The following is a 47,331-nucleotide window of genomic DNA, read 5'->3' as shown; positions in this document are numbered from 1 at the left end:
GATCCGCTCCTCGACCTCGAAGAGGCCCTTCTTCGACTGGTTGATCATCACCGCGACGTAGACCTCGTCGTAGAGACGGGACGCGCGGGCGATGATGTCCAGATGACCGTTGGTGATCGGGTCGAACGACCCGGGACAGACGGCTCGGCGCACTTGAGATCCCTCGCTCTCAGGTCCGGTCATGGTGCGTCTTCGCACGTGGAGGCGGCGCGACCGTACCAAAACGTTCCCTCACCGTACCGACGGGTACGCAGGGCTTCGAAGCCCTCCGGCCACCCGAATTCGCCGCCTCTGGTGCTGCGCTCCACGGTGACGAGGGCTTCTCCGGCGAGCCACCCCTCCGAACGGAGTGTGAGCAGGATCTCCCGAAGATCGTGATCTGTGACCGCGTACGGCGGGTCGAGGAACACGAGGTCGTACGGTTCGCTCGGCGGGGAGGTACGGATGATCTGTTCCGCTTTGCCCGACCTGACCTCGGCGCCGGGCAGGCCGAGGTTGTGCACGTTCTCCCGGATGACGCGCGCGGCCCGGGCGTCCGCCTCCACCAGCAGGGTGTGGCCGGCGCCGCGCGAGAGCGCCTCCAGGCCGACGGCGCCGGAACCGGCGTAGAGATCCAGCACACGTTCGCCGTCGAGGGGGCCGCCGAGCAGGGACTGCCAGGTGGAGAAGAGCCCCTCGCGGGCGCGGTCGGAGGTGGGGCGGGTGCCGGTCCCCGGCGGGACCGCCAGGCGGCGTCCGCCGGCGGCGCCGGCGATCACGCGGGTCATCTTGGGTCCTTGGGGTGGGTGCCTTTACAGGTTCAGTCTGGCAGGCGGGGGAAGGGGGTGGGTTCCGTCGTGGGCTTCCGCTGGCTCCGTCGGGGGCTTCCGCGGCTCCGTCGTGGTTGCTCGCGCGGTTCCCCGCGCCCTCGCGGACGCCGCCCCACCCGGCGACGACGACCTCGCTCACCCCTTCTCCAGGTACTGCTCCCTCTCCTCGTCCAGCAGGGCGTCAAGTGCCGTGCGCAGGCCCGGGAGACCGGTGAGGTCGGGGTTGGCGGCGACCAGGGCGGCGGCCTCCTCGCGGGCCTCGGCGATGATCTCCTCGTCCTCGATGACGGCGAGCACCCGCAGGCTGGTGCGGGCACCGGACTGGGCCTGGCCGAGAACGTCGCCCTCGCGCCGCTGTTCGAGGTCGATCCGGGAGAGCTCGAAGCCGTCGAGCGTGGCCGCCACCGCGTTCAGCCGCTGCCGGGCCGGGCTCGCCTCGGGCATCTCGCTGACCAGCAGACAGAGTCCCGGGGCCGAGCCACGGCCGACGCGGCCACGCAACTGGTGGAGCTGGGAGACGCCGAAGCGGTCCGCGTCCATGATCACCATCACGGTGGCGTTCGGCACGTTCACACCGACCTCGATGACCGTCGTGGCCACCAGCACGTCCGTCTCACCGGCGGCGAACCGGCGCATCACGGCGTCCTTGTCGTCGGGCTGCATCCGGCCGTGCAGCACCTCGACCCTGAGCTCCTGGAGCGGGCCGCCGGCGAGCTGGGCGGCCATGTCGAGGACGGCGAGCGCCGGGCGCTTCTCGGCCTCGTCCTCGGCGGACTTCTTCTTCGCGGCCCTGGGGTCGTCCTCCTCGTCGCCGATGCGCGGGCAGACGACGTACGCCTGGTGCCCCTGGGAGACCTCCTCTCGCACCCGCTCCCAGGTCCGGGCCAGGAAGTGGGGCTTGTCGGAAGCCGGGACGACATGGCTGGCGATCGGGGAGCGGCCGGCCGGGAGCTGGTCGAGGACCGAGGTGTCCAGGTCGCCGAAGACCGTCATGGCGACCGTGCGCGGGATCGGGGTGGCCGTCATGACCAGCAGGTGCGGCGGCTGCTTGCCCTTGCCGCGCAGGGCGTCGCGCTGCTCGACCCCGAAGCGGTGCTGCTCGTCCACGACGACCAGGCCGAGGTCGTGGAACTGCACCTTGTCCTCGATCAGGGCGTGCGTCCCGATCACGATCCCGGCCTCACCGGTGACCAGGTCCAGCAGGGCCTGGCGCCGGGCGGCGGCCCCCATCGAGCCGGTGAGCAGCACGACCTTGGTGGCGTGCTCGGTGCCGCCGAGCATGCCGCCCTCGGCCAGCTCGCCCATCATCTCCGTGACCGACCGGTGGTGCTGCTGGGCGAGCACCTCGGTGGGCGCGAGCATGGCGGCCTGCCCACCCGCGTCGACGACGGCCAGCATGGCGCGCAGGGCCACCATCGTCTTGCCCGATCCGACCTCGCCCTGGAGCAGTCGGTGCATCGGGTGGTCGGTGGCCAGGTCGTCGAAGATCTCTCGGGAGACCTTCCGCTGGCCCTCGGTGAGGGTGAACGGCAGGCGGTCGTCGAAGGCCGCCAGGAGGCCGTCCGGGGCGGCGCTCCGGGGCACCGCCGGGAGCTGGGCGTCGGCGTACCGGCGGCGGGCCAGGGCGACCTGGAGGACGAAGGCCTCGTCCCACTTGAGGCGGTCACGGGCGGCGGCGATGTCCGTCTTGGTGTGCGGGCGGTGGATCTTGAGCAGGGCCTCGGGGAGGGAGACGAGGCCACGGCCCTCGCGCAAGGAGGCCGGGAGCGGGTCGAGGGCCTCCTGGGCGCTGGGCAGCACGGTCTGGACGGCCTTGCCGATCTTCCAGGACTCCAGCTTGGCGGTGGCCGGGTACATCGGGATGAGGGCGCCCGCCCAGGTGTCGACCGCCTCTTCGGCGTCCCCCTTCAGCAACTCGTACGCCGGATGTGACAGTTGCAGACGGCGGTTGAAGACGGAGACCTTGCCCGCGAACATCGCGCGGGTGCCCGGCAGCAGTTCCTTGTGGGGCTTGTGCACTCCGGCGCCGAAGAAGACCAGTTGGAGCCGGCCGCTGCCGTCGGTGATCGTGACTTCCAGGCGCTGGCCCTTGCCGCGGGGCGCCTTGGCGGAGGCGAAGCTGTGCAGGCGGGCGTCGGCGACCTGGGCGACGACCGTGACGTGCTCGTCCATGGGGAGGTCGGCGAGGTGGGTGAGCTGGCCCCGCTCCTCGTATCTGCGCGGGTAGTGGTGCAGGAGGTCGCCGACGGTGTGCAGGCCGAGGTGCTCGGCCATCACCTTCGCGGTGGCGGGGCCGAGCACCTTCTTCAGTGGTTCTTCCAGTGCGGGCACGAGATCCATTGCACACCACGGCACTGACAACGGCGCATACGCCCCGGCGGCAGATCCGTATACGTCTTGGGAAACCCCTGGTCAGACGGTTCGCTCCGGCTCTAGGATGACGCGCTCCGGCCATCCTTTCGCGGTCACCGCTCACCGGGACCGCCCGACCCCGCGCCGAAGCGCTCCCCCCACCGGCGCTGTGACGATGGACTCCCAGACCTCACAGGCATCACAGGCCTCCCCTTCACCTCATACGTTCCAGGTCGACCTGCGTGGCTTGGTGGACCTGCTCTCCCATCACCTCTACTCCAGCCCCAAGGTCTACCTGCGCGAACTGTTGCAGAACGCGGTCGACGCCATCACCGCCCGCCGGGCCGAGCAGCCCGACGCCCCGGCGCGGGTGCGGCTGCACGCCGAAAGGGGCGCCCTGCGGGTGGAGGACTCCGGCATCGGACTCACCGAGGCCGACGTGCACAACCTGCTGGCGACCATCGGGCGCAGTTCCAAGCGGGCCGACGGCATCCAGGAGGTGCGCGCCGAGTTCCTCGGGCAGTTCGGCATCGGGCTGCTCGCCTGTTTCGTGGTGGCCGAGCGGATCCGGGTCGTCAGCCGCAGCGCCCGTACGCCGGATGCCCGGCCCGTGGAGTGGACGGCGACGGACGACGGCTCGTACACCGTGCGGACGCTGCCGGGCGCGGCCCGGCCCCAGCCGGGCACCACCGTGTACCTGGAGGCGCGGGCGGGCGCCGGCGAGTGGCTCAGCGAGGAGCGGGTGCTCGCGCTGGCGCGGGACTTCGGCTCGCTGCTGCCGTACGACGTGCGGGTGGGCGACGAGGAGGTCACCGACCTGCCAGCGCCCTGGGACCGGCCCTATCCCTCCCCCGCCACCCGGCGGGTGGCCCTGGCCCGGCACTGTCACGACCTGTTCGGCTTCACGCCGCTCGACGCGATCGAGCTGAACGTGCCGCTCGCCGGGATCCGCGGGGTGGCCTACGTGCTGCCCTCCGCGGTCAGTCCGGCGCAGCGCGCGCGGCACCGCGTCCACCTCAAGGGCATGCTGCTCACCGAGCGGGCCGAGCAGTTGCTGCCCGACTGGGCGTTCTTCGTGCGCTGTGTGCTCGACACCGACAGCCTGCGGCCCACGGCCTCGCGCGAGTCGCTGTACGAGGACGAGACGCTGGCCGCCGTACGGGACGCCCTGGGCGAAAGGATTCGCTCCTGGCTGACCGGCCTCGCCGCCGGTGACCCGGAGCGGCTGGCGGCCTTCCTGTCGGTGCATCACCTGGGGGTGAAGTCCCTGGCGCGGCACGACACGGAGATGCTGCGCACGATGCTGCCGTGGCTGCCGTTCGAGACGACGGACGGGCAGCTGTCGCTGGAGGAGTTCGCGCTGCGCCACCCGGTGGTGCACTTCACGCGCACGGTCGAGGAGTACCGGCAGGTCGCCCCGATCGCCTCCGCGCAGGGCGTCGGGGTCGTCAACGGCGGCTACACCTACGACAGCGAGCTGGTCCAGGCGCTGCCGTCGGTGCGCCCGGGCACGGTCGTCGCCGAGCTGGACGCGGACACCGTGACCGCCCACCTGGACGCCGTCGACCCGGCCGAGGAACTGGCCCTGTCCGGTTTCCTGGCGGCCGCGCGGGCCAAGCTGGACCCGCTGGGCTGCGACGTCGTCCTGCGCGCCTTCCACCCGCTGTCCGTGCCCGCGCTGCACCTGGACGACCGGGCGGCCCGGCACGAGCAGGCCCGGGCGGCGGCCGAGGAGGAGGCCGACGACCTGTGGGCGGGCATCCTGGGCTCGCTGCGCGGCAGCGCCCCCCGCGCGCGTCTGGTGCTGAACCACCTCAACCCGCTGATCCGCAGGATCAGTTCCGTGAAGGATCCGGAACTCGTCGGCACCGCCACGGAGTCGCTGTACGGCCAGGCCCTGCTGATGGCGCAGCGTCCGCTGCGGCCCGCCGACTCCGCGCTGCTCAACCGGGCGTTCATCGGCCTGCTGGAATGGGCCACCCACAGCGACTCCGACTCCCGGGGGACGGTCACCGATGAGTGAGATCACGGACTTCGACGCGCTGCGCCGGGCGATGGCGGAGAACTCCGAGCAGCCGGAGGGACCCGCACGCAACGCGCGCGCGGAACAGCTGCTCGCCCAGGCCGAGAAGCTGAACGTCCCGCTCGCCGTGATCGAGGCGCTCGGACACCAGCTGAAGGTCTACAACTACAGCTCCGAGAAGGACAAGATGTTCGTCCCCTTCGCGCGCCTGCTGCGCATGTGGGACGAGCATCCCGAGGACTTCGACGAGTACGAGACCCTGTCGCTGCACTGGGTCTTCAAGTGGATGTCGGCGGGGATGCTCGACCAGCCGCACGTCCCGCTGGCCTCCATCGAGAAGTGGCTCGGCGAGATGGAGCACCGCTACCGCCTCGCCGGGCACTCCGAACGGGCGGTGCGCAGCGCCGAGTTCAGCGTGGCCGCGCACGTCGGTGACGTGGACCGCGCGGAGCGGGCGTACGCGGCGTGGCTGGCGGCGGACCGGGACGGCATGGCCGACTGCCACGCCTGCGAGCTGCACGGGCAGGGCTGGTGGCAGGTGGAGCGCGGCCGGGACGCCGTGGCCCTTCAGCTGTGGGCGCCGGTCCTGGAGGGCGAGTTCGCGTGCGCCCACGAGCCGCACACCGTCCTGGCGTCCTCCCTGTCGCCCCTGCTGCGGCTGGGCCGCCTCGACGAGGCGCGCGCGCACCACCTGCGGGGGTTCCGGCTCGTGCGGGCCATGGAGAGCATGCGCGGCGCGTACGCGGACCACGTCGAGTTCTGCGCGCTCACCGGCAACGAGGCGCGTGGCCTGGAACTGCTGGCCGAGCGGCCGGCGTACTTCACCGACACCGGGCATCCGCGCAGCCGGATGGACTTCATGAGCGTGGTGGCCCTGCTCATGGACCGGCTGACCGAGCTGGGCCTCGGCGACCAGGGCGTGCCGGGGCCGGCCGACCGGTCGTGGACCGCGCGCGAACTGGCCGCTCACGCGCGTGGTGAGGCTCTCGCCCTGGCGGCACGGTTCGACGTGCGCAACGGCACGGCGCACGTCACCGAGCGGGTACGCGCGCGCATGGAGCAGCGTCCGCTGGTCGAGCGGCTCGCCCTGGGGGTGCGCTCGGACCGGCTGGGGTACACCGCGCGGCCGGTCACCCCGGCGCCCGTGACGCCCGCGCCCGCTTCGACCGCGCAGGAGCCCGACCTGGCCGCGCTGCTGGCCGAGGCGCGGCGCCTGTCGGACACCCTGCGGCCGAACGCCGTCGAGGCCTGGGCGGCCGTCGCGCGGGCCGCCGAGGGGGCCGAGCTGGACGCCCGTGACCGGGCGGAGATCGTCGACCACGAGGCGATGGACCTGGGCCCCGCAGGCGCCGAACTCTTCGAGGCGGCCGCCGACCTGTACGTGGCGGCCGGCGACCCGGGCGAGGCCCTGGCGGCACGCGCGCGTGCCGCGTACGTCCGCGCGCTCGCCGGTCGCGTCGACGAGGCCGTCGAGGCGGTCGCCGGGCCCTACGACGAGGTCCTCGCCCTGTACGCCGAGGACGGCACCGGCGTACGGCAGACCGCGTCCGTCCTGATGGGCCGGGCGCGGATCCTGATGCGGCGGGTGCACGAGGCCGACGACGCGACCGTGGCCGGCGCCTCGCAGGAAACCGTCCTGGCGGAGGCCGAGGCCGCCGTACGGGAGGTGCTGGCGCTCGTCGAGGGCCACAGCGGGGACGACGTCCGGCTGGCCTCGCGGGCGGCGGAGTCGCGGGCGATGCTCGCCGAGCTGGCCGTGCACCACGGGGACGTCGAGAAGGCCGCCGTGCTGTTCGCGCGGGCCGCGACGGCGTACGTGGAGGCGGGGCTGCCGTGGTTCGCGGTGGAGTACGAGGCGCGGCTGGCCGGACTCGCCCAGCACCTGGGGGACACCACGGAGGCCGAGCGGGCGCTGCGGTCGGCCCTGGAGCACGGGGGACCGCATCTGGAGGCCACCGGTCGGGCCCAGCTGCATCTTCAGCTGGCCGAGGTCCTCGGCGGCCGGGGGCAGTCCGGCGAGGCCGCCGAGCACGCCCTTGAGGCGGCCCACTGGGCCGACGAGGCGGGCGAGGGCCCGACCTTCGGCGTCTGGGCCCGGCACCTGCTCGGCGGGTTCCTGCTGCGGCAGGGCCGGTGGGCCGAGGCCGCGGAGGTGCTGGAGTCGGCGCTGCCCGATCTGAGCGCCGAGACGCACGGCGACGGCGCGATCGTGCAGACGCAGTGGTGGCTCGGTGACTGCCTGAGCGAGCTCGGCGAGCACCGGGCGTCGGCCGAACGCCGCCTCCAGGCCGCCGAGATCGCCCGGCACTGGCCCGAGCAGCACGACCACGCCACCCTGGCCCACCTCGCCGCCGAGTCCCTGGGGCACGCCGGGATGCCGGCCGAGGCGGACCAGGCCTACGCGCGCGCGGGTGAGCTGTGGCGCTCCCTGGGCAACGTCCACGGCCTCGTCCGTTCCCTGCGCGCCCGCGCGTGGCTCGCACTGCGCACGGACGACGGCACGAAGGCCGCGCGGGAGTTGATGGCGGCGGCCGTCCACGAGTGCGCCGGCGCCCTGAGCACGGCGGGCGACGAGGAGTCCCGGCAGCGGCTCACCGCCGAACTCGGGCACACCCACCGTCAGTTCGGCGACCTGCTCGCCCGCTCGTCGGCCGAGGACGCCGAGGACGGCTCGATCCGGGCCACGTTCGAGGATGCGCTGACGGAGGTCGAGGAGGCCATCTCGGTGTTCGCCTCGCTCGGCGCCGACGCCCGGCACGCCCGTACCGGCGCGGAGCTCGCCGCGGGCTGGCTGGCGGCCGACCTGGGCCGCACCACCGAGGCGGCGGCCCGCGCGCGAGCGGTCCTGGAGGAATACGTCGACGCCGCCGAGGACGACGAGGGGGCAGGAGAGCGGCAGGCGGAGGCGGAGCAGATGCTGCGGGTCGTGCGGGAGGGACAGGAGGCGCAGGAGGAGGGCTGCTGACGAGCAGGCCGAGCGCCGGCCGTCGGCCCGCCCGCTGACGAGCACCCCGGCGGGCAGCAACCCGGCGGGCCGGACTACTCCACCCCGATCAGCAGCAAGGCCCCCTGCCGCCCACCCCGGTACACCACCGTGTCGACGGCGAGATAGGCCTCCCGCACCCGGCCCTCCAGGTGCTCGGCGACGGACTCCGGGGCCTCGTCCCCGAGCACCAGCGTCACCAGTTCCCCGCCGGCCGCGAGCATCCGCTCCAGCACCGTTGCGGCGACGCTGGTGACGTCCGTCCCGATCATGGCCACGTCCCCGTCGATGAGTCCGAGGACGTCACCGGCCTGGCAGATGCCGGCCATGGTCCAGGCCTGGCGTTCCGCGAGGGCGACCTCGCCGTACCGGGTCGCGCCCGCCGCGGAGGTCATGGACACGACGTCCTCGTCGAAGCGGCGCTCCGGGTCGTGCACGGCGAGCGCCGCGATGCCCTGCACCGCGGACCGGGTGGGGATCATGGAGACGCGGATGCCCTCGGCACGGACCTGCTCGGCCGCCGCGGCGGCGGTGTGGCGCAGCTCGGGGTCGTTGGGCAGCAGCACGACCTCGCGCGCGTGCGCCCGCCGCAGGGCCTCGACGAGCTCCCCGCTCACGGGCGGCTCCCCGGGACGCGCCAGCACGGTCGTGGCGCCCGCCTCGGCGTACAGCCCGGCCAGCCCCTCCCCCGGCACGACGGCCACCACGGCCCGCTGGACGCGCTCCCGGGGGCGCACTTCGCCTCGTACCGTGTGCGCGTCGCCCGCGCCGAAATGCGTGATCCTGATCCGGTACGGACGTCCGGCCTCGACGCCCGCCTCGACCGCGGCTCCGGCGTCGTCCACGTGCACGTGGACGTTCCACAGCCCGTCGCCGCCGACCACGACGAGCGAGTCCCCGAGGACGTCGAGCCGCTCCTTCAGGCGCGCCACGGCGAGATCGCCGGCCTCCAGGAGGTAGATCACCTCGTACGCCGGACCGTCCTCCTCGGCGCCGTCCGCGCACTCCGTCGTCCCGTCGCCGGTGCGCTCGTCGCCGGGCCTCTCGCCGCCGGGGCTCTCGTCGTCGTGGGGCGTCCGCACGCGCGTGTGCCGTGCTTCGGCCGCCACCGCGACCGCCCCGGGCACCTCCCCGGTGAACGTCTCCACCAGCGCCGCCAGAACCGCGACCAGCCCGCGCCCACCGGCGTCCACCACCCCGGCTCGCTCCAGCACGGCCAGCTGCCCCGGGGTCGCCGCCAGGGCCGCCCGGGCCCCTTCGTAGGCGGCCCGCGCGACCGTCCCGCAGTCGCCCTCCGCTCCCCCGGCCGCGTCGGCGGCGGCCGAGGCCACCGACAGGACCGTGCCCTCCACTGGGTGTGCCACGGCCTGGCGGGCGGCGTCCGCCGCGCGGCGCAGGGCGAGCCGCAGGCCCTCCCCGTCGGTGTGGGCGTCGTCACTGCCGGCGGCGAGCACCTGCGCCATGCCGCGCAACAGCTGCGCGACGATCGTCCCGGAGTTGCCCCGCGCGCCGATCAGCGCCCCGTGGGCCATCGCCTGCGCGGCCTCGGCCAGCGAGGGCCGCCCGGGGTTGCCCGCGTCGACCTCGTGGGCGGCGAACACCGCCTCGACGGCGGCCACGGCCGACTCGACGGTCAGGTACAGATTGGTGCCGGTGTCCCCGTCCGCGACCGGGTACACGTTGATCGCGTCGATCTCCTCACGCGCGCGTCCGAGCGTCTCCAGCGCGAGACCGCACCAGGTGCGCACCGCGAGAGCATCGAGGAACGTCTGCGGCACCTGCGCCTCCTAGGACCTGCCCGGCCGATCATGTCGCAGACGCGGAGTCTGGCTGCTGGACTGGGACGCAGCGTAGCCCTGGGGCCCGTGATCACCGGAAGAGGGCGGGGCGGGCCCCTGAGCAGCCATGGTAATTTCGTTGTACGGGCGCAGCCGTTGTATGCTGCTCCGGTTGCCCGATCCTGATCGGGCCATTCCCCTGGCAGCGCCACTCAGATCTCAGACGGCTCGCAAGAGTCTAAGATTTCGGTCCCGGCATGCCGGGATCAACCGTAAGTGCATCTGAAGTCTTTGGAGTGACCCGTGGCTGCCAACTGCGACGTCTGCGGCAAGGGGCCGGGCTTCGGCAACAACATCTCGCACTCGCACCGCCGTACGTCCCGCCGCTGGAACCCGAACATCCAGCGTGTGCGTACCGTGGTGGGCGGGACGCCGAAGCGCGTGAACGCTTGCACCTCGTGCATCAAGGCCGGCAAGGTCTCGCGCTGACGCACATCCCCCTGGCTCTCGGCTTCGCTCGAGCAGGGGGGACCCCATCGCGCGCGGCCACTGCTGGTTCGCTGCATAAGCCGGTCCACCTCAGGTGGGCCGGCTTCTTGCTGTGTTCTCCGGGTGGGCTCTGCCGGTGTGCTCTTCCCGCGTGCTCTTCCGCCGGGCGCCTTCAGAGCGGGCGGCTCAGTTCCGGAACCGCCAGCCATGATCCACCGGCCCGATCCCGCCGCCGAGCGCGAAGCCGGCCGCGATCGCCCCGGTGACGTACTCCTTCGCCGCCCGTACCGCCTCCGGCACGGCCAGCCCCCGCGCCAGCCCGGACGCGATCGCCGAGGCCAGCGTGCAGCCCGTCCCGTGCGTGTGCCGGTTGTCGTGGCGGGGCGCGCGCATCCAGAGCTCCTCGGAGCCGTCGGACAGCAAGTCCACCGCCTCCCCGCGCAGATGTCCGCCCTTGATCACGACCCACCGCGGCCCGTACGCCAGCACGGCCGCTGCCGCCTCGCGCATCCCGGCCTCGGACTCAACCCGTACCCCGGTCAGTTGCGTCACCTCGTCGAGGTTCGGCGTCACCACGGTCGCGGCCGGCAGCAGCTTGGTCCGTACCGAGTCCAGCGCCGAGGCCGCCAGCAGCGAGTCGCCGTGCTTGGAGACGCCCACCGGGTCGACGACGGCCGGCGCGTCCGTACCGGTGATCAACTCGGCCACCGCCTCGACCAGTTCCGCCGAGGCCAGCATGCCGGTCTTCACGGCCTGCACGCCGATGTCGTCGACGACACTGCGGTACTGGGCCCGCACGGCCTCCACGGGCAGCTCCCAGGCGCCCTGCACACCGAGGCTGTTCTGCGCGGTCACCGCTGTGATCACGCTCATGCCGTGCACGCCGAGCGCGAGCATGGTCTTCAGGTCGGCCTGGATGCCGGCGCCGCCGCCGGAGTCGGATCCGGCGACGGTCAGCACCCTGGGTGGTGCGCTCATGACTCGATCCCTCCGAAGTGGTCCCAACCGCCCTTGGAGGTCCAGGGTGCCCCGTCGACGGTCACCTGCGGCAGCGCGGACGGGTTGAGCACCTCGCCGATCACCTTCCAGCGGGCTGGCAGCTTCACGTCCGGCGGGAAGGTCGCCACGATCGCGTGGTCCTCTCCCCCCGTCAGCACCCACTGGAGCGGGTCGACGCCCACCGCCTGCCCGATGTCGTGCATCTGCGAGGGGATGTCGATCGCGCCGGACCGCACGTCGATCCGGACCTTGCTCGCCTCGGCGATGTGCCCGAGGTCGGCGATCAGCCCGTCGCTGACGTCGCACATCGCCGTCGCGCCCAGCCCGGCGGCCGCCGGACCCGCGTGATACGGCGGTTCGGGGCGCCGATGGGCCTCGACGAAGGCGCGCGGCGAGCGGAAACCCCGCGAGAGCACCGCGTATCCGGCCGCCGACCAGCCCAGCCAGCCGGTCACCGCGACGAGGTCGCCGGGCTGCGCGCCGGCCCGCGTCACGGGCTCCTGGTTGCGCAGATCACCGAGCGCGGTGATCGACACCGTGATGATGTCCCCGCCGACGACATCGCCGCCGACCACGGACGCGCCCGCGACCTGGCACTCGTCGCGGAGCCCGTCCATCAGCTCGGTCGCCCAGGTCACCGGCAGTTCGGCCGGCACCACGAGGCCCAGCAGCAGCGCGGTCGGCACGGCGCCCATGGCGGCGATGTCCGCGAGGTTCTGCGCGGCCGCCTTGCGCCCGACGTCGTACGCCGTGGACCAGTCGCGGCGGAAGTGCCGTCCCTCCAGCAGGATGTCGGTGCTGGCCACGACCCGGCGGTCGGGTGCGGCGACCACGGCGGCGTCGTCCCCCGGCCCGACCCGCACCGCCGGGGTGGTGGTGAGGCGGGAGGTGAGCTCCCTGATGAGCCCGAACTCCCCGAGCTCACCAACAGTCCCCTTCATTTCCCTTACGCCCCTTCTGTCCCTGTGCGTGCCCGGTCGCGGGCCATCAGTGTCCTCGATACGGTCGTAGTGACCGCCGACCGGCCCCCCGTGGCCGTCTTTCCGGCCGACCCGTACGTCAACGTCCGTCGTGCCTGTACCCCGGCGCGCGTGCCCCGGACACCGCAGGTCTCCCCGCGGCGAGCGGGGACGCGATACCGTGGCGTTCCTTTTCCCCACATGATCCTCGTGGCCGCCCTGGAGGTTCCGTGGTACAGGCGTACATCCTGATCCAGACCGAGGTCGGCAAGGCGTCGACCGTTGCCGAGACAATCAGCAAGATCCCTGGGGTGATCCAGGCCGAGGACGTGACGGGACCGTACGACGTCATCGTGCGCGCCCAGGCCGACACCGTCGACGACCTGGGCCGCATGGTGGTCGCCAAGGTCCAGCAAGTGGACGGCATCACCCGCACCCTGACCTGCCCGGTCGTCCATCTGTAGTCCCCGTCTACCCTTGGCCGGTGAAGATTTCCCGTCACCGGCTCATCGGTCTGCCCGCGTCCGCGCTGCTGATCACTGTCGCGGGCTGCTCCTCAGCAGACGACAGTGCGGGCGTCGCGGTTCCCAGCCCCTCTCCGGCGGTCACGAAGCTGTGCCAGAACCTGGACAGGGCGCTGCCCCGCACGGTGGACGGTCTGAGCCGGAACGACCCCGAGCCCGGTTCCGTGCTCACGGCGGGCTGGGGAAGCCCGGTGATCATACTGCGCTGCGGGGTCGTCCGGCCGCCGAAGATGGTCGACCCGAAGGTGGCCGAGGGCGGGGATCCCGACGCCGTGGCGGGGGGCGTGAACGGCGTCGACTGGCTGCAGGAGGAGCACGACGGGGGCTACCGGTTCACCAGCGCGAACCGCAAGGCGTACGTCGAGGTGAGCGTGCCCGAGGGGCAGGACAGCGCGGGGGTTCTCGTCGATCTGGCCCCGGCGGTGAAGTCGGCGATTCCCGAGGGAATCGCCGACTGACCGAGCCGCACCTCTCAGGGGCGGGTCAGCGCAGGCCCGTCGAGCGGTTCAGGGCCGCCTGGATCAGGCGGTCCACCAGCTCCGCGTACGTCACACCGCTCGCCTGCCACATCTGCGGGTACATCGAGATCGGCGTGAAGCCGGGCATCGTGTTGATCTCGTTGATCACGAACTCGCCGTCCTCGGTGAGGAAGAAGTCCGCGCGGACCAGGCCCTCGCACGACGCGGCCTCGAAGGCGGCCACCGCGAGCTTCTGCACCTCGGCCGTCTGCTCGTCGGTGAGGGGGGCCGGGACGAGGCCGGGGGTCGAGTCGATGTACTTCGCCTCGAAGTCGTAGTACGCGTGCGTGTCCGGCGGCGGGATCTCCGCGGGGACGGAGGCCCGGGGGCCGTCCTCGAACTCCAGGACGCCGCACTCGATCTCGCGGCCGCGCAGCGCCGCCTCGACGATGATCTTCGGGTCGTGGCGCTGGGCCTCGGCGATCGCCTCGTCGAGGCCCTCGAAGGACTCGACCTTGGTGATGCCGATCGACGACCCCGCGCGCGCGGGCTTCACGAACAGCGGCCAGCCGTGCTCGCCGGCGAACTCGGCGATCCGCCGCCGCGCCCAGGCGCCCTGCTGCCCGTCCGGGCCGGACTGCTGCCACTCGCGCGGCCGGACCACCAGGTACGGGCCCACCCGCAGCCCGAACGAGGTGAACACCCGCTTCATGTACTCCTTGTCCTGGCCGACGGCCGAGGAGAGCACGCCCGAACCGACGTACGGGACGCCGGAGAGCTCCAGGAGGCCTTGGAGGGTGCCGTCCTCGCCGTAGGGGCCGTGCAGCACCGGGAAGACCACGTCGACCTCGCCCAGGGCCTTGGGCACCGAACCCGGCTCGCTGTAGACGACTTCGCGGTTGGCGGGGTCGACGGGGAGCACGACGGCGCCCTCGCCCGAGTCGGTGAGGTCCTCGACGGTGGGCGTACGGCGGTCGCTGATCGCCATCCGCTCCGGCTCGTCGGCGGTGAGCGCCCACCGGCCGTCCTGGGTGATGCCGATCGGCAGGACCTCGTACTTGGTCCGGTCGACAGCCCGCAGTACGGCGCCGGCGGTGACCACGGAGATCCCGTGTTCGGAGCTGCGCCCGCCGAACACGACGGCCACACGCGGCTTGCGAGACGGCTGCTCGGGGCTCTGGGGGAGGTTCTCGGTGCTCATATCGCGTTGAGAGTACCCGGTGGTAAGGGCCGGATACAGCGTCCGTACGCCCGCGTCGCTCAGCGTCGTTCCGCCTTCGCGCTGCGCGACATCAGCTCCTTGAGGGCGACGACCGGAGGCTTGCCCTCGTGCACGATTCCGACCACCGTCTCGGTGATCGGCATGTCGACGCCGTGCCGTCGCGCCAGATCCAGCACCGACTCGCAGGACTTGACGCCCTCGGCGGTCTGCTTGGTGACCGCGATGGTCTCCTCCAGGGTCATGCCCTTGCCGAGGTTGGTGCCGAAGGTGTGGTTGCGCGACAGCGGCGAGGAGCAGGTGGCCACCAGGTCGCCCAGGCCCGCGAGTCCGGAGAAGGTCAGCGGGTCCGCGCCCATCGCAAGGCCCAGCCGGGTCGTCTCGGCGAGGCCGCGGGTGATCAGCGAGCCCTTGGCGTTGTCACCGAGCCCCATGCCGTCCGCGATGCCGACGGCCAGGCCGATGACGTTCTTGACCGCGCCGCCGAGTTCACAGCCGACGACGTCGGTGTTGGTGTACGGGCGGAAGTACGGCGTGTGGCAGGCGGCCTGGAGCCGCTGGGCGACCGCCTCGTCGGTGCAGGCGACCACGGAGGCGGCCGGCATCCGGGCGGCGATCTCGCGCGCGAGGTTGGGCCCGGTGACCACGGCGACCCGCTCGGCGGGCACGTCGGCGACGTCCATCACGACCTCGCTCATCCGCATGGCGGAGCCGAGTTCGACGCCCTTCATCAGCGAGACCAGGACGGTGTCGGGGGCGAGCAGCGGCGCCCAGGCGGCGAGGTTGCCGCGCAGCGTCTGCGAGGGGATGGACAGCACCGTGAAATCGGCACCGGCGGCCGCCTCCGCCGGGTCGGTGGTGGCGCGCAGGTTGCCGGGGAGTTCGAAGCCAGGGAGGTAGTCGGGGTTGGTCCGGCCGGAGTTGACGGCCTCGGCGACCTCCGCCCGGCGCGCCCACAGGGTGACCTCGCACCCCGCGTCGGCGAGCACCATCCCGAAGGCCGTACCCCACGAACCGGCGGCGAAGACCGCCGCCTTGACCGGCTTGCTCACTTGCCCTGCCCCTCTTCGCCACCGGCCTGCCCGGCCGCTTCCCGACCCGCCTGACCAGCCGCTTCACGGCCGGTGTCCCCGGCAGTCTCCCGGATCGGCCGCCGGAGCGCGTCCCCGCCCGTCTCGATGACCGCCGCCCGGCCGAGCTTCTGCGCCTCCGTCCGGCGCCGCTGCTCGATGCGTTCGTCCCTCGGGTCGTACGGCGACTCGGGGGCCCGCTCGCCGCGGATCTCCTCCAGGTGGCCGGTGATCGCGGCCATGATGACCTCGGTGGCCTCCTTGAGGACGTCCGCGGTCATGTCCTTGCCGTAGAAACGCGACAGGTCCACCGGAGGGCCCGCCAGCACCTGGTGGGTCTTGCGCGGGAGGAGGTTGGGCTTCTTGGCGTACGGCGGCAGCAGTTCGTTGGCGCCCCACTGGGCGACCGGGATGACCGGGCACCTGGTCTTCAGCGCGACGCGCGCGGCACCTGTCTTGCCGGTCATGGGCCAGCCGTCCGGGTCCCGGGTGATGGTGCCCTCGGGATAGAAAGCGACGCATTCACCGCGCTCCACGGCGTCGATGGCGGCCCGGAAGGCGCTCAGCGCGTCCGTGCTCTCCCGGTAGACGGGGATCTGGCCGGTGCCACGCATCATGGTGCCGACGAATCCCTTCTTGAAAAGGCCGCTCTTCGCCAGGAATCGCGGAACCCGTCCGGTGTTGTACTGAAAGTGCGCGTACGCGAAGGGGTCGACGTGCGAATTGTGGTTCACCACGGTGATAAAGCCACCCGCGGCGGGAATGTGCTCCATTCCGCGCCAGTCCCGCTTGAGCAGAACCACCAGCGGCGGTTTACAGATCACCGCTGCGAGGCGGTACCAGAAGCCGATTCTGCGGCGGGGCACACGGACACCTTCCTTCTGGGGCCTGGGGGCCGCACAAGTGTCGCCCCAGGCCGTCGGTCTGTCGAGAACACCGTACGCCCCGACCCTGCGCCCGCCGGGTGGGCCGGGTGACAATGACCGCGACAAGAGAGGGACGAACGCCCGTGCTGTGGACCTTGGTGATACCCGTGAAGTCGCTGGCGCGGGCCAAGAGCAGGCTCGCGGACGCGGCCGCCGACGCGCTGCGTCCGGGCCTCGCCCTCGCCTTCGCCCAGGACACGGTGGCCGCGGCGCTGGCCAGCCCGGCGGTGCGCGATGTGGCAGTTGTCACGGACGACGAACTGGCCGGCCGGGAGCTGGCCGCACTGGGCGCCCGCATCGTCTCCGACGAACCGGGGGGCGGTCTGAACGCGGCTCTGGCCCACGGGGCGGCGGCCGTCCGGACCTGGCGTCCGGAAAGCCCGGTCGCGGTCCTGAACGCCGATCTCCCGGCGCTGCGCCCGGCGGAATTGGCCCAGGTCCTGACCGCGGCCGCGGAATTTCCGCGGGCATTTCTCGCGGATGCGGCGGCAATCGGTACGACCCTGCTGGCGGCGGCGCCGGGCCGGGAATTGCTCCCGGCATTCGGTACGGATTCGCGGGCCCGCCATCGCGGCGGCGGAGCGGTGGAACTCGGTCTCGCGGGCGTGGATTCCGTACGCCAGGACGTGGACACCGCCGACGACCTGCGCACGGCACTCGCGCTCGGGGTGGGGCCGCGTACCACCGAGGCGGCCGCGCGACTGCTGATTTCCGGGCAGTAGGCTGCGGTCATGCACGCCACCGCTTACACGTACGACGCCGGGACGCGCAGCGGGCAGGTTCTGCTCGACGACGGGACTCCGGTGCCCTTCGACGCCGCCGCGTTCGACGCGGGCGGGCTGCGGCTGCTGCGGCCCGGGCAGCGGGTCCGGATCGAGGTGGAGGGGCCGAAGGAGAGCCCGAGGATCACGCTGGTGACTCTGCAGACCCTCTGACCTGCCCCTGAACACGCCGCGGGCCGGGCTCCTCGACGGAGTCCGGCCCGGCGCGTGAGTACCCTGCGCCCTCGTCTACTTGCGGGCGGTGGCCTTCTTGGCGGTGGTCTTGCGTGCCGACGTCTTCTTGGCGGGGGCCTTCTTGGCCGTCGCCTTCTTCGCCGGGGCCTTCTTGGCCGTCGCCTTCTTGGCGGTGGTCTTCGTCGCGGCGGTGGTCTTGGCGGTCGCCGAGGTCTTCTTGGCGGTCGTCTTCTTCGCGGGGGTGGTCTTCTTCGCGGCGGCCGTGGTCTTCTTGGCCGTCGCCTTCTTTGCCGTGGTGGCCTTCTTCGCGGCCGCCTTGGTGGTCTTCTTGGCCGCGGCCTTCTTGACCGTGGCAGCGGCACCGCCGGTCAGGCTCCCCTTGGGCGCCTTCTTGACGGCCACCTCGCCACCGCGCGGGAGCTTCTTCGAGCCGCTCACCAGGTCCTTGAAGCCCTGGCCGGCGCGGAATCGCGGCACCGAGGTCTTCTTGACCCGAACCCGCTCGCCCGTCTGGGGGTTGCGGGCGTAGCGAGCCGGACGGTCGACCTTCTCGAACGAGCCGAAACCGGTGACCGACACCCGCTCACCTGCGACAACGGCGCGGACGATGGCGTCCAGTACATGGTCGACAGCTTCGGCGGCCTGCTGGCGGCCGCCCATCTTGTCGGCAATCGCTTCTACGAGCTGCGCCTTGTTCACGTCTTCCCCTTCGGAGACATCGCCAGAACGAAAGTGTTCAAGCTTTTTCGCACGTTAGGCAGATATATACCGCAAATCAAACACGAAACGGGCTAATCACCCTTGTGCCGCAACCGACTCGGCTGCTTCTGACGCGATTCAGCCTTCCTCTTCGGGGAATCGCCCCGCGTCGAGGTCGGCGATGAACCGCTCCAGCCGCTTTGTCGCATCGGCGAGGTCGTGCTTGGCCGCGGCCGTGATGACCAGCAGCTTCCGGGTCAGCGCCATCCGTACGCCCTCCGGGACTTGCAGTGCGCGCACCCTTGCGTGCGCTTCCTTGAGTTGGTCCGCGACCGCCGCATATAGCTTGAGTTGGCCGTCGTGTTCCATGCACAGATTGTGCCATCTGGGGCGAGTTGTCGCCTGCCCGGGGGGCAACTGGCGCCGCGAACGGCCCTCCGGCACGCGGCCGAAGCCGCGTTGTCAAGTCTCGCGTACCCCAACAACAACCGTCATAACGTGGCGAGTTGAAGGAACAGGGGGTGCCAGGTGCGGCCATCCGGGTGTGAAAAAAGGCTGTACCCCCGATCGGGCCGATCGGGGGTACAGCCGGGGTGTTGGGGTGGCCGAAAGTCGACCGCCGGGGGTCGAAGGTTCAGACCTTCAGCGTGCGCGGCTTGTAGGCGGGCCGCACCGCCTCGTAGGTGGCGATGTCGTCCTCGTTCCGCAGCGTGATGGAGATGTCGTCCAGCCCGTTCAGCAGCCGCCAGCGGGAGTTCTCGTCCAGCTCGAAGGAGGCGGTGACGCCCTCCGCCCGCACCTCCCGCTCGACCAGGTCGACGGTCACCTCGGCCTGCGGGTCGCGCTCGGTGAGCTCCCACAGCGCGTCCACGACCTTCTGCTCCAGCACGACCGTGAGCAGGCCGTTCTTCAGCGAGTTGCCACGGAAGATGTCGGCGAAGCGGGAGGAGATCACGGTCTTGAAGCCGTAGTTCTGCAGCGCCCAGACGGCGTGCTCACGGGAGGAGCCGGTGCCGAAGTCGGGGCCGGCGACCAGCACGGTCGCACCCTGGCGCTCCGGCCGGTTGAGCACGAACTCCGGGTCCTTGCGCCAGGCCTCGAACAGCCCGTCCTCGAACCCGTCCCGGGTCACCTTCTTGAGCCAGTGGGCGGGGATGATCTGGTCGGTGTCGACGTTGCTGCGGCGCAGCGGGACGGCCCGGCCGGTGTGCGTGGTGAATGCTTCCATGATCCTCAGACTCCAGCGGGCGTACGGGTCTCGACGTGGTCCAGGTCGGCCGGGGAGGCCAGGTGCCCCAGGACCGCCGTCGCGGCGGCGACCTGCGGCGACACCAGATGCGTACGGCCGCCCTTGCCCTGCCTGCCCTCGAAGTTGCGGTTGGAGGTGGACGCCGAGCGCTCTCCGGGGGCCAGCTGGTCGGGGTTCATGCCCAGACACATCGAGCACCCCGCGTGCCGCCATTCGGCGCCGGCCTCCTTGAAGACGACGTCCAGGCCCTCGGAGACGGCCTGCAGACCCACCCGTGCGGAGCCCGGCACGACCAGCATCCGTACGCCGTCGGCGACTTTGTGGCCCCGCAGCAGGTCCGCGGCGGCGCGCAGGTCCTCGATGCGGCCGTTGGTGCAGGAGCCTACGAAGACGGTGTCCACCTTGATGGACCGCAGCGGCTGCCCGGCCTCCAACCCCATGTACTCCAGGGCCTTTTCGGCGGCGAAGCGCTCCGAAGCGTCTTCGTACGATGCAGGGTCGGGGACGGACGCCGAAAGCGGCGCGCCCTGGCCGGGGTTGGTGCCCCAGGTGACGAACGGCGACAGCGCTGCGGCGTCGATGACGACCTCGGCGTCGAACTCGGCGTCGTCGTCGGTCCTCAGGGTCTTCCAGTACGCGACCGCGTCGTCCCAGTCGGCGCCCTCGGGGGCGTGCGGGCGGCCCTTGAGGTAGGCGAACGTGGTCTCGTCGGGGGCGATCATGCCCGCGCGGGCGCCGGCCTCGATCGACATGTTGCAGATGGTCATCCGGGCCTCCATCGAGAGCTTCTCGATGGCCTCGCCGCGGTACTCCAGGATGTAGCCCTGGCCGCCGCCGGTGCCGATCCGGGCGATGATCGCCAGGATCAGGTCCTTGGCGGTGACGCCCTCGGGCAGCTCGCCGTCCACCGTGATCGCCATCGTCTTCGGGCGGGCCATGGGCAGCGTCTGCGTGGCCAGCACGTGCTCGACCTGCGAGGTGCCGATGCCGAACGCCAGCGCGCCGAAGGCGCCGTGCGTGGAGGTGTGCGAGTCACCGCAGACCACGGTGGTGCCGGGCTGGGTCAGGCCCAGCTGCGGGCCCACGACGTGGACGACGCCCTGCTCGACGTCGCCGAGCGGGTGCAGGCGCACCCCGAAGTCGGCGCAGTTCTTGCGCAGCGTCTCCAGCTGGGCGCGGGAGACCGGGTCGGCGATGGGCTTGTCGATGTCGAGGGTGGGGGTGTTGTGGTCCTCGGTCGCGATGGTCAGGTCGAGACGGCGCACCTTCCGGCCGCTCTTGCGAAGGCCGTCGAAGGCCTGCGGGCTGGTCACCTCGTGCAGCAGGTGCAGATCGATGTAGAGGAGGTCGGGCTCGCCCTCGGCGCGCCGGACGACATGGTCGTCCCAGACCTTCTCCGCGAGTGTCCTACCCATCGCTTTCCCTCCGGACGGCACATAAGGTGTGCCGACCCAACTAGAGATCTTGAGGAGCGGCGGTCGGCGCTCCGGTTTCCGCGCGTCCGCCGCGTGGCCCTTTCATCCACCGGGCCGCTGTGACTTCGTGACATCAAGGGTGGCGCGTTCCACCGAAAATTGAACTTGCGTTTCACAGAGTGAGACGCAAGTATCGTTTCATGGACAACAGTAGCGGCGTCGGCGTTCTGGACAAGGCGGCACTCGTCCTGAGCGCTCTGGAGTCCGGTCCGGCCACCCTCGCGGGTCTGGTCGCGGCCACCGGACTGGCACGACCCACGGCTCACCGCCTGGCCGTGGCTTTGGAACACCACCGGATGGTGGCGCGCGACATGCAGGGCCGGTTCATCCTCGGACCGCGCCTGGCCGAGCTGGCCGCGGCCGCCGGTGAGGACCGCCTCCTGGCCACCGCCGGGCCGGTGCTCACGCACCTCCGTGACATCACGGGCGAGAGCGCGCAGCTCTACCGCCGCCAGGGCGACATGCGCATCTGCGTCGCCGCCGCGGAACGCCTGTCCGGACTGCGGGACACGGTCCCGGTCGGTTCGACGCTCACGATGAAGGCGGGCTCCTCCGCACAGATCCTCATGGCCTGGGAGGAGCCGGAGCGCCTGCACCGGGGCCTGCAGGGCGCCCGTTTCACGGCGACGGCACTGTCCGGCGTGCGGCGCCGGGGCTGGGCCCAGTCCATCGGCGAGCGGGAGCCGGGTGTGGCGTCCGTCTCCGCGCCCGTGCGCGGCCCGTCGAACCGCGTGGTGGCCGCCGTCTCCGTCTCCGGCCCCATCGAGCGCCTGACCCGCCACCCCGGCCGGATGCACGCCCAGGCGGTCATCGACTCCGCGGCCCGCCTCTCCGAGGCCCTGCGCCGCACGGGCTGACCTGCGAGACCAACCAGACCGACTCCACGCGGGCCGCGCAGCGAGGCCGCACCGGTCGCGCGGGCGGCGAGGGCCGCACGGCTTGCACACGCCGCACGGGACGCACGACGCGCAGGCCACGCTGGCGCGCCCACACGGGACACACAGGCCGCCCATGACGCACGGGACACGTGCTACGAACGGGACGCATCAACCGCACGAGTCACACACGACCAGGCGCGTCGCATAAGACGCACAAGACGCACAAGACGCACCCACCGCACGGCCACTCGGGACGCACAGGACGCCCGCCGCACAAGCCACACGGCAGGCCGGAGCGCACGAGGGCGCCCCCGGGGCCGGCCTCAACGCCGCGGCAGGCTCCCAGGACGCCCAGCGCTTCTGCTGATCCCCCTACCTGCTCTCCGATCCGGATGAGCGGTTCCGGCGGCGCCGCGGGCGGTACTTCCGCCGGCGCCTCCGAGCCCGCCCAGCGCCTCGGGTTCTGCTCAGACCGCACGAAGCCGCTCCGCCGCCCGCTCGCCGCGTCGCCCGACCGGCACCACGCCGGTCGCCCGGCCCAGCCCGAAGGCGGGCATGTTCACGTACACCGACTCGTAGCCGCCCGCCGGCACGACGTACGTCTCGTGCCAGAAGCCGACCTTGTTCTTTCCCTCGCGTATCCGCCGGTTGAACGCCGCCCAGGCGGGCCGGTGCTCCATGCCCGCGGCCGAGGCGTACGCGAAGAGCTTGTCGGTCGACTCCCAGTACTGCACCACGTACAGCACCCGCGGCCCCAGCAGTGTCTGCGCACCGAGCATCCCCCGCTCCCGCTCCCGCGACAGTTCCCGCAGCATGCGCGGCATGGCCCGCATCACCGGCAACCAACTACGCACCGCCAGAAGGCTGTTGAAGCGCATCCCGATCAGGAACACCACGACTTCCCCCCGCGCGTCCGCGGTCATACGCCCCGCGATCGGCTTGTCAGCCATGACGAAACCCACCTTCCCCCAGAGAACGGCCCTTGAGGACAGCGATTGGATAGTGCCGCTATCCATGATTGGATAGTGACACTCTCCAACGCGCAACGCAAGGGGAGAGAGCAAGGGAGTCGCACGGCCATGAGGCTGTCGGAGCTGAGCAGACGAAGCGGCGTCGCCACCGCCACGGTGAAGTTCTATCTACGCGAGGGGCTGCTGCCGCCGGGCCGCCGGATCACCGCCACCCAGGCCGAGTACGGCGAGGAGCACCTGCGCCGGCTGCGTCTGGTGCGGGCGCTGATCCAGGTCGGCGGGGTCTCCGTCGCCTCCGCCCGCGAGGTGCTCGCCGCGCTGGACAACGACTCCCTGGATCAGAACGACCGCCTCGGCACCGCCGTCTGGGCCCTCCCTCACGGCAAGCCCGCCGACCTCGACGACCCGGCGACCGAGACGGCCCGGCAGCGCGCCGACCGTCTGCTGGAACGGCTCGGCTGGGGCTACGGCCCCCTGACCGATGTGACGCCCCCGGCTTACGGAATGCTGGTGAACGCGATCGCCACCCTGGAGCGGCTCGGATACCCCTGCGCCTTCGAGGACTTGGAGCCGTACGCCCGCGCCATGGAACAGCTCGCCGTCAACGATCTGGATCTCGTGGAGCGGTACGGCGGGACGGCGGACGAGCAGGTGGAGGCGGCGGTGGCGCTGACCGTGCTGTACGAGCCGGTGCTGCTCGCGCTGCGCAGGCTGGCGGAGGCGGAGGAGTCACGCCGCAGGTTCGGCACGCACTGACCACACGACGATGGGCCCCCACCGAGGTGGAGGCCCATCGATCACGTACCCCCGACCGGATTCGAACCGGCGCTACCGCCTTGAGAGGGCGGCGTGCTAGGCCGCTACACAACGGGGGCGTGGACTCTGCGTTGCCGCAGGCCCGAGCTGGTCTACCTGGACTCGAACCAAGACTAACTGAACCAGAATCAGTCGTGCTGCCAATTACACCATAGACCAATGTGGTTTAGACCAGTCAGTACCCCCGACCGGATTCGAACCGGCGCTACCGCCTTGAGAGGGCGGCGTGCTAGGCCGCTACACAACGGGGGCCCTAGCGATCCTGCATCGAGGGCGGCGGGAGCTACCCGGACCGCCCTCGCGGGAAGGATCTGTACCCCCGACCGGATTCGAACCGGCGCTACTGCCTTGAGAGGGCAGCGTGCTAGGCCGCTACACAACGGGGGCTTTGCAGATGAGCTCTGCGAGCTGGCCTACCTGGACTCGAACCAAGACTAACTGAACCAGAATCAGTCGTGCTGCCAATTACACCATAGGCCACCGGAACGCAAGCCCCTACGGGGGTTCTCGTTCTAGTTTGCTCCCCCGGATTCCGGCCTCTCGGCCCGCTCCCCGGCGGCGCAGGAAGAACATTACCTGAAGGTGGACAGGGCTCCAAAACGAGTATCGGAGCCGAGGATCGCGGGGAGTTCGGCGAGCGAGGCGATCCGGTGCGGGCCGGCCGGAGCGTCGGCCCAGGTGTGCGCGCCGTCGCGATCGATCCACACGGACACCAGTCCGGCGTCGGCGGCGCCGCGCCAGTCGATCTCCGGGTGATCGCCCACGTACGCGACCAGGTGCGGCGGCAGGTCCAGCGCCTCGCAAGCCGCGAGGAAGGCGCCGGCCTGCGGCTTGGAGACGCCGAGCTCGGCGGCGCACAGGATGGCCTCGAAGCGGTCGTGGACGCCGAGCACGCGCAGTTTGCGGTCCTGGACGTGCAGGCTGGAGTTGGACAGCACCGCGTGCCGGTGACTGGCGGCGAGGGTGTCCAGGACGGGCAGTACGTCCGGGAAGAGCGCCCAGGCGGCCTCGTAGTGCCCGATGTACCGCTCGAACCAGGCCTCCGCCTCGGCGTCGGTGAGTTCCCGGTCCAGGAATACGCGCACCCGGTCGCGTCGCTGCCCCTCGAAGGACACCTCGCCGGCCGCGAACCGCGCCCACTGGCTGTCGGTGACCGCCCGCCACTGAGCGAGGGCCTGCTCGGCGCTCTCGTACGCGTCGAGCAGGCCCTCGGCCGCCAGGTGTGCGCGCATACCGGCGCGGTCCGCGGTCGTGTAGTCGAACAGCGTGTCGTCGACGTCCCAGACCACGGCCCGAATGCTCATGGCCTGACGGTAACCCGGCGACCACGGGTTCCGGGCGGGTACGGCGAAAGGGCGGCACCGCTGCCGGGTGCCGCCCCTCACCTGTGCGGGCGCTACGCCGCGAGCTTCGCCAGGGCCGCGTCGATGCGGGCCAGGGTCTTGTCCTTGCCGAGGATCTCCAGGGACTCGAAGAGCGGCAGGCCGACCGTACGGCCGGTGACGGCGACGCGGACCGGGGCCTGGGCCTTGCCGAGCTTGAGGCCGTGGGCCTCGCCGGCCTCAAGGACCGCCGTCTTCAGCGACTCCGGGCCGGCCCAGTCGGCCGCGTCCAGCTTCTCGCGGGCGGTGCGCAGCAGGGCGTCGGAGCCCTCCTTCATGGCCTTGGTCCAGCTGGCCTCGTCGAACACCGGCTCCGGCAGGAACAGGAAGTCGACGTTGTCGGTGATCTCGGACAGGACCTTCAGGCGGGTCTGCGCGTGCGGGGCGACGGCCTGCCACTTCAGCTCGTCGAAGGCCTCCGGGGCCCACGGGGCGAACGGGGCCTGCAGCCACGGACGGCAGCGCTCGGTGAAGTCCTTCACGTCCAGCAGCCGGATGTGGTCGCCGTTGATCGCCTCGCACTTCTTGAGGTCGAAGCGGGCCGGGTTGGGGTTCACGTCCGTGACGTCGAAGGCCGCGACCATCTCGTCCGTCGTGAAGATGTCCTGGTCGGCGGAGAGCGACCAGCCCAGGAGGGAGAGGTAGTTGAGAAGGCCCTCCGGGAGGAAGCCGCGTTCGCGGTAGAGGTTGAGCGACGACTGCGGGTCACGCTTGGAGAGCTTCTTGTTGCCCTCGCCCATCACGTACGGCAGATGGCCGAACTCCGGGGTGCGCTTGGCGATGCCCAGCTCGGTCAGCGCCTTGTAGAGGGCGATCTGCCGAGGGGTGGAGGAGAGCAGGTCCTCGCCGCGCAGGACGTGGGTGATCTCCATCAGGGCGTCGTCGACCGGGTTGACCAGCGTGTAGAGCGGGGCGCCGTTGGCGCGGACGATGCCGTAGTCCGGGACGTTCTCCGGGGTGAAGGTCAGCTCGCCGCGGACCAGGTCGGTGAAGGTGATCACCTCGTCGGGCATCCGGAAGCGGACGATGGGCGCGCGGCCCTGGGCCTTGTACTCCTCGAGCTGCGCCGGGGTCAGCTCGCGGCAGTGGCCGTCGTAGCCGGACGGCTTGCCGGCGGCGCGCGCTGCCTCGCGGCGGCTGTCGAGCTCCTCCTGGGAGCAGTAGCAGTGGTAGGCGTAGCCACCGTCGAGGAGCTTGTGGGCGACGTCCTCGTACAGGTCCATGCGCTGCGACTGGCGGTACGGCGCGTGCGGGCCGCCGATCTCGGGGCCCTCGTCCCAGTCGAAGCCCAGCCAGCGCATCGCGTCGAGCAGCTGCTCGTAGGACTCCTCGGAGTCGCGGGCCGCGTCGGTGTCCTCGATGCGGAAGACCAGGGTGCCGCCGTGGTGCCGGGCGAACGCCCAGTTGAACAGGGCGGTGCGGACCAGGCCCACGTGCGGGTTACCGGTGGGCGAGGGGCAGAAACGGACGCGTGGGGGTACCCCCTGTCCGAGCGGAGTCGAGGACTTGGGGGAGGGGGAGCCGGGTGCGCTAGCCACGCTTGACAACCTTGTTGGTGAGAGTGCCGATGCCTTCGATGCTGACGGAGACCTCGTCGCCGACAGCGAGGGGGCCGACCCCCGCGGGGGTGCCCGTGAGGATCACGTCGCCGGGGAGCAGCGTCATGGCCTCGGAGATGTTGACGATCAGATCCTCGATCGGGTGGATCATCTCGCTCGTGCGGCCGAGCTGGCGTTGCTGTCCGTTGACGGTCAGCTGGATGGTCAGGTCGCCCGGTTCCAGGTCGGTCTCCACCCAGGGGCCGAGCGGGCAGGCGGTGTCGAAGCCCTTGGCCCGGGCCCACTGCTTCTCGCGCCGCTGGACGTCACGGGCGGTGATGTCGTTGGCGCAGGTGTAGCCGAGGATGACGTCCCTGACGCGCTCACGCGGGACTTCGCGGCACAGGCGGCCGATGACGACGGCCAGCTCGGCCTCGTGGTGGAGTTCCTCGGAGAAGGAGGGGTACTGGATCTCGTCCCCGGAGCCGATCACCGAGGTGGACGGCTTGAAGAAGGCGAACGGCGCGTCGGGCACGTCGTTGCCGAGTTCACGCGCGTGCTCGGCGTAGTTGCGGCCGAAGGCGACGACCTTGCTGGGCAGGACCGGCGGCAGCAACCGTACCTTGCTCAGCGGCACCTTGGTGCCGGAGAGCTCGAAGTCCGCGAAGGGGATGCCCCTGATGATGTCGAGAACGAGCTCGTCCGGCTTGTCGCCCTCGACCGCGCCGAAGGCGACGTTCCCGTCGATGGAGAACCTGGCGATGCGCACGGGATCCTTGCGCCCCTTACCTGAGCTGGGTGGAGTCTGATCGCTCCAGGCTAACGCGGCAAAGGGCGGGCGCCCCGCGCAATTGCCGTGCGGGGCGCCCGGTGGGGTGGTCGGCGCTACTCGGCCGCCGCGGCCCCGACCGGGACGTCCATGAGGATCGTGCGCCGGGGGTTGGCCGTCCGGGCGGGGAGGTCGACGGAGTGCTCGGGGAGGTCCAGGGGCGCCAGGTCGTCGGTGCCCTCGAGGTGCGCCAGGGTGGTACGCCGCGGGTTGGCAGTCGTGCGGAACATCGTCGTCGTCTTCACGGTTGTACTCGACCCTGTCGTGTGCGGGGCGCCGGAAGCGCCGGTTGGCAGAACGTTGTCTCTTGTAAAGCGTCAGGCTAAACATCCGATTCCCCGCCGACGGCGGGAAGGGTCCCCGAGTTCGGTGTGAGTTTCCTCACGAACCAGAGCTCAAAACGGTCAATTCCGGCTCGCAACTCATACCAACGAAACGGACATTGGGCCCCTGAAGCGCGCATTCCGCTCCTGATCATGGCGACTGGGACACCCGGCGAGCTCCGACGACTCGTTAGGTTATGTCCGCTATAAGGCGGAGCCCGCTCTACAAGTCGTGACGTCACCCTCACGTGGTGTCACGGAGGTCACAGCCTGACCAACTGGCCTTGTTGGAGATCCTGCACTGTGCTGGAATTCCACGGACCGCCGCAGGATCGAGCCGGCGCGCAGGGGGCGCGAATCAGCGTCGCTCCTGACGAGTGAGCGGCGAGAGGGGGAATCCAGCGCCGGTCACTCACGACCACCCGGGTGCGTATTCAGGGCGCTCCCGACCACGCCGACACCGTCCTTCCGTTCACGCGGAGGGGCGCCTGGTCCAGAGGTTGCGACGCTAGTGCAGGGACGTTTCAAGAGGGATGGCAGTGCTTCGGCGGAGCCGGAGCCGCACGGCGGGACCGACCGCGGTTCCTCGCCCCAGCACGCCCAGGGCCCGGCCCCGTCCGGTGACGGTGGTCCGCGCTCCGGGCGCTCCGGTGCGTCCACGGCCTCCGGTCGCCCGGGCGCCCCGGCGTCCACGGGCTCACCGGCGTCCGCTCCGGCGGTGAAGCCACCGCAGGGCGCGACGGGTCCAGGGCCACGAATAGCGCTGCGCAACTGGCGCATCTCGACCCGCCTGGTGGCTCTGCTGACGCTCCCGGTGGTCGCGGCCACCTCGCTCGGCGCGCTGCGCATCAGCCAGTCCATGGACGACATCGAGCAGCTCGACAACATGAAGCTGCTCACCGAGATGACCAAGCAGGCGACCGAACTGGCCGCCGCGCTCCAGGAGGAGCGCGACCAGTCCGCCGGCCCGCTGGCGCACGGCTCGACCGCCAGCGCGATCACGGTCAAGGGCTTCCAGGACAAGACGGACCGGGCGCTCGACAACTTCCTCGCCGCGTCCGAGGAGGTCGACTCCGCCAGCAAGGACGGCAACCTCCAGGGTGTGCGCGACAGCCTCGTCGGCCTCGCCCGCGACCTGAACAGCCTCAACGAGATCCGCAACAACGCCTACGAGGCCGAGGGCAACTCCACGCAGACCGTGGAGGCCTACCACCGCCTCATCACGCACCTGCTGGACCTCTCGCAGGACATGGCCGAGGCGACCAGCAACCCGGACATGATCCAGCGCACCCGCGCCCTGTCCGCGTTCTCCTCCGCCAAGGAGTACGCGTCGATCCAGCGCGCGGTCCTGGCTGCGGCCCTGCCCGCCAGCAACAAGACCTTCGGTGACCTCTCCGAGAACGACCGGCTGTACGCCGAGTCGGGTCTGGAGAGCCAGGTCTCCGAACTGCGCAGCTTCTCCAGCATCTACGGCGACGGCGCCGAGGAGCTGCTCAAGCCCATCGACCAGGGCAACGCGACCATCGAGGCCACCGACAAGTACGCCAGCCGCGCGCTCAGCCGCGAGAACGGCCTGGCGGGCCTGGAGAAGCGGTCGTACCGGGACTGGCTGGACGACAGCTCCACCAAGATCCAGCAGATGAAGAACATCGAGCGCACGCTGCTGGAGGACATGGAGCAGAAGGCGCGCGAGCTGCGCAGCGAGTCGGAGCGCGAAGCGATCATCTCCGGTGCGCTGGTCCTGATCGTGCTCGGCGTGTCACTGGTGGGTGCCTTCGTGGTGGCCCGCTCCATGATCCGCTCGCTGCGGCGCCTGGAGGACACCGCGACCAAGGTCGCCCAGGAGCGGCTGCCCGAGCTGGTCAAGCAGCTGTCCGAGTCCGACCCGCAGGACGTCGACACGTCCGTGGAGTCGGTCGGTGTGCACTCCCGCGACGAGATCGGCCGTGTGGCCACCGCCTTCGACGACGTGCACCGCGAGGCGGTCCGCCTCGCCGCCGAGCAGGCCCTGCTGCGGGGCAACGTCAACGCGATGTTCACCAACCTCTCGCGCCGCTCCCAGGGCCTTATCCAGCGCCAGCTGTCCCTGATCTCCGAGTTGGAGTCCCGCGAGGCGGACCCGGACCAGCTGGCCTCGCTGTTCAAGCTGGACCACCTCGCCACCCGTATGCGCCGGAACGGCGAGAACCTCCTCGTCCTCGCCGGTGAGGAGCCCGGCCGCCGCTGGACCCGTCCGGTCCCGCTGGTCGACGTGCTCCGCGCCGCCGCGTCCGAGGTGGAGCAGTACGAGCGCATCGAGCTGGCCTCCGTGCCGACCACCGAAGTGGCCGGCCGTGTCGTCAACGACCTCGTGCACCTGCTGGCCGAGCTGCTGGAGAACGCGACCTCGTTCTCCTCGCCGCAGACCAAGGTCAAGGTCACCGGTCACGCGCTGCCCGACGGCCGCGTGCTGATCGAGATCCACGACACCGGCATCGGCCTCTCCCCCGAGGACCTGGCCCAGATCAACGAGCGGCTCGCCGCGCCGCCCACCGTGGACGTCTCCGTCTCCCGCCGCATGGGTCTGTTCGTGGTCGGCCGCCTCTCGCAGCGCCACGGCATCCGCATCCAGCTGCGCCCGTCCGACTCCGGTGGTACGACCGCGCTGGTCATGCTGCCGGTCGACGTGGCCCAGGGCGGCCGCAAGCCGCAGGGCAAGCCCGGTCAGGGCGGCCCCGGTGGCACGGGCGGACCGGCCGCGGCGCAGGCCGCCGCCGGTGTGGCCGCGGCCCGCCGTGGCAACGGCTCCTCGCTGGGCGCGGGAGCGCCGGGCGCCGGGGCTCTCGGCGCCGGTGCGTCCGGCGGTGGCCGGCTCGCCGCCGGACAGGGTCCGCGGGCCGCATTGCCGGGCCGCGACTCGGGCGGTGCCCCGGGCGGGGCACGTGGACCGCAGACTCCCCCGGCCCCGCAGCAGGGCCGGCCGGGCGCCGGTGCGGGCAACGCCCAGGCGCCGGTTCCCCCGCCGGGCCAGGAGACCCGCGGCCCCGTGGGGCCGCAGCGCGGCAACGGGAACGCCGGTGGCGAGCGCGGTCGGCGTGGCCGTCAGGCGCAGCTCCCGCCGCGTGGCGGAGCGCGGGCCGAACTGCCTGGCAGCCCCGAGCAGCAGCGCCCGAGCTGGAGCGACGAGAACGCGCAGCCGCCGGTGCCGCGTGCCGCGCTGGACACCCCGCGCGGTCACGACGAGCAGCGGGACCCGTCCCAGACGGCCCCGATGCCGAGGATCGACGACCGGCACGGCCCGGGCGCCACCTCGGAGATCCCCGCGGTTCCCCGCATGGACGACCGCCAGAACCCGGGCGGCCCCGCGGACTTCCCGCGCCAGGGCCCGAACAACCAGCAAGGCGGCGGGTCGTTCGTCCGCTCGGACGTCTTCGGCAACCCGGGCGGCCAGAGCGACCCGAACAACCCGTCCAACACGGGCCAGTTCGCCGTACCGCAGGCCTACGACAACGGCTCGACCGGTCAGTACCCGGCGCCGCAGCAGCGGCAGGACAACGGCGTGAACGGTCAGTACGCGCCGCAGGGCTACGACAACGGGTTCACGGGCCAGTTCCCCGCTCCGTCGGGCTACGACAACGGGGCTACCGGCCAGTACGCCGGGTACGACGGCTCGTCCACGGGACAGCACTCACTGCCCGGACACCAGAACCCGTCGGCCACCGGCCAGTTCGAGCGTCCGCAGGGTGACTTCGGTGGCCAGCGGCCGCCGGCCCCGCAGCGTCCCCAGCAGCGGCACGCCCGCCAGGAGCCGGAGGCACTGCCACCGGCCTCGGGCCCCGGCGACGGGCGTACGCCGCTGTACGACACGCTGGAGACGAACTGGTTCCGCGGCCAGCAGGGCCAGCCGGCTCCCCAGGGTCAGGCGGGCCCGCAGGGCCAGGCCGGCCAGCAGTCCCCGCCGGTCCGGGCCCAGCGTCCGCAGGGCAACGGCTCCGCGCCGGCCCCGCAGGCACCGCAGGGTCCCCCGGCTTCCCAGCGTCCCGCCGCCCCCGCATGGCGCAGCTCGCCGAACGACGAACTCGTCCGGCAGGCAGAGCGTGTGCGGCAACCGGCTGCGGGCGGCGTCACCACCTCCGGTCTGCCGCGCCGCGTACCCCGGGCGAATCTCGTCCCGGGCACCGCACAGCAGCAGCCGCACCAGAGCGGTCCGCAGGTCTCGCGCGCCCCACAGGACGTGCGCGGCCGGCTGACCAACCTCCGTCGGGGTATCGCACAGGGCCGTCAGGCCGGGTCCGGCCAGACGGGCAGTTTCCCGAGCCCCACTCACCAGCAGGAGCGTTAGTTGAGTCCGATGAGCCAGGCGGCACAGAACCTGAACTGGTTGATCACCAACTTCGTGGACAACACCCCCGGGGTGTCCCACACCGTCGTCGTGTCCGCCGACGGTCTCCTCCTGGCGATGTCGGAGGGTTTTCCGCGCGACCGCGCCGACCAACTCGCGGCCGTCGCGTCGGGACTCACCTCGTTGACAGCCGGGGCGTCCCGGATCTTCGAGGGCGGCGACGTGGCACAGACCGTCGTGGAGATGGAGCGAGGATTCCTTTTCCTCATGTCCGTCTCTGACGGCTCGTCCCTCGCCGTTCTCGCACACCCCGAGTGCGACATCGGCCTCGTCGGCTACGAGATGGCGCTACTGGTGGACCGCGCGGGAGCAGTGCTCACGCCGGACCTCCGCGCCGAACTGCAAGGAAGTCTGCTCCACTAACGCCCCCGGATCCACCCGTCTCACCAAATCACCGTCCGGCCGCCACAATCCCCCCACCGGCCCCCGTCAGACGGCACGCCTGACCAACTTGCTGTCCCGCCCGGAGGATTCATGACCCCGCCCACCGCCTCTCATGATCCGTACGCAGATCCGTACGGGGACGAGGGCGACCAGCCGCTGGTTCGTCCGTACGCGATGACCGGCGGCCGGACCCGGCCGCGCTATCAGCTCGCCCTGGAGGCGCTGATCAGCACGACGGCCGACCCGGCAGCGCTCATGGGGCTGCTCCCGGAGCACCAGCGCATCTGCCACCTGTGCCGCGAGGTGAAGTCGGTCGCCGAGGTCTCGGCGCTGCTCGCCATGCCGCTCGGGGTGGCCCGCATCCTCGTCGCGGACCTCGCCGAGGCCGGACTCGTCGCCGTCCACCAGCCGGGCGGCGACGAGAGCAACGGCGGTGCGCCCGACGTGACACTGCTCGAAAGGGTGCTCAGTGGCCTTCGCAAGCTCTGAACCGAGAGGTGCCACCACCTCTGCCAAGATCGTGGTGGCCGGCGGCTTCGGCGTGGGCAAGACCACGTTCGTAGGCGCCGTCTCGGAGATCAACCCGCTGCGCACCGAAGCCGTCATGACGTCCGCGAGCGCGGGCATCGACGACCTCACGCACACCGGGGACAAGACCACCACCACGGTGGCGATGGACTTCGGCCGCATCACGCTGGACCAGGACCTGATCCTGTACCTCTTCGGTACGCCGGGTCAGGACCGCTTCTGGTTCATGTGGGACGACCTGGTCCGGGGCGCCATCGGCGCGGTGGTGCTGGTGGACACCCGCCGGCTGGCGGACTGCTTCCCGGCGGTGGACTACTTCGAGAACAGCGGCCTGCCGTTCGTCGTCGCCCTCAACGGCTTCGACGGTCAGCAGCCGTACGCTCCGGAGGAGGTCCGCGAGGCACTGCAGATCGGCCCGGACACCCCCATCATCACCACCGACGCCCGGCACCGGGCAGACGCCAAGTCCGCGCTGATCACGCTGGTGGAGCACGCGTTGATGGCACGGCTGAAGTAGCGACTCAAATATTCTGTGCCGTACGGCAGTTGCCGTAGGCGTCATCATCGAGGCGGCGGAGCCGGCTGTGGCCTTTGACACGGTCGGCTTCGGTGTTCATAACGTTTCGGCAGAGGAATCGAGGAGTCCCGCCACGCGTCGCGGTCATGTGGTGTCGCTGCGCGCACGAAAGCCCCGTCATTTGACGGGGCTCGCTCTTTATGACCGTTTTATCTAGGGCCTGCGTCAGCACGAATCCGCCCTTTCCCATGTTTGGAAGAGCGCAGGTCGACGTGCTGGAATGCCTGGACTGCCCAAAGGTCAAAGACGTACTCAGTGGTCGATGGCGAACTGGGCTCTGAGACACTGCGGCACGACGTAGGTGCCCGCCGCCGAGAGGTTGTTGGTCGAGTGAGGCGAAGCAACAAAGGTCCCGAGCCGCCCGCCCGGGGCAACTTCACCCCGCCGCCGCGCGGAGCGGCGCCCGCCCCCGCTGTGCCCGGTTCGGAGCAGGTGGCCGCGCCCGCTTCGAGCGGCGGCCGTTTCTCCCCGCGCAACTGGCGCGTGGCGACCCGACTGAACGCGATTCTGCTCATCCCCGTGATGGTCGGCCTGGTCATGGGCGGCTTCCAGGTGAAGAGCTCGATCGACACCTGGCAGCAGGCCGAGGACGCGGAGAGCACCGCGCGTCTGGTCCGGGCCTCCCTGACCTACGCGGACGCCCTCTACACCGAGCGTGACCTCAGCGCGGCCCCGCTGCTGCTGGGCCGCGACCAGGCCACGGTCACGCAGGCGCGCAAGAAGACCGACGCCGCCGCGGACTCGTTCGACGCGGCCGCTCAGAACATGCCGCAGAAGCCGGGCCTGGAGCGCCGGCTGAGCCTGTTCCGTGAGGTGGAGCCCAAGCTCCAGCAGCTGCGCCAGGTCGCGTACACCTCACGGCTCGACGGCGTGAAGACGGAGGAGGGCTATGTAGAGGTCGCCCACCCCCTGATGGAGTTCGCCAACGAGCTGGGTCTGGGCACCGGAAACATCACCAGCTACGGCCGTACCGTCTACGCGATCTCGCTGACCAAGGCCGCGCTGTCGCTGGAGCGGTCCATCGGCACGCACATCCTGGTCAAGCCGGGTCCCAAGGACGCCGACCTGGCCAAGCAGCGCGTGGCGATCTCCTCCTACGCCTACCTTGAGGGCATCGCCGTCGAGGAGTACATCGGCGGTGGCACCGAGGCCGACGCGCAGAAGCTGGAGGACGCCAAGAAGCGGATCGAGGCGGACGCCCAGCAGCAGGCCAAGGAAGCCCTGGCCAAGAACCCGGACTACCAGCCGCCGCCGTCGGACCCGGCCGTGATGGTCGGTGCCATGGCGGGTCTTACCAGCACCGACCCCGCCGCCCGTGAGGCGCTCGCTCAGCAGGGCATCACCGCGGAGAACTGGTGGGCGGTCAACACCCTCAAGTACGACGCGTACCGGCAGATCGAGTCGGACATGGCCGACACCGCGGTGAACGAGGCCGCGAGCATCGCCGACGGCGCCAAGCAGGACGCGATCATCACCGGCGCCATCGTCGTGGTCGCCCTGCTCGCCGCGTTCATCCTGGCCGGCATGGTGGCCCGCCAGATGAGCCGCTCGATGCGCCAGCTGCGCAACGCCGCCTTCGGCATCGCCGAGCAGCGGCTGCCGATGCTGGTCGACCAGCTCTCGCGCACCGACCCCGGTCGTGTCGACACCCGTGTCTCGCCCATCCCGATCTCCTCCACGGACGAGATCGGCGAAGTCGCCCGCGCCTTCGACCAGGTCCACCGCGAGGCCGTCCGGCTCGCCGCCGAGCAGGCTCTGCTGCGGGGCAACATCAACGCGATCTTCACCAACCTCTCGCGCCGCAACCAGTCGCTGATCGAGGGCCAGCTGACCCTGATCACCGACCTGGAGAACAACGAGGCCGACCCGGACCAGCTGGAGAACCTCTTCAGGCTGGACCACCTGGCCACCCGTATGCGCCGCAACGGCGAGAACCTCCTGGTGCTCGCGGGCGAGGAGCCCGGCCGCCGCTGGGACCAGCCGGTCCCGCTGGTCGACGTGGTGCGCGCCGCCTCCTCCGAGGTGGAGCAGTACGAGCGCATCGAGATATCCGGCGTGCCCGAGGCCGAGATCCACGGCCGTGCCGTGACCGACCTCGTGCACCTGCTGGCCGAGCTGCTGGAGAACGCCACCACGTTCTCCTCCCCGCAGACCAAGGTCCGCGTCACCGCGACCCGGCTGCCCGACGGCCGCGTGATGATCGAGATCCACGACAAGGGCATCGGCCTGACCGCCGAGGACTTCGCGGACATCAACCACAAGCTGGCCAACCCGCCGACCGTGGACGCCGCGATCTCCCAGCGCATGGGTCTGTTCGTGGTCGGCCGGCTGTCCGACCGGCACGGCATCCGCGTCCAGCTCCGCCCCTCGGGCGAGCAGGCGGGCACCACCTCGCTGGTCATGCTCCCCGACGCCATCACCCACGGCGGTGGCGGTGAACACGCCCCGGACCGCGACGAGTTCACCGTCTCGCAGATCATCCCGGAGCAGCAGATCCAGGGTGAGAACTTCGGCCAGCCGATGCTCACGGCCGCCGAGCTCGGCTTCGACGACAGCCGCTACACCGAGGTCCCGGACGACATCCGCGACCTGGACCCGGTGGGCCGCTCCCTGATGCGCGAGGAGCGCCGCGCGGCCCTGGAGGCCCAGGCCGGCGGCCCGGAGCAGGAGGGGCAGGGCTACGGCGACGGCGGCTACGACGGCGCACCCGGCCAGGCCTACGACAACGGCGGTCAGCCGTACGACGACGGCCGGAACGCCTATCCCGACCAGGCCGCGGCCTACGGTCAGCAGCCGGGGTACCAGGAGCAGACGTCGTACGAGAACCAGCAGCAGCAGTCGTACGACGAGCAGTACTACGCGCCGAACGGGATGCCGCAGAGCGATGGTTTCCCGACCAACGGCGGTTACCCGGAACCGGGTTATGCGGAGCCGGTCCAGGAGAAGCCCTCGGCCGCTCCGGCCGCCTCCCCGGACTCCTTCTCGGCCTTCGAAGAGCCGTCCTACCAGGGTGACTGGCCGCAGCGTGACGGCTACCAGAACGGCTACGGCGACCAGTACGCTCCCGAAGCGGAAGCCACGCAGGCCGCTGACGCGGGTGAGCGGGACCGCGTAGGCTTCGAGCGTCCGGGGCCGGGCCACTCCGCTCCGCACGCGCTGACCGACGCCGGGCTTCCCCGCCGGGGAGCCACCGGTGGCGGCCAGGCGGCCGGCCGGTCCACGAACCAGGACACGCCGGCCCCTCCGGCGGACGGCGACGCCGACGACAGCTGGCGCTCGGCCAACGACGAGCGCTGGCAGCAGGCCTCGCAGCTGCGCAAGCCCAAGGCGGGCGGGGTCACCTCCTCCGGCCTGCCGCGGCGGGTACCCAAGGCCAATCTGGTCGAGGGCACCGCGGAGTCGACCCCGCAGGGCGGCCCCCAGGTCTCCCGCGCTCCCGAGGACGTCCGGGGCAGGTTGAGCAACCTGCGCCGGGGAGTCCAGCGGGGACGCAGCGCAGGAAGTGAAACGAACGGCCAGGGCTTCGGTCCTGACAGCACCTACAACCAGGAGCGTTAGTGTGAGCCCGATGAGCCAGGCGGCACAGAACCTGAACTGGTTGATCACCAACTTCGTGGACAACACCCCCGGGGTGTCCCACACGGTGGTGGTCTCCGCCGACGGACTCCTTCTGGCGATGTCCGAAGGCTTTCCCCGCGACCGTGCCGACCAGCTCGCGGCCGTCGCCTCCGGTCTGACCTCACTGACCGCCGGCGCCTCGCGCATCTTCGAGGGCGGCCACGTGAACCAGACAGTTGTGGAGATGGAGCGAGGATTCCTCTTCATCATGTCCGTTTCCGACGGGTCGTCCCTCGCGGTTCTTGCGCACCCTGAAGCGGACATCGGCCTCATTGGGTACGAGATGGCGCTTCTGGTGGACCGCGCGGGCACGGTCCTGACTCCTGATCTTCGTGCGGAGCTCCAAGGAAGCCTTCTCAACTAAGAGACAGACGGTGCGATTTCGCGTCCCGTGGCCGTAAGGTTTCGGGACGCGGCTCCGCAACGATGGGTGCCCGGCACAGTCGGAGGAGGAGAAAGTGGCAACACCCCCAAGCGGTTCATCATCGGGCAACTGGTCGTACGGCCCTGGCCAGGGGCAGAACGACGGTTCCCGGAACCGGTACAACTTCCCCTCCACACCGAGCCACCGGCAGCCGTACGCCCCGCAGGGCCCTGGTCCCTCGCCGTACGACCAGCCGAACGCGCCGCGCATCCAGCCGGTGCAGCCGCAACGCCGCACCCCTGAGCCGGCGCCCGCAGGGGCGTCGAACAACCCCCTGGTGCGCCCGTACGCGATGACGGGCGGCCGCACCAGGCCGCGGTACCAGCTCGCCATCGAGGCACTGGTGCACACCACCGCGCAGCCGCACCAGATGCAGGGCCAGTTGCCCGAGCATCAGCGGATCTGCAACCTCTGCCGGGAGATCAAGTCGGTGGCCGAAATCTCGGCCTTGCTGACGATCCCTCTCGGCGTGGCCAGGATCCTCGTCGCCGACTTGGCGGAGGCGGGCCTGGTCGCCATCCATCAGCCCGGCGGCGACGAGAACGCCGGCGGCCAGCCAGACGTGACACTGCTCGAAAGGGTGCTCAGTGGACTTCGCAAGCTCTAGCGGCGGTCCTTCCCGCTCCACCACCTCGGCGAAGATCGTGGTGGCGGGTGGCTTCGGCGTGGGCAAGACCACGTTCGTCGGGGCCGTCTCGGAGATCAACCCGCTGCGTACCGAGGCCGTCATGACGTCAGCTTCGGCCGGCATCGACGACCTCACCCACACCGGGGACAAGACGACCACCACGGTCGCCATGGACTTCGGCCGCATCACGCTCGACCAGGACCTGATCCTGTACCTGTTCGGCACCCCCGGCCAGGACCGTTTCTGGTTCATGTGGGACGACCTGGTGCGCGGCGCCATCGGCGCGATCGTCCTCGTGGACACCCGCCGCCTGGCCGACTGCTTCCCCGCGGTCGACTACTTCGAGAACTCGGGTCTGCCGTTCGTCATCGCCCTCAACGGCTTCGACGGCCAGCAGCCGTACCAGCCGGACGAGGTGCGTGAGGCGCTCCAGATCGGCCCGGACACCCCGATCATCACGACGGACGCCCGGCACCGCGCGGACGCGAAGTCGGCGCTGATCACGCTGGTCGAACACGCGCTCATGGCGCGCCTGCGGTAGGCAGCCGTACGACGACGAAGGGCCCTCTCCGCATCGGAGGGGGCCCTTCGCGCGGGCGCATTTGCCCCGGGTTTTCCCTGTCGCGACCACAAGAGAGGGGCCCCTCCGATGCGGAGGGGCCCCTCTTGGCGTCGTGGAACCGGTTCCCGGCGCTGTGGGAACCGCCCGGTCGGCGCGGCCTAGCCGTGCCAGCTGTGCGGGGCGCGGAAACCGGGCTCGCGCTCCAGGCGGCGCCAGCCGGCCTTCGCGCGGCCGCCGTGCGCCGGGGCCGCCGTGGACGTGTGGGCCGCGGCGCGGGCCAGGAGGACGGCCGTGATGGCGGCGACTTCCTCGGGCTCGGCGTGGCCCTTCTCGACGCGGATGTCAGGGGTGCTCATGGCAGTCAGTCTCCGTGGATGAGGTTTCCGCGGGGGTGCCGCGGAAAGTCCGCTGGGTTACTGCGGGGGGTTGCCGTGCTTGCGCGAGGGCAGGTCGGCGTGCTTGGTGTGCAGCATCGCCAGGGACCGGACCAGTACCTCGCGGGTCTCCGCCGGGTCGATGACGTCGTCCACGAGACCGCGCTCGGCCGCGTAGTACGGGTGCATGAGCTCGGACTTGTACTCCTTGACCATCTTCTGCCGCATGGCCTCGGGGTCCTCGGCGTCGGCGATCTGGCGGCGGAAGATGACGTTGGCGGCACCCTCCGCGCCCATCACGGCGATCTCGTTCGTCGGCCAGGCGTAGGTGAGGTCCGCACCGATGGACTGGCTGTCCATGACGATGTAGGCACCTCCGTACGCCTTGCGCAGGATCAGGGAGATCCGGGGCACGGTCGCGTTGCAGTACGCGTACAGCAGCTTCGCCCCGTGGCGGATGATTCCGCCGTGCTCCTGGTCGACGCCGGGAAGGAACCCGGGGACGTCCAGGAAAGTGACGATCGGGATGTTGAAGGCGTCACACATCTGGACAAAGCGTGCAGCTTTTTCGCTGGCCTCGATGTCCAGGACACCCGCCAGCACCTGTGGCTGGTTGGCGATGATGCCCACGACCTGGCCGTCCAGCCGGGCCAGCGCGCAGATGATGTTGCGCGCCCAGCGCTCGTGGACCTCCAGGTAGTCGCCGTCGTCGACGATCTCCTCGATGACCTTCGTCATGTCGTACGGCCGGTTCCCGTCCGCCGGGACCAGGTCCAGCAGGACGTCTGAGCGGCGCTCGGGGGCGTCGGAGGAGTCGACCCGGGGCGGGTTCTCCCGGTTGTTCTGCGGGAGCAGGGAGAGGAGGTAGCGCACCTCGGCGATGCAGGTCTCCTCGTCGTCGTACGCGAAGTGGCAGACGCCCGAGGTCTCGGCGTGCACGTCGGCGCCGCCGAGGCCGTTCTGGGTGATCTCCTCGCCGGTCACCGCCTTGACCACGTCGGGGCCGGTGATGAACATCTGCGAGGTCTCGCGGACCATGAAGACGAAGTCGGTGAGGGCGGGCGAGTACGCCGCCCCGCCGGCGCACGGGCCCAGCATCACACTGATCTGCGGGATGACACCGGACGCCTTGGTGTTGCGCTGGAAGATGCCGCCGTAGCCGGCGAGGGCGCTGACGCCCTCCTGGATCCGGGCACCGGCACCGTCGTTGAGCGAGACCAGCGGGGCGCCGGCCGCGATGGCCATGTCCATGATCTTGTGGATCTTCGTCGCGTGGGCCTCGCCGAGGGCACCGCCGAAGATGCGGAAGTCGTGGGCGTAGACGAAGACCGTGCGGCCCTCCACCGTGCCCCAGCCGGTGATGACACCGTCGGTGTACGGCTTCTTGGTATCCAGGCCGAAGCCGGTCGCCCGGTGCCGGCGCAGCTGCTCGACCTCTCGGAAGGAGTCCGGGTCGAGCAGCAGCTCAATGCGCTCGCGGGCGGTCAGCTTGCCCTTGGCGTGCTGTGCCTCGGTCGCCCGCTCGCTGGGGCCGGCCACCGCCTGCGCGCGGATCTCGTGCAGTTCGGCCACTCGCCCGCGAGCGTCCGTCGGCTCGCCGGTCGCCTCGCTCGTCGACTCACCCGTCGCCTCATCCAAAACGGTCATGTAGCGACCTTACGAAGAGGAGCGAGGAAAGCGAGCCGTCGACTCCGTACAGTCTCCGGGTCGTTTTCCTGGTACCCCTGAACAGAACCGAGGCGGCATGTACGCGTTCCGACTGCTCAGAGGGCCTTGGCGTTGTAGAGGTCACACAAACTGGCCGGCTCTGAGCCACGCAAGATTCATGTCCGGCCGATGCCATCCGTGGAGTGACACGTGAGCCTATCGCGACACTCCGGCGATGAGGTTGAAAGTTGAACGGAATAGGTCTACGGTCGCTGTCGTTGGCATGGTTGAACATTCAACAGCCCCGTCCCCAAGGAGCACATCATGGGTATCTTCGGCAGCAGGAACAGCGGCACCACGGCCAAGGCCACCGACGTGAACCCGGAGCTGGCCGCCCTGACCGGCGACTACACGATCGACCCCTCGCACACCTCGATCGGCTTCGTCGCCCGGCACGCCATGGTGACGAACGTGAAGGGCAAGTTCCTCGACTTCACCGGCGCGCTGCACCTGGACGGCACCGACCCGTCGCGGTCCACGGCCACCCTCGACGTCAAGATGGACAGCATCAGCACCGGCAGCGACGACCGTGACGGCCACCTGAAGAGCGCCGACTTCTTCCAGACCGAGCAGTTCCCGACGATGACGTTCCGCTCCACCAAGGCCGAGGCGCTCGGTGGCGACGACTACCGCATCACCGGTGACCTCTCGATCCTCGGTGTCACCAAGCCGATCACGATCGACCTGGAGTTCAACGGCACCGCGAAGGACCCCTTCGGCAACGACCGCGTCGGCTTCGAGGGCAAGGCCGAGATCCTGCGCTCCGAGTGGGGCCTGACCTGGAACGCCGCGCTGGAGACGGGCGGCGTCCTGGTCTCCGACAAGATCAAGCTCAACTTCGACATCTCGGCCATCAAGAACGCCTGACGGCGGGACGCCCGCCCTTGACGTCTGCCGAGCGCGCCCGCCCTCCACTCCCCCGAGGAGGGGGCGGGCGCTCGTCGTTCCGGCTCGTCCACCCCGGTCGGGTGCATGTCAGCCAGGCTGTGGCACGTTGCGCCGATGACCTGGTTGCCACCCGCCTTCGTACATCCCCTGCGCGTCGCGATCCCCGAGGGGGACGGCCATCACCCGCGGCCGATCTCTCCACGGTGTAGTTGAAGGATTCGTGCGCGTCGATCTCCGCGGCGTGCCGCTCCAGGCGGCCTGACGCGCCGTCCATCACGGCGGGAGGGCCGGGGGGACGCCCAGATCTCCTGGTGGGTGGTGGACAGCGAGGTCGGCCGCCGAGTGGAGCGGGCACTGGACCTGTTCGTGCCGCGGTGGATCGCCGAGGAGTGGCCCTTCGAGCGGCCGCGCTTCGTGGGGCGGGATCTGACGTGGGACGAGTGTCCGGCGCTGCCCGACCGGTGAGCCCGCCGATCTGACGGCCGGGACGGGCGCGGGGGCGCCCGTGAGCCACCGCGGGTTGGCCGGATTGTGGTGCTTGTGTGGAGGGTCACAGCGTTCTCATAATCTTCCCACGGGAATTGACATGCGCCTGACATTCCCGCATCCCCGGACCCCCCACGGAAGGCGTCAAGGTGAAGACTTTCCTCAAGGCCCTCAAGAGATGCGCGGTCGCCGCCGCCGCCACGCTCGCGGTCGTCAGCCTTCAGCCCGTGTCGGCCGCGCAGGCGGCCCCCTCGCCCGTGGTCGGCGGCACCCGTGCCGCGCAGGGCGAGTTCCCGTTCATGGTCCGGCTGTCGATGGGCTGTGGCGGCGCGCTGTACTCCCAGCAGATCGTGCTGACCGCCGCGCACTGCGTGGGCGCCAGCGGCAACAACACCGGCATCACCGCGACCGCCGGTGTGGTGGACCTGCAGTCCACCAGCGGCCGGGTCCAGGTCCGCTCCACCAAGGTCTACCGAGCCCCCGGCTACAACGGCAACGGAAAGGACTGGGCGCTCATCAAGCTCGCCCAGCCGATCAACCTGCCGACCCTGAAACTCGCCACCACCGCGCAGTACAACACCGGCACCTTCACCATCGCCGGCTGGGGTGCGGCCCGCGAGGGCGGCGCCCAGCAGCGCTACCTGCTCAAGGCGGACGTGCCGTTCGTCAGTGACGCCACCTGCCGCTCGTACAGCGGCTACAGCGGCCTCATCGCCAACGAGGAGATCTGCGCCGGGTACACCGCGGGCGGTGTGGACACCTGCCAGGGCGACTCCGGCGGCCCGATGTTCCGCCGTGACGCGGCCGGCGCCTGGGTCCAGGTCGGCATAACCAGCTGGGGCATCGGCTGCGCGCGCCCGAACGCCCCCGGCGTGTACACCGAGGTGTCCACCTTCGCCTCGGCGATCGCCTCGGCGGCGGCCACGCTCTAGGGCGGACGACCGCCCCGCGCTCCACAGACGTTCGGGCCCGGTGCCGTATCGGCACCGGGCCCGTCCCGTGTCCGCGTACGGATCTCAGAACCCGCCTCCGAAGTCCCCTCCCCCGCCGAAGTCACCGCCGCCGAATCCTCCGAAGCCGCCGCTGAAGTCGTCCGTGTTGAAGTCCGCGCCGGAGACGTCGCCGCCCTGATAGCCGCCGAAGTCGCCGTAGCCCGAGCCGTAGTCGGCGGCGTAGGAGGGGGTGGCCATGGCGCTGCCGAGCAGGGTGCCGACGAGCAGGCCGGGAAGGATGCCGCCGCCGAAGTAGCCGCCGGCCCAGGGGCCGTAGGCCGGGCCCGCGTCCCAGTACGGCCGGCGGCCGGAGGCCGTCTCGACCTCGCGGATCATCGGGTCCTGGCCGTCGGACAGGCGGGCCTGGTCGGCCGCGCAGACCGGCACCTGGCGGGTCGCGCCCTCCGCGGGTGTCCAGGTGACGTCGGCGACCGAGGGGCCGTGGCGCGGATCGAAGAAGCACGGCGGACGGCGTTCGGGGAGTTGGCGCCCCTCGCGGCGGGCGGCGAGCGCCGCCAGCGCGAAGCGGCCGTCCTCCAGGGACCGCGTGACCGGCCGTACGTCCTCGGGCCTGCGGGCCGCCGCCATCTGCGACTTGGCCTTCTCGTAGGCGTCCAGCGCGTGTTCGTAGTCCGCGCGCATGGCGTCGTCGGCGCCGGGTTCGCCGGGGTGGAAGTCCAGGCGGTCCAGTTCCTCGCCGAAGGCGGTGATGTCCTCGTCGACGACCACCCGCAGCTTCTCCAGCGCCGCCCGCCGCTCCTCCTCCTGGCGGCGGCGGTTGCGGCGGACGAGCCCGTAGGCGCCCGCGCCGCCGGCGGCCAGCACCGCGCCGAGGGTGATCAGGCCGGTGGTCGGGACGCCGTCACCGGTACTCTCGCCCCAACTGCTCGGGGCCGTGCCGCCGACGTTGCGCAGGGCGCCGTCGACGAAGTCGTTCAGCTGCGCCTTGACGTCGCCCGCGCTCTGCACGGACGTCACCAGGTTGGACACGGCCGAACGGCTCAGCACACGGCTGTCGGCGCGGGCGTCGAAGGCGTCGCCGAGCCGGATGCCGTACAGACCTGTGACGCCGGTCTGGGTGCGCAGGTTCTGGAAGAGGTTCTGCGTGGGGTAGCCGTCCGGGAGGACCGCCACGAAGACGGGTTTGTCGGCGTCCCTGATCTTGTCGGCGAGCGCTTCGGCGTCCGACGCGGACAACAGGCCGGACGCGGCCGGGTCCACGTAGACCGGGCTTTCGCGCAGGGCCGCGGCGACCTTGGACAGATCGGTGGCCGCGTGCGCGCCCGGCGCACCGGCCACCAGTACCGCCAGCACGGCGGCGACAGGCACGATCAGCAGGCGTAGGAGCCTTTGTACGAGCGCGGCCTTCATATGTTCGAAGCTACCTGAACAGGCACAGAAACGGACATCGGTCCCGGGAGGGAAATTCCCTCCCAGGAACGACGCCCACCGCGGTGGGGTCGTCGAGGAGCGGGGCGGCGGCCGGCTGCGGGCAGGCACGCGAGCCGGTCGCCGTGCTGCGGATAGGCTTCCCGCGCCCCATCGTGGAGATACGGGTAGCCGTGCCGGTGGCCGAACAGGCCCGCGGGCCCGTCCCGGGACCTCACCGGTCGCAGCAGCCGAGGGGCCGTATCGACGCCCGTGACCTGGAGCTCGAGATGACCACACCGCAGGATCTGCTGATCGTCACCCTCAACATCCCCTCCAGCCATGACCTGGGCCAGGGCGATCTGTCGCTCGCCCTCGCCGGCGCGGAAGTGCTCGACCTCGTGGATGCCGGGGCCCTCACCCTGGAGGGCGATCGCCTCGTTCCCGGCGCCGAGCGCGCCACGGGGGACCGCCTGCTGGACGAGGCCGAGGCGGCGCTGGTCCGGCAGCCGCCGTACGAGACGATCGACGAGTGGCTGTGGCGCCGGGGGCGCGGGCTGGCCGAGGCCTATGTCGCCGCGCTGGAGGCGGAGACGCCGACGACGGACGCGGGACGCCGTCACTGGCTGCGCAGGCGGAGCGAGCCGGCCCCGGCTGCGGTCGACTCGCCCTCACGCCACCACGCGAACGAACGCTGGGCCGACCAGGAGCCGGTGCTGGTGGGCCTGGCGAACACGCTGGGCATCGGTGAGCGGCCGGGGAACGGGGCGAACGGCACCAGGGCCACGGACGACGCCGCCTCCGACGACGTCACGACCGAACCGGCCGGGACCTCCGAGGCCGACGAGCTCGCCACCGACACCGCCTTCACCGGTGACGGCGACGGGCCCGTGGTGACGGTCCTCGCCGCCCTCGGCGACGCGCTGACGGAACTGGAGGCTGTCCGGCAGCGCCGCCGTATCGAGGAGGACGCCTTCGACAACGTGTGGCGAGCTCCCTGACCTCCCCCGAACCAGCCGCCCCGGCGCTCGGTACGGCCCCAGGCACCGGGCGGGCCCACGGCGCCCGCACGCCCTCGGCTCCGCACCGAGTCCGGGACCGCCGGGACCAGGACGCGGGGCAGCGGGCAGCCGAGTCCCAGGGATCCGGCGACGCCCCTCCCCCGGCCCCGGGCACCCCGAGGATGCCCCGGCACCGGGCCGATCCAGGCCCGCATCGCCCTGTCGCCCGCCGCCCCGCGCCCTCGGCTCCGCACGAGGGAGCCCCTCCCGGCCGGGACGGCGGGCCTCGGCCGGGTCTTCGGGATCGGCGGGCCCCCCGGCCGGTCGCGGCCGGGCCGCGCCGCGCGGATGGCCCGTGCACCGGGCCTGTCCGCGCCCGCATCGCCCCGCCGTCCGCCCTTCCGGAGGCGGGGCGTGGTAATCCCTCGTGGCCCCCTACGACGCCGGTTCCACGCCCGCGCGGAGGAGGCCGTAGGTGTACGCGTCCTCCAGGGCCTGCCAGGAGGCGGCGATGACGTTTTCCGCGACGCCCACCGTGGACCACTCGCCCGTGCCGTCGGAGGTGGCGATCAGGACGCGGGTCGTTGACTGGGTGCCGTGCTTGCCCTCCAGGATGCGGACCTTGTAGTCCACCAGCTCCAGCTTGGCCAGCTGCGGATAGATCTTCTCCAGCGCGACCCGCAGCGCCCGGTCCAGGGCGTTGACCGGGCCGTTGCCCTCGGCGGTCGCGACGATCCGCTCGCTCTTGGCCCACAGCTTCACCGTGGCCTCGTTGGCGTGGCTGCCGTCGGGGCGGTCCTCGACGATCGCGCGCCAGGACTCGACCTCGAAGTACTTCAGGGGCCTGCCCTCGACCTCGGTGCGCAGCAGCAGCTCGAAGCTGGCGTCGGCGGCCTCGTAGGTGTAGCCCCTGAGCTCGTGCTCCTTCACCCGCTCCACGACCCGCCCGACCAGTTCGCGGTCGCCGCCGAGGTCGATGCCGAGCTCCTTGCCCTTGAGCTCGATGGAGGCGCGGCCCGCCATGTCGGAGACCAGCATCCGCATGGTGTTGCCGACCTGCTCGGGGGCGATGTGCTGGTACAGGTCCGGGTCGACCTTGATGGCGGAGGCGTGCAGGCCGGCCTTGTGCGCGAAGGCGGAGACGCCGACGTACGGCTGGTGGGTGGAGGGCGTCAGGTTGACGACCTCGGCGATGGCGTGCGAGATGCGGGTCATCTCGCGGAGGCGGCCCTCGGGCAGGACCTTCTTGCCGTACTTCAGTTCCAGGGCGGCGACCACGGGGAAGAGGTTGGCGTTGCCGACGCGCTCCCCGTAGCCGTTCGCCGTGCACTGGACATGCGTCGCGCCCGCGTCGACCGCGGCGAGGGTGTTGGCGACGGCGCAGCCCGTGTCGTCCTGGGCGTGGATGCCGAGCCGGGCGCCGGTGTCGGCGAGGACCGTCGAGACGACCGCCTGGACCTGGGCGGGGAGCATGCCGCCGTTGGTGTCGCAGAGGACCACGACGTCGGCGCCTGCCTCGGACGCGGCACGGACGACGGCCTTGGCGTACTCGGGGTTGGCGCGGTAGCCGTCGAAGAAGTGCTCGCAGTCGACGAAGACGCGGCGGCCCTGTTCCTTCAGGAAGGACACCGTGTCGCGGACCATCTCCAGGTTCTCGTCCAGGGTGGTGCGCAGGGCGAGCTCGACGTGCCGGTCGTGCGACTTGGCG

General features: G+C 71.2%; 43 protein-coding genes and 5 tRNA genes. 21 read left to right on the top strand and 27 right to left on the bottom strand.

The genetic code is table 11. From position 1 onward, the window contains the following. The 3 genes from AB0O67_RS16965 to recG all read right to left on the bottom strand — a co-directional run. Window positions 1-153: adenylyltransferase/cytidyltransferase family protein (locus AB0O67_RS16965; protein WP_365450700.1), on the bottom strand; the 153-nt coding region annotated here is incomplete at its 3' end. A 26-nt stretch (window positions 154-179) separates the two neighbouring features. Then, complete coding sequence (gene rsmD, locus AB0O67_RS16960) at window positions 180-767, bottom strand: 16S rRNA (guanine(966)-N(2))-methyltransferase RsmD (protein ID WP_365450696.1); 588 nt, start codon at window positions 765-767, stop codon at window positions 180-182. Between the two features lie 177 nt (window positions 768-944). After that, complete coding sequence (recG, locus tag AB0O67_RS16955) at window positions 945-3,149, bottom strand: ATP-dependent DNA helicase RecG (RefSeq protein ID WP_365450694.1); 2,205 nt, start codon at window positions 3,147-3,149, stop codon at window positions 945-947. Window positions 3,150-3,336: 187 nt separating this feature from the next. On the opposite strand from recG, the gene AB0O67_RS16950 reads away from it, so the two are divergent. Beyond that, on the top strand, window positions 3,337-5,184 hold the full coding sequence (locus tag AB0O67_RS16950) for an HSP90 family protein (RefSeq protein ID WP_365450693.1): 1,848 nt from the start codon (window positions 3,337-3,339) through the stop codon (window positions 5,182-5,184). Next, the gene (locus AB0O67_RS16945; RefSeq protein ID WP_365450692.1) at window positions 5,177-8,149 is read left to right on the top strand and encodes a tetratricopeptide repeat protein; all 2,973 of its coding nucleotides are present in this window, start codon (window positions 5,177-5,179) and stop codon (window positions 8,147-8,149) included. Before AB0O67_RS16950 ends, AB0O67_RS16945 begins: the two co-directional genes overlap by 8 nt. Before the next feature lie 74 nt (window positions 8,150-8,223). Here AB0O67_RS16945 and AB0O67_RS16940 read toward each other — a convergent pair whose 3' ends face one another. Next, complete coding sequence (locus AB0O67_RS16940) at window positions 8,224-9,945, bottom strand: DAK2 domain-containing protein (protein WP_365450691.1); 1,722 nt, start codon at window positions 9,943-9,945, stop codon at window positions 8,224-8,226. Between the two features lie 303 nt (window positions 9,946-10,248). Between AB0O67_RS16940 and rpmB the strand changes: the two genes are divergently transcribed. Then, a complete protein-coding gene (rpmB, locus tag AB0O67_RS16935) occupies window positions 10,249-10,434 on the top strand; it encodes a 50S ribosomal protein L28 (RefSeq protein ID WP_003993230.1) in 186 nt (61 codons plus the stop codon). 186 nt (window positions 10,435-10,620) lie between these two features. On the opposite strand, the gene thiD is transcribed toward rpmB, so the two are convergent. Both thiD and AB0O67_RS16925 read right to left on the bottom strand, forming a co-directional pair. Beyond that, a complete protein-coding gene (thiD, locus tag AB0O67_RS16930) occupies window positions 10,621-11,412 on the bottom strand; it encodes a bifunctional hydroxymethylpyrimidine kinase/phosphomethylpyrimidine kinase (protein WP_365450690.1) in 792 nt (263 codons plus the stop codon). Continuing rightward, complete coding sequence (locus AB0O67_RS16925; RefSeq protein ID WP_365450688.1) at window positions 11,409-12,374, bottom strand: thiamine-phosphate kinase; 966 nt, start codon at window positions 12,372-12,374, stop codon at window positions 11,409-11,411. The genes thiD and AB0O67_RS16925 overlap by 4 nt, the downstream gene beginning before the upstream one ends. Before the next feature lie 248 nt (window positions 12,375-12,622). Here AB0O67_RS16925 and AB0O67_RS16920 point away from each other — a divergent pair, with 248 nt between their 5' ends. Both AB0O67_RS16920 and AB0O67_RS16915 read left to right on the top strand, forming a co-directional pair. Then, complete coding sequence (locus AB0O67_RS16920) at window positions 12,623-12,856, top strand: Lrp/AsnC ligand binding domain-containing protein (protein ID WP_003997603.1); 234 nt, start codon at window positions 12,623-12,625, stop codon at window positions 12,854-12,856. A gap of 20 nt (window positions 12,857-12,876) precedes the next feature. Beyond that, a complete protein-coding gene (locus AB0O67_RS16915; protein ID WP_365450686.1) occupies window positions 12,877-13,374 on the top strand; it encodes a DUF3515 domain-containing protein in 498 nt (165 codons plus the stop codon). A gap of 25 nt (window positions 13,375-13,399) precedes the next feature. Here AB0O67_RS16915 and AB0O67_RS16910 read toward each other — a convergent pair whose 3' ends face one another. The 3 genes from AB0O67_RS16910 to AB0O67_RS16900 are packed head-to-tail and all read right to left on the bottom strand — an operon-like array spanning window position 13,400 to window position 16,529. After that, entirely contained in the window at window positions 13,400-14,575 is a 1,176-nt protein-coding gene (locus tag AB0O67_RS16910) for a D-alanine--D-alanine ligase family protein (protein WP_365450684.1), read from the bottom strand. A 59-nt stretch (window positions 14,576-14,634) separates the two neighbouring features. Then, window positions 14,635-15,645 (bottom strand): NAD(P)H-dependent glycerol-3-phosphate dehydrogenase, encoded by a 1,011-nt coding sequence (locus tag AB0O67_RS16905; RefSeq protein ID WP_365450682.1) that lies wholly within the window; start codon window positions 15,643-15,645, stop codon window positions 14,635-14,637. Beyond that, window positions 15,642-16,529: a lysophospholipid acyltransferase family protein gene (locus AB0O67_RS16900; protein ID WP_365450680.1), complete on the bottom strand. Its 888-nt coding sequence runs from the start codon at window positions 16,527-16,529 to the stop codon at window positions 15,642-15,644. The genes AB0O67_RS16905 and AB0O67_RS16900 overlap by 4 nt, the downstream gene beginning before the upstream one ends. 143 nt (window positions 16,530-16,672) lie before the next feature. Here AB0O67_RS16900 and cofC point away from each other — a divergent pair, with 143 nt between their 5' ends. Further along, entirely contained in the window at window positions 16,673-17,311 is a 639-nt protein-coding gene (gene cofC, locus AB0O67_RS16895) for a 2-phospho-L-lactate guanylyltransferase (protein ID WP_365450678.1), read from the top strand. Between the two features lie 9 nt (window positions 17,312-17,320). Next, window positions 17,321-17,524, top strand: coding sequence for a hypothetical protein (locus AB0O67_RS16890; protein WP_365450676.1), 204 nt, complete (start codon window positions 17,321-17,323; stop codon window positions 17,522-17,524). A gap of 75 nt (window positions 17,525-17,599) precedes the next feature. Here AB0O67_RS16890 and AB0O67_RS16885 read toward each other — a convergent pair whose 3' ends face one another. From AB0O67_RS16885 to leuC, 4 genes are all read right to left on the bottom strand, one after another. Further along, a complete protein-coding gene (locus AB0O67_RS16885; RefSeq protein ID WP_365450674.1) occupies window positions 17,600-18,244 on the bottom strand; it encodes an HU family DNA-binding protein in 645 nt (214 codons plus the stop codon). A 138-nt stretch (window positions 18,245-18,382) separates the two neighbouring features. Continuing rightward, the gene (locus AB0O67_RS16880) at window positions 18,383-18,613 is read right to left on the bottom strand and encodes a hypothetical protein (protein ID WP_365450672.1); all 231 of its coding nucleotides are present in this window, start codon (window positions 18,611-18,613) and stop codon (window positions 18,383-18,385) included. A 265-nt stretch (window positions 18,614-18,878) separates the two neighbouring features. After that, complete coding sequence (leuD, locus tag AB0O67_RS16875) at window positions 18,879-19,472, bottom strand: 3-isopropylmalate dehydratase small subunit (protein WP_365450670.1); 594 nt, start codon at window positions 19,470-19,472, stop codon at window positions 18,879-18,881. A 5-nt stretch (window positions 19,473-19,477) separates the two neighbouring features. Beyond that, window positions 19,478-20,908 carry a 3-isopropylmalate dehydratase large subunit gene (leuC, locus tag AB0O67_RS16870; protein ID WP_365450668.1) on the bottom strand — a complete coding sequence of 477 codons (1,431 nt, stop codon included), beginning with the start codon at window positions 20,906-20,908 and terminating at the stop codon, window positions 19,478-19,480. Between the two features lie 200 nt (window positions 20,909-21,108). Between leuC and ndgR the strand changes: the two genes are divergently transcribed. Next, on the top strand, window positions 21,109-21,825 hold the full coding sequence (ndgR, locus tag AB0O67_RS16865) for an IclR family transcriptional regulator NdgR (protein WP_014048551.1): 717 nt from the start codon (window positions 21,109-21,111) through the stop codon (window positions 21,823-21,825). Between the two features lie 488 nt (window positions 21,826-22,313). Here the strand turns inward: ndgR and AB0O67_RS16860 are convergent, their stop codons facing one another. Beyond that, the gene (locus AB0O67_RS16860; protein WP_365450666.1) at window positions 22,314-22,796 is read right to left on the bottom strand and encodes a DUF4188 domain-containing protein; all 483 of its coding nucleotides are present in this window, start codon (window positions 22,794-22,796) and stop codon (window positions 22,314-22,316) included. 129 nt (window positions 22,797-22,925) lie between these two features. On the opposite strand from AB0O67_RS16860, the gene AB0O67_RS16855 reads away from it, so the two are divergent. After that, window positions 22,926-23,573: a MerR family transcriptional regulator gene (locus AB0O67_RS16855; protein WP_365450664.1), complete on the top strand. Its 648-nt coding sequence runs from the start codon at window positions 22,926-22,928 to the stop codon at window positions 23,571-23,573. 46 nt (window positions 23,574-23,619) lie between these two features. Here AB0O67_RS16855 and AB0O67_RS16850 read toward each other — a convergent pair. The 9 genes from AB0O67_RS16850 to AB0O67_RS16810 form a co-directional block, all read right to left on the bottom strand. Then, window positions 23,620-23,692: transfer RNA gene (locus tag AB0O67_RS16850), tRNA-Glu, on the bottom strand. Between the two features lie 28 nt (window positions 23,693-23,720). Beyond that, a tRNA-Gln gene (locus AB0O67_RS16845) sits at window positions 23,721-23,792 on the bottom strand. Window positions 23,793-23,812: 20 nt separating this feature from the next. Further along, a tRNA-Glu gene (locus AB0O67_RS16840) sits at window positions 23,813-23,885 on the bottom strand. Between the two features lie 62 nt (window positions 23,886-23,947). Then, a tRNA-Glu gene (locus AB0O67_RS16835) sits at window positions 23,948-24,020 on the bottom strand. A gap of 21 nt (window positions 24,021-24,041) precedes the next feature. Next, window positions 24,042-24,113 (bottom strand) — tRNA-Gln (locus tag AB0O67_RS16830). Window positions 24,114-24,205: 92 nt separating this feature from the next. Next, window positions 24,206-24,937, bottom strand: coding sequence for an HAD family hydrolase (locus AB0O67_RS16825; RefSeq protein WP_365450662.1), 732 nt, complete (start codon window positions 24,935-24,937; stop codon window positions 24,206-24,208). A gap of 92 nt (window positions 24,938-25,029) precedes the next feature. Then, window positions 25,030-26,553 carry a glutamate--tRNA ligase gene (gene gltX / locus AB0O67_RS16820; protein WP_365450661.1) on the bottom strand — a complete coding sequence of 508 codons (1,524 nt, stop codon included), beginning with the start codon at window positions 26,551-26,553 and terminating at the stop codon, window positions 25,030-25,032. Continuing rightward, a complete protein-coding gene (locus tag AB0O67_RS16815) occupies window positions 26,546-27,322 on the bottom strand; it encodes a fumarylacetoacetate hydrolase family protein (RefSeq protein WP_365450659.1) in 777 nt (258 codons plus the stop codon). The genes gltX and AB0O67_RS16815 overlap by 8 nt, the downstream gene beginning before the upstream one ends. A 116-nt stretch (window positions 27,323-27,438) precedes the next feature. Then, window positions 27,439-27,627 carry a hypothetical protein gene (locus AB0O67_RS16810; protein WP_365450657.1) on the bottom strand — a complete coding sequence of 63 codons (189 nt, stop codon included), beginning with the start codon at window positions 27,625-27,627 and terminating at the stop codon, window positions 27,439-27,441. A 589-nt stretch (window positions 27,628-28,216) separates the two neighbouring features. Here AB0O67_RS16810 and AB0O67_RS16805 point away from each other — a divergent pair. The 8 genes from AB0O67_RS16805 to AB0O67_RS16770 all read left to right on the top strand — a co-directional run bounded on the left by AB0O67_RS16805 (window position 28,217) and on the right by AB0O67_RS16770 (window position 38,786). Further along, a complete protein-coding gene (locus AB0O67_RS16805; protein WP_365450655.1) occupies window positions 28,217-32,026 on the top strand; it encodes a nitrate- and nitrite sensing domain-containing protein in 3,810 nt (1,269 codons plus the stop codon). A gap of 9 nt (window positions 32,027-32,035) precedes the next feature. Beyond that, window positions 32,036-32,449 carry a roadblock/LC7 domain-containing protein gene (locus AB0O67_RS16800; protein ID WP_005479910.1) on the top strand — a complete coding sequence of 138 codons (414 nt, stop codon included), beginning with the start codon at window positions 32,036-32,038 and terminating at the stop codon, window positions 32,447-32,449. Between the two features lie 111 nt (window positions 32,450-32,560). Continuing rightward, a complete protein-coding gene (locus tag AB0O67_RS16795) occupies window positions 32,561-32,959 on the top strand; it encodes a DUF742 domain-containing protein (protein ID WP_365450653.1) in 399 nt (132 codons plus the stop codon). Further along, a complete protein-coding gene (locus AB0O67_RS16790; protein WP_218515851.1) occupies window positions 32,940-33,515 on the top strand; it encodes an ATP/GTP-binding protein in 576 nt (191 codons plus the stop codon). The genes AB0O67_RS16795 and AB0O67_RS16790 overlap by 20 nt, the downstream gene beginning before the upstream one ends. Before the next feature lie 390 nt (window positions 33,516-33,905). Continuing rightward, on the top strand, window positions 33,906-37,133 hold the full coding sequence (locus tag AB0O67_RS16785) for a nitrate- and nitrite sensing domain-containing protein (protein WP_365450651.1): 3,228 nt from the start codon (window positions 33,906-33,908) through the stop codon (window positions 37,131-37,133). Between the two features lie 10 nt (window positions 37,134-37,143). Beyond that, entirely contained in the window at window positions 37,144-37,557 is a 414-nt protein-coding gene (locus tag AB0O67_RS16780) for a roadblock/LC7 domain-containing protein (protein WP_054219305.1), read from the top strand. 94 nt (window positions 37,558-37,651) lie between these two features. Continuing rightward, window positions 37,652-38,224 (top strand): DUF742 domain-containing protein, encoded by a 573-nt coding sequence (locus AB0O67_RS16775; RefSeq protein ID WP_365450648.1) that lies wholly within the window; start codon window positions 37,652-37,654, stop codon window positions 38,222-38,224. Then, a complete protein-coding gene (locus AB0O67_RS16770) occupies window positions 38,205-38,786 on the top strand; it encodes an ATP/GTP-binding protein (RefSeq protein ID WP_030216560.1) in 582 nt (193 codons plus the stop codon). Before AB0O67_RS16775 ends, AB0O67_RS16770 begins: the two co-directional genes overlap by 20 nt. Before the next feature lie 179 nt (window positions 38,787-38,965). On the opposite strand, the gene AB0O67_RS16765 is transcribed toward AB0O67_RS16770, so the two are convergent. Continuing rightward, window positions 38,966-39,163, bottom strand: coding sequence for an acyl-CoA carboxylase subunit epsilon (locus tag AB0O67_RS16765; RefSeq protein WP_365450645.1), 198 nt, complete (start codon window positions 39,161-39,163; stop codon window positions 38,966-38,968). A 57-nt stretch (window positions 39,164-39,220) separates the two neighbouring features. Next, a complete protein-coding gene (locus tag AB0O67_RS16760; RefSeq protein WP_365450698.1) occupies window positions 39,221-40,753 on the bottom strand; it encodes an acyl-CoA carboxylase subunit beta in 1,533 nt (510 codons plus the stop codon). Window positions 40,754-41,152: 399 nt separating this feature from the next. Between AB0O67_RS16760 and AB0O67_RS16755 the strand changes: the two genes are divergently transcribed. The 3 genes from AB0O67_RS16755 (at window position 41,153) to AB0O67_RS16745 (ending at window position 43,194) form a co-directional block, all read left to right on the top strand. After that, window positions 41,153-41,755, top strand: a complete 603-nt coding sequence (locus AB0O67_RS16755; RefSeq protein WP_365450643.1) for a YceI family protein — start codon at window positions 41,153-41,155, stop codon at window positions 41,753-41,755. Window positions 41,756-42,094: 339 nt separating this feature from the next. Then, window positions 42,095-42,241, top strand: a complete 147-nt coding sequence (locus AB0O67_RS16750) for a hypothetical protein (RefSeq protein ID WP_365450641.1) — start codon at window positions 42,095-42,097, stop codon at window positions 42,239-42,241. Window positions 42,242-42,411: 170 nt separating this feature from the next. Beyond that, window positions 42,412-43,194 carry a serine protease gene (locus tag AB0O67_RS16745; protein WP_365450639.1) on the top strand — a complete coding sequence of 261 codons (783 nt, stop codon included), beginning with the start codon at window positions 42,412-42,414 and terminating at the stop codon, window positions 43,192-43,194. Between the two features lie 84 nt (window positions 43,195-43,278). Here the strand turns inward: AB0O67_RS16745 and AB0O67_RS16740 are convergent, their stop codons facing one another. Further along, window positions 43,279-44,625: a hypothetical protein gene (locus AB0O67_RS16740; protein ID WP_365450637.1), complete on the bottom strand. Its 1,347-nt coding sequence runs from the start codon at window positions 44,623-44,625 to the stop codon at window positions 43,279-43,281. Window positions 44,626-44,708: 83 nt separating this feature from the next. Here AB0O67_RS16740 and AB0O67_RS16735 point away from each other — a divergent pair, with 83 nt between their 5' ends. Next, complete coding sequence (locus AB0O67_RS16735) at window positions 44,709-45,623, top strand: GPP34 family phosphoprotein (RefSeq protein ID WP_365450635.1); 915 nt, start codon at window positions 44,709-44,711, stop codon at window positions 45,621-45,623. Between the two features lie 435 nt (window positions 45,624-46,058). Here AB0O67_RS16735 and cimA read toward each other — a convergent pair. Beyond that, the coding region (cimA, locus tag AB0O67_RS16730; RefSeq protein ID WP_365450634.1) for a citramalate synthase at window positions 46,059-47,331 on the bottom strand (1,273 nt) is incomplete at its 5' end.

The sequence above is a fragment of the Streptomyces sp. NPDC086077 genome, assembly GCF_040686175.1.
In the GTDB taxonomy this organism is placed as follows: Bacteria; Actinomycetota; Actinomycetes; order Streptomycetales; family Streptomycetaceae; genus Streptomyces.
This window is presented reverse-complemented; position numbering and strand designations above follow the sequence as displayed.

What these genes read in the sequence shown, in the direction of transcription:
- rsmD (WP_365450696.1), bottom strand. Translation starts at nt 767, where the DNA reads ATGACCCGCGTGATCGCCGGCGCCGCCGGCGGACGCCGCCTGGCGGTC.
- recG (WP_365450694.1), bottom strand. Translation starts at nt 3,149, where the DNA reads ATGGATCTCGTGCCCGCACTGGAAGAACCACTGAAGAAGGTGCTCGGC.
- AB0O67_RS16950 (WP_365450693.1), top strand. Translation starts at nt 3,337, where the DNA reads ATGGACTCCCAGACCTCACAGGCATCACAGGCCTCCCCTTCACCTCAT.
- AB0O67_RS16945 (WP_365450692.1), top strand. Translation starts at nt 5,177, where the DNA reads ATGAGTGAGATCACGGACTTCGACGCGCTGCGCCGGGCGATGGCGGAG.
- thiD (WP_365450690.1), bottom strand. Translation starts at nt 11,412, where the DNA reads ATGAGCGCACCACCCAGGGTGCTGACCGTCGCCGGATCCGACTCCGGC.
- AB0O67_RS16925 (WP_365450688.1), bottom strand. Translation starts at nt 12,374, where the DNA reads ATGAAGGGGACTGTTGGTGAGCTCGGGGAGTTCGGGCTCATCAGGGAG.
- AB0O67_RS16910 (WP_365450684.1), bottom strand. Translation starts at nt 14,575, where the DNA reads ATGAGCACCGAGAACCTCCCCCAGAGCCCCGAGCAGCCGTCTCGCAAG.
- AB0O67_RS16890 (WP_365450676.1), top strand. Translation starts at nt 17,321, where the DNA reads ATGCACGCCACCGCTTACACGTACGACGCCGGGACGCGCAGCGGGCAG.
- AB0O67_RS16880 (WP_365450672.1), bottom strand. Translation starts at nt 18,613, where the DNA reads ATGGAACACGACGGCCAACTCAAGCTATATGCGGCGGTCGCGGACCAA.
- leuD (WP_365450670.1), bottom strand. Translation starts at nt 19,472, where the DNA reads ATGGAAGCATTCACCACGCACACCGGCCGGGCCGTCCCGCTGCGCCGC.
- leuC (WP_365450668.1), bottom strand. Translation starts at nt 20,908, where the DNA reads ATGGGTAGGACACTCGCGGAGAAGGTCTGGGACGACCATGTCGTCCGG.
- ndgR (WP_014048551.1), top strand. Translation starts at nt 21,109, where the DNA reads ATGGACAACAGTAGCGGCGTCGGCGTTCTGGACAAGGCGGCACTCGTC.
- AB0O67_RS16860 (WP_365450666.1), bottom strand. Translation starts at nt 22,796, where the DNA reads ATGGCTGACAAGCCGATCGCGGGGCGTATGACCGCGGACGCGCGGGGG.
- AB0O67_RS16855 (WP_365450664.1), top strand. Translation starts at nt 22,926, where the DNA reads ATGAGGCTGTCGGAGCTGAGCAGACGAAGCGGCGTCGCCACCGCCACG.
- AB0O67_RS16825 (WP_365450662.1), bottom strand. Translation starts at nt 24,937, where the DNA reads ATGAGCATTCGGGCCGTGGTCTGGGACGTCGACGACACGCTGTTCGAC.
- AB0O67_RS16800 (WP_005479910.1), top strand. Translation starts at nt 32,036, where the DNA reads ATGAGCCAGGCGGCACAGAACCTGAACTGGTTGATCACCAACTTCGTG.
- AB0O67_RS16795 (WP_365450653.1), top strand. Translation starts at nt 32,561, where the DNA reads ATGACCCCGCCCACCGCCTCTCATGATCCGTACGCAGATCCGTACGGG.
- AB0O67_RS16780 (WP_054219305.1), top strand. Translation starts at nt 37,144, where the DNA reads ATGAGCCAGGCGGCACAGAACCTGAACTGGTTGATCACCAACTTCGTG.
- AB0O67_RS16765 (WP_365450645.1), bottom strand. Translation starts at nt 39,163, where the DNA reads ATGAGCACCCCTGACATCCGCGTCGAGAAGGGCCACGCCGAGCCCGAG.
- AB0O67_RS16755 (WP_365450643.1), top strand. Translation starts at nt 41,153, where the DNA reads ATGGGTATCTTCGGCAGCAGGAACAGCGGCACCACGGCCAAGGCCACC.
- AB0O67_RS16740 (WP_365450637.1), bottom strand. Translation starts at nt 44,625, where the DNA reads ATGAAGGCCGCGCTCGTACAAAGGCTCCTACGCCTGCTGATCGTGCCT.